At 33.0% G+C, this 57,671-nt stretch carries 53 protein-coding genes and 1 pseudogene (2 of these 54 cut by a window edge); 50 read left to right on the top strand and 4 right to left on the bottom strand.

What is annotated here, in order from left to right:
* The 19 genes and pseudogenes from IDG65_RS04035 to IDG65_RS03945 form a co-directional block, all read left to right on the top strand.
* Positions 1-57 carry the 3' portion of a cell division protein SepF gene (locus IDG65_RS04035; protein ID WP_000018608.1) on the top strand. The gene continues 507 nt to the left of window position 1, outside the view, so only the last 57 of its 564 coding nucleotides appear in the window; its start codon lies off the left edge, out of view; it ends in the stop codon at positions 55-57.
* Positions 58-68: 11 nt separating this feature from the next.
* Positions 69-359 carry a YggT family protein gene (locus IDG65_RS04030; RefSeq protein ID WP_000354115.1) on the top strand — a complete coding sequence of 97 codons (291 nt, stop codon included), beginning with the start codon at positions 69-71 and terminating at the stop codon, positions 357-359.
* A 109-nt stretch (positions 360-468) separates the two neighbouring features.
* Positions 469-1,248, top strand: a complete 780-nt coding sequence (locus IDG65_RS04025; RefSeq protein WP_170267421.1) for a YlmH family RNA-binding protein — start codon at positions 469-471, stop codon at positions 1,246-1,248.
* Between the two features lie 23 nt (positions 1,249-1,271).
* A complete protein-coding gene (locus IDG65_RS04020) occupies positions 1,272-1,889 on the top strand; it encodes a DivIVA domain-containing protein (protein ID WP_001117064.1) in 618 nt (205 codons plus the stop codon).
* Between the two features lie 220 nt (positions 1,890-2,109).
* The gene (ileS, locus tag IDG65_RS04015; RefSeq protein WP_000384709.1) at positions 2,110-4,863 is read left to right on the top strand and encodes an isoleucine--tRNA ligase; all 2,754 of its coding nucleotides are present in this window, start codon (positions 2,110-2,112) and stop codon (positions 4,861-4,863) included.
* A 290-nt stretch (positions 4,864-5,153) separates the two neighbouring features.
* Complete coding sequence (locus tag IDG65_RS04010) at positions 5,154-5,951, top strand: VOC family protein (RefSeq protein WP_000274854.1); 798 nt, start codon at positions 5,154-5,156, stop codon at positions 5,949-5,951.
* 374 nt (positions 5,952-6,325) lie between these two features.
* Positions 6,326-6,622, top strand: a pseudogene (locus IDG65_RS04005) (transposase); the annotation flags it as partial.
* 223 nt (positions 6,623-6,845) lie between these two features.
* Positions 6,846-7,337, top strand: a complete 492-nt coding sequence (lspA, locus tag IDG65_RS04000; protein WP_000549207.1) for a signal peptidase II — start codon at positions 6,846-6,848, stop codon at positions 7,335-7,337.
* Positions 7,337-8,254: an RluA family pseudouridine synthase gene (locus tag IDG65_RS03995; protein ID WP_000451303.1), complete on the top strand. Its 918-nt coding sequence runs from the start codon at positions 7,337-7,339 to the stop codon at positions 8,252-8,254. Before lspA ends, IDG65_RS03995 begins: the two co-directional genes overlap by 1 nt.
* 399 nt (positions 8,255-8,653) lie before the next feature.
* Positions 8,654-9,181: a bifunctional pyr operon transcriptional regulator/uracil phosphoribosyltransferase PyrR gene (gene pyrR / locus IDG65_RS03990; protein WP_061385117.1), complete on the top strand. Its 528-nt coding sequence runs from the start codon at positions 8,654-8,656 to the stop codon at positions 9,179-9,181.
* A 217-nt stretch (positions 9,182-9,398) separates the two neighbouring features.
* A complete protein-coding gene (locus tag IDG65_RS03985) occupies positions 9,399-10,706 on the top strand; it encodes a uracil-xanthine permease family protein (RefSeq protein ID WP_001178619.1) in 1,308 nt (435 codons plus the stop codon).
* A 27-nt stretch (positions 10,707-10,733) separates the two neighbouring features.
* Positions 10,734-11,615, top strand: a complete 882-nt coding sequence (locus tag IDG65_RS03980) for an aspartate carbamoyltransferase catalytic subunit (protein ID WP_001016166.1) — start codon at positions 10,734-10,736, stop codon at positions 11,613-11,615.
* 17 nt (positions 11,616-11,632) lie between these two features.
* On the top strand, positions 11,633-12,907 hold the full coding sequence (locus IDG65_RS03975; RefSeq protein WP_052997630.1) for a dihydroorotase: 1,275 nt from the start codon (positions 11,633-11,635) through the stop codon (positions 12,905-12,907).
* 1 nt (position 12,908) lies between these two features.
* A complete protein-coding gene (locus IDG65_RS03970; RefSeq protein WP_001190913.1) occupies positions 12,909-14,009 on the top strand; it encodes a carbamoyl phosphate synthase small subunit in 1,101 nt (366 codons plus the stop codon).
* A complete protein-coding gene (carB, locus tag IDG65_RS03965) occupies positions 14,002-17,175 on the top strand; it encodes a carbamoyl-phosphate synthase large subunit (RefSeq protein WP_001126264.1) in 3,174 nt (1,057 codons plus the stop codon). The genes IDG65_RS03970 and carB overlap by 8 nt, the downstream gene beginning before the upstream one ends.
* Before the next feature lie 109 nt (positions 17,176-17,284).
* Positions 17,285-17,977: an orotidine-5'-phosphate decarboxylase gene (gene pyrF / locus IDG65_RS03960; RefSeq protein WP_000654073.1), complete on the top strand. Its 693-nt coding sequence runs from the start codon at positions 17,285-17,287 to the stop codon at positions 17,975-17,977.
* Positions 17,977-18,588, top strand: a complete 612-nt coding sequence (gene pyrE, locus IDG65_RS03955; protein ID WP_001040248.1) for an orotate phosphoribosyltransferase — start codon at positions 17,977-17,979, stop codon at positions 18,586-18,588. Before pyrF ends, pyrE begins: the two co-directional genes overlap by 1 nt.
* Before the next feature lie 29 nt (positions 18,589-18,617).
* Positions 18,618-18,830, top strand: coding sequence for a hypothetical protein (locus IDG65_RS03950; RefSeq protein ID WP_000998557.1), 213 nt, complete (start codon positions 18,618-18,620; stop codon positions 18,828-18,830).
* Positions 18,831-19,266: 436 nt separating this feature from the next.
* Positions 19,267-19,668, top strand: a complete 402-nt coding sequence (locus IDG65_RS03945) for a VOC family protein (RefSeq protein WP_000354184.1) — start codon at positions 19,267-19,269, stop codon at positions 19,666-19,668.
* Between the two features lie 262 nt (positions 19,669-19,930).
* Here IDG65_RS03945 and IDG65_RS03940 read toward each other — a convergent pair whose 3' ends face one another.
* Positions 19,931-21,628, bottom strand: coding sequence for an Rqc2 family fibronectin-binding protein (locus IDG65_RS03940; RefSeq protein WP_000312772.1), 1,698 nt, complete (start codon positions 21,626-21,628; stop codon positions 19,931-19,933).
* 274 nt (positions 21,629-21,902) lie between these two features.
* On the opposite strand from IDG65_RS03940, the gene gmk reads away from it, so the two are divergent.
* The 5 genes from gmk (at position 21,903) to IDG65_RS03915 (ending at position 28,026) form a co-directional block, all read left to right on the top strand.
* Positions 21,903-22,526, top strand: coding sequence for a guanylate kinase (gmk, locus tag IDG65_RS03935; protein WP_000368225.1), 624 nt, complete (start codon positions 21,903-21,905; stop codon positions 22,524-22,526).
* Complete coding sequence (rpoZ, locus tag IDG65_RS03930; protein ID WP_000933956.1) at positions 22,526-22,744, top strand: DNA-directed RNA polymerase subunit omega; 219 nt, start codon at positions 22,526-22,528, stop codon at positions 22,742-22,744. Before gmk ends, rpoZ begins: the two co-directional genes overlap by 1 nt.
* Positions 22,745-22,959: 215 nt before the next feature.
* Positions 22,960-24,159, top strand: coding sequence for a bifunctional phosphopantothenoylcysteine decarboxylase/phosphopantothenate--cysteine ligase CoaBC (gene coaBC, locus IDG65_RS03925; RefSeq protein WP_052997628.1), 1,200 nt, complete (start codon positions 22,960-22,962; stop codon positions 24,157-24,159).
* Positions 24,159-26,567: a primosomal protein N' gene (priA, locus tag IDG65_RS03920; RefSeq protein ID WP_000560832.1), complete on the top strand. Its 2,409-nt coding sequence runs from the start codon at positions 24,159-24,161 to the stop codon at positions 26,565-26,567. Before coaBC ends, priA begins: the two co-directional genes overlap by 1 nt.
* A gap of 505 nt (positions 26,568-27,072) precedes the next feature.
* Positions 27,073-28,026, top strand: coding sequence for a hypothetical protein (locus IDG65_RS03915; RefSeq protein ID WP_206174025.1), 954 nt, complete (start codon positions 27,073-27,075; stop codon positions 28,024-28,026).
* Between the two features lie 162 nt (positions 28,027-28,188).
* On the opposite strand, the gene IDG65_RS03910 is transcribed toward IDG65_RS03915, so the two are convergent.
* The gene (locus tag IDG65_RS03910) at positions 28,189-28,392 is read right to left on the bottom strand and encodes a TM2 domain-containing protein (RefSeq protein WP_001198020.1); all 204 of its coding nucleotides are present in this window, start codon (positions 28,390-28,392) and stop codon (positions 28,189-28,191) included.
* A gap of 298 nt (positions 28,393-28,690) precedes the next feature.
* Between IDG65_RS03910 and IDG65_RS03905 the strand changes: the two genes are divergently transcribed.
* The 9 genes from IDG65_RS03905 (at position 28,691) to IDG65_RS03865 (ending at position 37,644) form a co-directional block, all read left to right on the top strand.
* The gene (locus IDG65_RS03905) at positions 28,691-29,179 is read left to right on the top strand and encodes a peptide deformylase (RefSeq protein WP_000985287.1); all 489 of its coding nucleotides are present in this window, start codon (positions 28,691-28,693) and stop codon (positions 29,177-29,179) included.
* Complete coding sequence (gene fmt, locus IDG65_RS03900) at positions 29,172-30,107, top strand: methionyl-tRNA formyltransferase (protein ID WP_000161285.1); 936 nt, start codon at positions 29,172-29,174, stop codon at positions 30,105-30,107. The genes IDG65_RS03905 and fmt overlap by 8 nt, the downstream gene beginning before the upstream one ends.
* Positions 30,104-31,411, top strand: a complete 1,308-nt coding sequence (gene rsmB / locus IDG65_RS03895; protein WP_000572233.1) for a 16S rRNA (cytosine(967)-C(5))-methyltransferase RsmB — start codon at positions 30,104-30,106, stop codon at positions 31,409-31,411. The genes fmt and rsmB overlap by 4 nt, the downstream gene beginning before the upstream one ends.
* Before the next feature lie 2 nt (positions 31,412-31,413).
* Entirely contained in the window at positions 31,414-32,508 is a 1,095-nt protein-coding gene (gene rlmN / locus IDG65_RS03890; RefSeq protein ID WP_000626901.1) for a dual-specificity RNA methyltransferase RlmN, read from the top strand.
* A 6-nt stretch (positions 32,509-32,514) separates the two neighbouring features.
* Positions 32,515-33,258, top strand: a complete 744-nt coding sequence (locus IDG65_RS03885) for a protein-serine/threonine phosphatase Stp1 (protein WP_000888495.1) — start codon at positions 32,515-32,517, stop codon at positions 33,256-33,258.
* Positions 33,255-35,249: a serine/threonine protein kinase Stk1 gene (gene pknB / locus IDG65_RS03880; RefSeq protein ID WP_000579559.1), complete on the top strand. Its 1,995-nt coding sequence runs from the start codon at positions 33,255-33,257 to the stop codon at positions 35,247-35,249. Before IDG65_RS03885 ends, pknB begins: the two co-directional genes overlap by 4 nt.
* A gap of 226 nt (positions 35,250-35,475) precedes the next feature.
* Complete coding sequence (gene rsgA, locus IDG65_RS03875; protein WP_000847922.1) at positions 35,476-36,351, top strand: ribosome small subunit-dependent GTPase A; 876 nt, start codon at positions 35,476-35,478, stop codon at positions 36,349-36,351.
* Entirely contained in the window at positions 36,352-36,996 is a 645-nt protein-coding gene (rpe, locus tag IDG65_RS03870; protein ID WP_000164332.1) for a ribulose-phosphate 3-epimerase, read from the top strand.
* A gap of 6 nt (positions 36,997-37,002) precedes the next feature.
* Positions 37,003-37,644, top strand: a complete 642-nt coding sequence (locus tag IDG65_RS03865; protein ID WP_000547905.1) for a thiamine diphosphokinase — start codon at positions 37,003-37,005, stop codon at positions 37,642-37,644.
* A gap of 359 nt (positions 37,645-38,003) precedes the next feature.
* Here IDG65_RS03865 and rpmB read toward each other — a convergent pair whose 3' ends face one another.
* A complete protein-coding gene (rpmB, locus tag IDG65_RS03860) occupies positions 38,004-38,192 on the bottom strand; it encodes a 50S ribosomal protein L28 (RefSeq protein WP_000517908.1) in 189 nt (62 codons plus the stop codon).
* 442 nt (positions 38,193-38,634) lie between these two features.
* On the opposite strand from rpmB, the gene IDG65_RS03855 reads away from it, so the two are divergent.
* The 17 genes from IDG65_RS03855 (at position 38,635) to rplS (ending at position 57,113) form a co-directional block, all read left to right on the top strand.
* Positions 38,635-39,009 (top strand): Asp23/Gls24 family envelope stress response protein, encoded by a 375-nt coding sequence (locus IDG65_RS03855; RefSeq protein WP_000171419.1) that lies wholly within the window; start codon positions 38,635-38,637, stop codon positions 39,007-39,009.
* A gap of 14 nt (positions 39,010-39,023) precedes the next feature.
* A complete protein-coding gene (gene fakA, locus IDG65_RS03850; RefSeq protein ID WP_000623910.1) occupies positions 39,024-40,670 on the top strand; it encodes a fatty acid kinase catalytic subunit FakA in 1,647 nt (548 codons plus the stop codon).
* Between the two features lie 189 nt (positions 40,671-40,859).
* On the top strand, positions 40,860-42,920 hold the full coding sequence (gene recG / locus IDG65_RS03845; protein WP_001151485.1) for an ATP-dependent DNA helicase RecG: 2,061 nt from the start codon (positions 40,860-40,862) through the stop codon (positions 42,918-42,920).
* A 202-nt stretch (positions 42,921-43,122) separates the two neighbouring features.
* Positions 43,123-43,695, top strand: coding sequence for a transcription factor FapR (gene fapR / locus IDG65_RS03840; RefSeq protein WP_001548538.1), 573 nt, complete (start codon positions 43,123-43,125; stop codon positions 43,693-43,695).
* A 4-nt stretch (positions 43,696-43,699) separates the two neighbouring features.
* The gene (plsX, locus tag IDG65_RS03835; RefSeq protein ID WP_000239744.1) at positions 43,700-44,686 is read left to right on the top strand and encodes a phosphate acyltransferase PlsX; all 987 of its coding nucleotides are present in this window, start codon (positions 43,700-43,702) and stop codon (positions 44,684-44,686) included.
* Entirely contained in the window at positions 44,679-45,605 is a 927-nt protein-coding gene (fabD, locus tag IDG65_RS03830) for an ACP S-malonyltransferase (RefSeq protein ID WP_000047349.1), read from the top strand. Before plsX ends, fabD begins: the two co-directional genes overlap by 8 nt.
* Positions 45,598-46,332, top strand: coding sequence for a 3-oxoacyl-[acyl-carrier-protein] reductase (gene fabG, locus IDG65_RS03825; protein ID WP_000167269.1), 735 nt, complete (start codon positions 45,598-45,600; stop codon positions 46,330-46,332). Before fabD ends, fabG begins: the two co-directional genes overlap by 8 nt.
* 434 nt (positions 46,333-46,766) lie before the next feature.
* Complete coding sequence (locus IDG65_RS03820; protein ID WP_000426914.1) at positions 46,767-47,000, top strand: acyl carrier protein; 234 nt, start codon at positions 46,767-46,769, stop codon at positions 46,998-47,000.
* 115 nt (positions 47,001-47,115) lie between these two features.
* A complete protein-coding gene (rnc, locus tag IDG65_RS03815) occupies positions 47,116-47,847 on the top strand; it encodes a ribonuclease III (RefSeq protein WP_000043237.1) in 732 nt (243 codons plus the stop codon).
* 146 nt (positions 47,848-47,993) lie between these two features.
* A complete protein-coding gene (gene smc / locus IDG65_RS03810) occupies positions 47,994-51,560 on the top strand; it encodes a chromosome segregation protein SMC (RefSeq protein ID WP_000262695.1) in 3,567 nt (1,188 codons plus the stop codon).
* Complete coding sequence (gene ftsY, locus IDG65_RS03805; protein WP_000007686.1) at positions 51,560-52,810, top strand: signal recognition particle-docking protein FtsY; 1,251 nt, start codon at positions 51,560-51,562, stop codon at positions 52,808-52,810. The genes smc and ftsY overlap by 1 nt, the downstream gene beginning before the upstream one ends.
* The gene (locus IDG65_RS03800; protein WP_000531320.1) at positions 52,797-53,129 is read left to right on the top strand and encodes a putative DNA-binding protein; all 333 of its coding nucleotides are present in this window, start codon (positions 52,797-52,799) and stop codon (positions 53,127-53,129) included. Before ftsY ends, IDG65_RS03800 begins: the two co-directional genes overlap by 14 nt.
* Positions 53,130-53,154: 25 nt before the next feature.
* Positions 53,155-54,522: a signal recognition particle protein gene (gene ffh, locus IDG65_RS03795; protein WP_000863471.1), complete on the top strand. Its 1,368-nt coding sequence runs from the start codon at positions 53,155-53,157 to the stop codon at positions 54,520-54,522.
* Positions 54,523-54,956: 434 nt separating this feature from the next.
* Positions 54,957-55,232, top strand: a complete 276-nt coding sequence (rpsP, locus tag IDG65_RS03790; protein ID WP_000268754.1) for a 30S ribosomal protein S16 — start codon at positions 54,957-54,959, stop codon at positions 55,230-55,232.
* A 187-nt stretch (positions 55,233-55,419) separates the two neighbouring features.
* On the top strand, positions 55,420-55,923 hold the full coding sequence (gene rimM, locus IDG65_RS03785; protein ID WP_001261987.1) for a ribosome maturation factor RimM: 504 nt from the start codon (positions 55,420-55,422) through the stop codon (positions 55,921-55,923).
* Positions 55,923-56,660, top strand: coding sequence for a tRNA (guanosine(37)-N1)-methyltransferase TrmD (gene trmD / locus IDG65_RS03780; protein ID WP_000687328.1), 738 nt, complete (start codon positions 55,923-55,925; stop codon positions 56,658-56,660). Before rimM ends, trmD begins: the two co-directional genes overlap by 1 nt.
* 102 nt (positions 56,661-56,762) lie before the next feature.
* Positions 56,763-57,113: a 50S ribosomal protein L19 gene (rplS, locus tag IDG65_RS03775; RefSeq protein ID WP_000181404.1), complete on the top strand. Its 351-nt coding sequence runs from the start codon at positions 56,763-56,765 to the stop codon at positions 57,111-57,113.
* Positions 57,114-57,353: 240 nt separating this feature from the next.
* Here rplS and yfhO read toward each other — a convergent pair whose 3' ends face one another.
* On the bottom strand, positions 57,354-57,671 hold the final stretch of the coding sequence (gene yfhO, locus IDG65_RS03770; protein ID WP_000915239.1) for a lipoteichoic acid-specific glycosyltransferase YfhO. Its footprint extends 2,289 nt past the window's final position; only the last 318 of its 2,607 coding nucleotides appear in the window; its start codon lies off the right edge, out of view; its stop codon occupies positions 57,354-57,356.

Below are 57,671 nucleotides of genomic sequence, written 5' to 3'. Positions count from 1 at the left end.
GAAGTAGCTGGAAGCATTACAGACCATATTGAAAATATGGAACATTCATTCGACTAAGGAGTTAACATATGGATATAAATGTGCTAGCTACAATATTTAAATTTATCCTTTTTGTTGTTGAAATTTATTATTTCGGCATGATTATATATTTCTTTACATCTTGGGTACCAAGTATTAGAGAAACTAAGGTAGGTTATTTATTAGCGAAAATATATGAACCTTTCTTACAACCATTTAGAAAAGTAATTCCACCTATTGGAATTATCGACATATCATCAATCGCTGCAATTATCGTTTTAGTATTATTCCAAAAAGGGTTACTCCAAATCTTTAATTGGATTTTAATTCAATTACAATAAATTAAGCGACATAACGAGGCAAGGGTACATGATACTTTAGCCTCGTTTTTGATATGTATTTTTCTGAATATAAGGGCAATAGATGGTATTTTATAAATTTTTTAAGGTAGTGATTAACATAGATATTTATCAACACTTTAGGCAGGAAGAATACGAATTAATTGATCAGCTAACGGATAAATGTGATCAAGCGGAACACCATTATGCACCAGTATTAACGCATTTTTTAGATCCAAGAGGGCAATATATATTGGAAGTGATTTGTGGCAGTTATGAAGATTTAAACGTATCTTTTTATGGCGGGCCTAATGCTGAAAGAAAAAGAGCAATCATTTCGCCGAACTATTATGAACCTAAAGAAAGTGACTTTGAATTAACTTTAATGGAAATAGAGTATCCTGAAAAATTCGTCACTTTAAAACATCAACATATTTTAGGGACATTAATGTCTTTAGGTATCGAACGCGAACAAGTTGGAGATATAATTGTGAATGAACGAATTCAATTTGTTTTGACAAGTAGATTGGAATCATTTATTATGTTAGAATTACAACGTATTAAAGGCGCATCAGTTAAACTTTATACTATTCCAGTAACAGATATGATACAATCTAATGAGAATTGGAAAAATGAAAGTGCAACAGTTAGTTCTTTAAGGTTAGATGTTGTTATTAAAGAAATGATACGTAAATCACGTACGATTGCGAAACAACTAATCGAAAAAAAACGTGTTAAAGTGAATCACACTATTGTTGATTCAGCAGATTTTCAATTACAAGCAAATGATTTAATATCCATCCAAGGTTTTGGTAGAGCACACATTACTGACTTAGGTGGTAAAACTAAAAAAGATAAAACGCACATTACCTATAGAACATTATTCAAATAGTAATGATTTAAGGAGGATAACAAATGCCTTTTACACCAAATGAAATTAAGAATAAAGAGTTTTCACGTGTAAAGAATGGTTTAGAACCTACTGAAGTTGCTAATTTTTTGGAGCAACTAAGCACTGAAATTGAACGTCTTAAAGAAGATAAAAAACAACTTGAAAAAGTAATCGAAGAGAGAGATACTAATATTAAGTCTTATCAAGACGTGCATCAATCTGTAAGTGATGCTTTGATACAAGCCCAAAAAGCTGGTGAAGAAACTAAACAAGCTGCAGAGAAACAAGCTGAAGCGATTATAGCTAAGGCAGAAGCGCAAGCTAATCAAATGGTTGGTGACGCGGTAGAAAAAGCACGCCGTTTAGCATTCCAGACTGAAGATATGAAACGTCAATCAAAAGTATTTAGATCGCGTTTCCGTATGTTAGTTGAAGCGCAATTAGACTTATTAAAAAACGAAGATTGGGATTACTTGTTGAATTATGATTTAGACGCTGAACAAGTGACGCTTGAAAATATTCATCATTTGCATGAAAATGATTTAAAGCCAGATGAAGTTGCAGCAAATGCACAAAATAATGCATCAAATACACCAGACAATAATCAACAATCCAATGATTCAGAAACAACTAAGAAGTAAGAATTAAATAAAGACAGACGCGTAATATACATTTAACTTTTCACAGCGAATTAGGTAATGGTGAGAGCCTAGTAAAAGCATGTATGTTATATCACTGGCTTTTTAATATTTAAATAATGTAATGAGAGAACTCTAAGTTGAGTTAATAAGGGTGGTACCGCGAGCAATCGTCCCTTTTAATTTAACTTAGAGTTTTTTAAATTTTTAAGGAGTGAAAAAAATGGATTACAAAGAAACGTTATTAATGCCTAAAACAGATTTCCCAATGCGAGGTGGTTTACCAAACAAGGAGCCGCAAATTCAAGAAAAATGGGATGCAGAAGATCAATACCATAAAGCGTTAGAAAAAAATAAAGGTAACGAAACATTCATTTTACATGATGGCCCACCATACGCGAATGGTAACTTACATATGGGACATGCCTTGAACAAAATTTTAAAAGACTTTATTGTACGTTATAAAACTATGCAAGGGTTCTATGCACCATACGTACCAGGTTGGGATACACATGGTTTACCAATTGAACAAGCATTAACGAAAAAAGGTGTTGACCGAAAGAAAATGTCAACAGCTGAATTCCGTGAGAAATGTAAAGAATTTGCTTTAGAACAAATTGAATTACAGAAAAAAGATTTTAGACGTTTAGGTGTTCGTGGTAACTTTAATAATCCATATATCACATTAAAACCTGAATACGAAGCTGCACAAATTCGTATTTTTGGAGAAATGGCAGATAAAGGTTTAATTTATAAAGGTAAAAAGCCAGTTTATTGGTCTCCTTCAAGTGAGTCTTCATTAGCAGAAGCAGAAATTGAATATCACGATAAACGTTCAGCATCAATTTACGTTGCATTTGACGTTAAAGATGACAAAGGTGTCGTTGATGCAGATGCTAAATTTATTATCTGGACAACAACGCCATGGACAATTCCATCAAATGTTGCGATTACCGTTCATCCTGAATTAAAATATGGTCAATACAATGTAAATGGCGAAAAATATATTATTGCAGAAGCCTTATCTGACGCTGTAGCAGAAGCACTGGATTGGGATAAAGCATCAATCAAATTAGAAAAAGAATACACAGGTAAAGAATTAGAGTATGTTGTAGCACAACATCCATTCTTAGACAGAGAATCGTTAGTGATTAATGGTGATCATGTTACTACAGATGCTGGTACAGGTTGTGTACATACAGCACCAGGCCACGGGGAAGATGACTATATTGTTGGTCAAAAATATGAATTACCAGTAATTAGTCCAATCGATGATAAAGGTGTATTTACTGAAGAAGGCGGCCAATTTGAAGGAATGTTCTATGACAAAGCTAATAAAGCCGTTACTGATTTATTAACAGAAAAAGGTGCACTATTAAAATTAGACTTTATTACACATAGCTATCCACACGACTGGAGAACAAAAAAACCTGTAATCTTCCGTGCTACACCACAATGGTTTGCTTCAATCAGTAAAGTAAGACAAGATATTTTAGATGCAATCGAAAATACAAACTTCAAAGTAAATTGGGGTAAAACACGTATTTACAATATGGTTCGTGACCGTGGCGAATGGGTTATTTCTCGTCAACGTGTTTGGGGTGTACCGTTACCAGTATTTTATGCTGAAAATGGCGAAATTATCATGACGAAAGAAACAGTGAATCATGTTGCTGATTTATTTGCAGAACACGGTTCAAATATTTGGTTTGAAAGAGAAGCGAAAGACTTACTACCAGAAGGATTTACACATCCAGGCAGCCCTAACGGTACATTTACTAAAGAAACAGACATTATGGACGTTTGGTTTGATTCTGGTTCATCACACCGTGGCGTGTTGGAAACAAGACCGGAATTAAGTTTCCCAGCAGATATGTATTTAGAAGGTAGTGACCAATATCGTGGTTGGTTCAACTCTTCTATCACAACTTCAGTTGCTACAAGAGGAGTATCACCTTATAAATTCTTACTTTCTCATGGTTTTGTTATGGATGGTGAAGGTAAGAAAATGAGTAAATCTTTAGGTAATGTGATTGTACCTGACCAAGTGGTTAAACAAAAAGGTGCTGATATTGCGAGACTTTGGGTAAGTAGTACGGACTATTTAGCTGATGTTAGAATTTCTGATGAAATTTTAAAACAAACATCTGATGTTTATCGTAAAATCAGAAATACATTAAGATTTATGTTAGGTAACATTAACGATTTCAATCCTGACACAGATAGCATTCCTGAATCAGAGTTATTAGAAGTGGATCGTTACTTGCTAAATCGTTTACGTGAATTTACTGCAAGTACGATTAACAACTATGAAAACTTTGACTACTTAAATATTTATCAAGAAGTTCAAAACTTTATCAATGTTGAGTTAAGTAATTTCTATTTGGATTACGGTAAAGACATTTTATATATTGAACAACGTGATTCTCATATCCGTCGCAGTATGCAAACAGTGTTATATCAAATTTTAGTTGATATGACGAAGTTGTTAGCACCAATCTTAGTGCATACAGCTGAAGAAGTTTGGTCTCATACACCACATGTTAAAGAAGAAAGTGTTCACTTAGCAGACATGCCTAAAGTTGTAGAAGTAGATCAAGCTTTATTGGATAAATGGCGTACATTTATGAATTTACGTGATGATGTGAATCGTGCATTAGAAACTGCTCGTAATGAAAAAGTTATTGGTAAATCATTAGAAGCTAAAGTTACGATTGCTAGTAACGATAAATTTAATGCATCTGAATTCTTAACTTCATTTGATGCATTACATCAATTATTTATCGTGTCACAAGTTAAAGTTGTAGATAAGTTAGATGATCAGGCAACAGCTTATGAACATGGTGATATTGTCATCGAACATGCAGATGGTGAAAAATGTGAAAGATGTTGGAACTATTCAGAGGATCTTGGTGCTGTTGATGAATTGACGCATCTATGTCCACGATGCCAACAAGTTGTAAAATCACTTGTATAATTGAAATTGTATAAAGTACTCATACAGATGATATAAATTAAAGCTCTCTTCATAATCATGTTGTAGTTTTTGTTGACATGATGAAGGGAGTTTTTTTACGAATAAAAAAATGACCAAGTTACTGGTTATATGTGTTAAAAAATGTGTAATTTACTAAAATAAAAATTATTCAGGAATGGTACAAATTCTCTAAGGCTTATAAATGCGTTATAGTTGCTATTCTCAATTATGTTCGCGATAATTTTAAGTAAAAGTAAGCACAGATATTGAATTTGATAGGAGTTAATTGAATGTATCATAACAGTAACGCAAACTTTGTAAATGGTATCACTTTAAATGTAAGAGATAAGAATGAATTAAAGCCATTTTATGAGGACGTATTAGGATTAAATATTATAAATGAGACATTAACATCGATACAATATGAAGTAGGCCAAAATAATCATGTCATTACACTTGTTGAATTACAAAATGGACGTGAACCTTTAATGTCCGAAGCGGGACTGTTTCATATCGCAATTAAACTACCTCAAATTAGTGATTTAGCTAATTTACTAATTCATTTAAGCGAATATGATATTCCAGTTAACGGTGGTATACAGCCTGCTTCGTTATCATTATTTTTTGAAGACCCGGAAGGAAACGGTTTTAAATTTTATGTTGATAAAGACGAAGCGCAATGGACGAGGCAAAATGATTTAGTAAAAATTGATATTAGACCATTAAATGTACCGAGATTAGTGAGTCATGCAACAAAATTGTTATGGTTAGGTATTCCAGATGACGCTATTATAGGTGCATTGCATATTAAGACAATTCATTTATCAGAGGTAAAAGAGTACTACCTCGATTATTTTGGATTAGAGCAATCGGCATATATGGATGATTATTCAATATTTTTAGCATCGAATGGCTATTATCAACATTTGGCCATGAATGATTGGGTATCAGCAACGAAACGTGTAGAAAATTTTGATACGTATGGATTAGCAATTGTTGACTTTCATTATCTTGAAACAACACATTTAAATTTACAAGGTCCGGATGGTATCTATTATCGCTTTAATCATATCGAAGTTGAAGGTTAGTATATGCTTTGAATGGACGAACCATATAATGAATCGTTTTTAATGATCTTTTTATACAAGCTATGAAGGAGGCTGGGACATAAATCCCTAAAAAACAGCAGTAAGATAATTTTCAATTAGAAAATATCTTACTGCTGTTCTCTATTTATACAATACTTCGTATTGAATGGCTTCGCTTTGCCCGTCTGGCACATTACTGTAAAATTCTATAAATAGAATTTTTGATGACGGGTCCCTTCCTAGGGTGCCGTCTCAGCCACCCCAACCGGCACATTGTTGTAAGCTGACTATATGTCAGCTTCTGTGTGGGGCCCTGTCTTCGACTGGCACTGCTCCCTCAGGAGTCTCGCCATTAATACTACGTATTAACATGTAATTTTACTTTGAAATACTTTAAAGCCCAAATTAATCAAAAGCTTTCTGAACCAGAAACGAAAAAAATCTATAGTTAAAGAAAAATTGATGTAGAGCCTGTTTTTGGATTTATGAAGGCTATTTTGGGTTTCACTAGAATGTCAGTTCGAGGAATAAATAAAGTTAAACGAGAGCTAGGTTTTGTATTAATGGTACTTAATATAAGGAAAATAGCAGCTCAACGAGCTGTACATTATAAAATACATATCAAAAAAGCTGATTTCTATCAAATAATTAATAGAAAACAGCTTTTTTAAATTGCCTAAGAACTTAATGTCCCAGCCTGTTTCCTAATTTTTAATGTCATCTTAAATATGATAAATGAATAATTAAGTTCATATTTAATGTCAAAACATAGTAGTTTATCAAGTATTGAGTTAGTAACATTAGATTTAATGTAATATGCTTACTTTTTTTATTAGCAGGTGTAAGCTATAATATAAAGAGTTGTCTCATGGACGATTGATTGGAGGAACGAAAATGCACAAAAAATATTTTATTGGCACTTCCATTTTAATAGCAGTATTTGTCGTTATATTTGACCAAGTTACTAAATATATTATAGCTACTACAATGAAAATTGGAGATTCATTTGAAGTGATACCGCACTTTTTAAACATAACATCACATCGAAATAATGGTGCTGCATGGGGAATATTGAGTGGAAAAATGACATTTTTCTTTATTATTACCATTATTATATTAATAGCCTTAGTATATTTCTTTATTAAAGATGCTCAATATAATTTGTTTATGCAAGTTGCTATTAGTTTACTTTTTGCAGGTGCACTTGGAAACTTTATTGATAGAATTTTAACAGGAGAAGTTGTTGACTTTATTGATACAAATATTTTTGGTTATGATTTTCCAATATTTAATATCGCAGATTCAAGTTTAACAATTGGTGTAATATTAATTATTATTGCCTTATTAAAGGATACTTCCAATAAAAAGGAGAAGGAGGTTAAGTAATGGAGACTTATGAATTTAACATTACAGATAAAGAACAAACAGGTATGCGTGTAGATAAGTTGCTGCCTGAATTAAATAGTGATTGGTCTCGTAACCAGATACAAGATTGGATTAAAGCAGGTTTAGTCGTTGCAAACGATAAAGTTGTTAAATCTAATTATAAAGTGAAACTTAATGATCATATAGTTGTCACTGAAAAAGAAGTGGTTGAAGCTGATATTCTACCTGAAAATTTAAATTTAGATATTTATTATGAAGATGACGATGTTGCAGTTGTATATAAACCGAAAGGCATGGTAGTTCATCCATCACCAGGGCATTATACCAATACATTAGTTAATGGTTTAATGTATCAAATTAAAAATTTGTCAGGTATTAATGGAGAAATTCGTCCAGGTATTGTTCACCGTATAGATATGGATACTTCTGGTTTATTAATGGTTGCTAAAAATGATATTGCTCATCGTGGGCTTGTAGAACAATTAATGGATAAATCTGTTAAAAGAAAATATATCGCTTTAGTTCACGGGAATATTCCTCATGATTACGGTACAATCGATGCGCCAATTGGTAGAAACAAAAATGATCGTCAATCTATGGCTGTTGTTGATGATGGTAAGGAAGCAGTGACACATTTTAACGTACTAGAACATTTTAAAGATTATACGCTTGTTGAATGTCAACTTGAAACAGGACGTACGCATCAAATCCGTGTGCACATGAAATATATTGGCTTCCCATTAGTTGGTGATCCAAAGTATGGACCGAAAAAGACATTGGATATTGGTGGTCAAGCTCTACATGCTGGACTTATTGGATTCGAACATCCAGTAACAGGTGAATATATTGAAAGACATGCTGAATTACCACAAGACTTTGAAGATTTATTAGATACAATTCGAAAAAGAGATGCATAATTGTGTTGTGCTATAATTACGATAACATTATTATGTAAACTATAAGTATTTATCGTTTTCGTTTTTTTAAAATGAAAACACATTATAAAATAGATTAAGGTTAACATTTTTACTTAGATCGGTTAATTTTTCAATATAGATTGACAAAGCGCCTGATTAGTATTATCCTTATAACAGTTTAAGTACAACATAAAGAGTCTTTAATTGAGCGTCCAGAGAGACGTCAAAGACATGAAAATATAGATATATACTAAAATGATCATAACACTTTCACATATGCAAGAATAAGTAGTAATACTACGATTCTTCTATGTATATAGGCTGATTGTATATACTAAACCTCATGTCGATATTAAAGACATGAGGTTTTTTGTTTCTAAATTTTGAAAGGGTGAGAATATGTCTGAACGTATCATAATGGATGATGCCGCAATACAACGTACAGTGACGAGAATCGCTCATGAAATTTTGGAGTATAACAAAGGTACTGATAATTTAATTCTTTTAGGTATCAAAACAAGAGGTGAATATTTAGCGAATCGTATACAAGATAAAATTCATCAAATTGAGCAACAACGTATACCTACTGGAACAATTGATATTACATACTTTAGAGATGATAAAGAGCACATGTCATCACTTACGACAAAAGACGCAATAGACATCGACACAGATATTACAGATAAAGTAGTCATCATTATTGACGATGTGCTGTATACTGGTCGAACGGTTCGTGCTTCACTTGATGCTATTTTGCTAAATGCTAGACCTATTAAAATTGGTTTAGCTGCTTTGGTTGATCGAGGACATCGTGAGTTACCAATTCGAGCAGATTTTGTTGGTAAAAATATACCTACTTCTAAAGAGGAAACGGTAAGTGTCTATTTAGAAGAAATGGATCAAAGAAATGCAGTTATAATTAAATAATACCCCTTTTAATTCAGTACGAGAGACTGAAAAAGGTGGGGGAGTTGAATGATAAATAAGTTTTCATATGCTTGTTTATCTAATAATACCCTCATGTTCGACAACTATAAGTCAATTTCTATGGACGAAAATGACTTGTAGCAACTTGTCACACTTTTTGTCTCTTTACATATACTGATGTAAAGAGATTTTTTTATTATCGGAGGAAATGAATATTATGCAAAATGATGAAATGTTTGAACGAACAGTAAAACCCGTACTAGATGTAAATGAAAAACCACAACCAGCGCAATGGGCATTTTTAAGCTTACAACATTTATTTGCGATGTTTGGCGCAACAGTACTAGTACCATTCTTAACAGGACTACCAATATCAGCAGCGTTACTAGCTTCGGGAATCGGTACATTACTTTATATCTTAATAACGAAGGCGCAAATACCAGCATACTTGGGATCTAGCTTTGCATTTATCACACCAATTATCACGGGATTAAGTACGCATAGCTTAGGAGACATGCTTGTAGCATTATTCATGAGTGGTGTTATGTACGTCATCATCGGAATTCTAATCAAATTAAGTGGGACAGCATGGTTAATGAAATTATTACCACCAGTTGTTGTTGGACCAGTCATCATGGTAATTGGTTTAAGCTTAGCGCCTACTGCAGTCAATATGGCAATGTATGAAAATCCTGGAGATATGAAAGGTTACAATATCAGTTTCTTAATTGTTGCAATGATAACCTTGCTTGTAACAATAGTCGTTCAAGGTTTTTTTAAAGGATTCCTATCTTTAATTCCAGTTCTTGTAGGTATTATCGTAGGTTATGTGGTAGCGATTTTTATGGGGATTGTGAAATTTGATGCAATTATGTCAGCAAAATGGATAGATTTCCCTCATATTTATCTGCCATTTAAAGATTATGTACCTTCATTTCACTTAGGACTTGTACTTGTAATGATTCCGATTGTGTTCGTAACAGTAAGTGAACATATTGGGCACCAAATGGTACTGAATAAAATCGTAGGTAGAAACTTCTTTGAAAAGCCAGGACTTGATAAATCAATCATTGGTGATGGTGTTTCTACAATGTTTGCCAGTATTATTGGTGGACCACCAAGTACAACATACGGTGAAAATATCGGTGTATTAGCGATTACCAGAATATACAGTATTTACGTCATTGGTGGTGCAGCAGTTATAGCAATTGTTTTAGCATTCATTGGTAAGTTCACTGCATTAATTTCTTCTATACCTACACCAGTTATGGGAGGAGTATCTATATTACTTTTCGGTATTATTGCAGCAAGTGGCTTAAGAATGTTAGTTGAAAGCAAAGTAGATTTTGCGAACAATCGAAATTTAGTTATAGCTTCAGTAATTTTAGTTGTAGGTATCGGTAATTTAGTATTTAACTTAAAAGAAATTGGTATCAACCTTCAAATTGAGGGGATGGCATTAGCTGCACTTTCAGGAATTATTTTGAACTTAATCTTACCTAAAGAGAAAAAACAAAACAATTAAGATTTACAAATTAAGGAGGGCGCTTTTATGAATCATTTATTATCAATGGAACATTTATCTACAGATCAAATATACAAACTTATCCAAAAGGCAAGTCAATTTAAATCTGGTGAACGTCAACTACCAAACTTTGAAGGGAAATATGTCGCAAATTTATTCTTTGAAAATTCTACTCGAACAAAATGTAGTTTTGAAATGGCAGAACTTAAGCTAGGGTTAAAAACGATTAGCTTTGAAACATCAACATCATCTGTTTCAAAAGGTGAATCTTTATATGACACATGTAAAACTTTAGAAAGTATTGGCTGTGATTTATTAGTCATTAGACATCCGTTTAATAACTACTATGAAAAATTAGCGAATATTAACATCCCAATTGCGAATGCTGGTGATGGTAGTGGACAACATCCAACACAAAGTTTACTTGATTTAATGACGATATATGAAGAATATGGATATTTTGAAGGCTTGAATGTATTGATTTGTGGAGACATTAAAAATTCACGTGTCGCACGTAGTAATTACCATAGTTTAAAAGCATTAGGTGCAAACGTAATGTTTAATAGCCCAAATGCTTGGATTGATGATTCTCTAGAAGCACCTTATGTAAATATAGATGATGTTATAGAAACAGTGGATATAGTTATGTTATTAAGAATTCAACATGAAAGACATGGGCTTGCAGAAGAAACTAGATTTGCAGCAGATGATTATCATCAAAAGCATGGCTTAAATGAAGTGCGCTATAACAAATTACAAGAACATGCTATTGTTATGCATCCGGCACCTGTGAATAGAGGAGTAGAAATACAAAGCGATTTAGTAGAAGCTTCAAAATCAAGAATTTTTAAGCAAATGGAAAATGGCGTTTACTTAAGAATGGCAGTCATTGATGAATTATTAAAATAGGTAAGGGGACGAAAATGATGAAATTAATTAAAAACGGTAAAGTATTACAAAATGGCGAATTACAACAAGCAGATATTTTAATTGATGGTAAGGTAATTAAACAAATTGCACCTGCAATTGAACCAAGCAATGGTGTTGACATCATAGATGCGAAAGGTCACTTTGTGTCACCTGGATTTGTCGATGTTCATGTTCATTTACGCGAACCTGGTGGTGAATATAAAGAGACAATTGAAACTGGTACTAAAGCTGCTGCTAGAGGCGGATTTACAACTGTATGTCCAATGCCTAACACAAGACCGGTACCAGATTCTGTAGAACATTTTGAAGCTTTACAAAAATTAATCGATGACAATGCTCAAGTACGTGTATTACCTTATGCTTCAATTACAACACGTCAATTAGGTAAAGAATTGGTTGATTTCCCAGCACTAGTAAAAGAAGGTGCCTTTGCGTTTACAGATGACGGTGTAGGAGTACAAACTGCAAGCATGATGTATGAAGGCATGATTGAAGCTGCAAAAGTAAACAAAGCCATCGTAGCACACTGTGAAGATAATTCATTAATCTATGGTGGTGCAATGCATGAAGGGAAACGCAGTAAAGAGTTAGGTATACCAGGTATTCCAAACATTTGTGAATCTGTTCAAATCGCAAGAGATGTACTATTAGCTGAAGCAGCAGGTTGTCATTATCATGTATGTCATGTTTCTACTAAAGAAAGTGTTAGAGTCATTCGTGACGCTAAACGCGCAGGTATTCATGTTACAGCTGAAGTTACACCACACCATTTATTATTAACAGAAGATGATATTCCTGGTAACAAAGCCATTTATAAAATGAATCCACCATTGAGAAGTACTGAAGATAGAGAGGCTTTGTTAGAAGGGTTACTAGACGGTACAATTGACTGTATCGCAACAGACCATGCACCACATGCACGTGATGAAAAAGCGCAACCAATGGAAAAAGCACCATTCGGAATAGTTGGTAGTGAAACAGCATTCCCATTATTATATACGCATTTTGTAAAAAATGGTGATTGGACATTACAACAATTAGTAGATTACTTAACAATTAAACCATGTGAGACATTTAATTTAGAATACGGCACATTAAAAGAAAATGGTTATGCAGATTTAACAATCATTGATTTAGATAGTGAACAAGAAATTAAAGGAGAAGATTTCTTATCAAAAGCAGATAATACACCATTTATCGGCTATAAAGTTTATGGAAATCCGATCTTAACAATGGTTGAAGGCGAAGTTAAATTTGAGGGGGATAAATAATATGCAAAGCAAACGTTATCTAGTGTTAGAAGACGGTTCTTTTTACGAAGGCTACCGTTTAGGATCTGATAACTTAACTGTAGGAGAAATTGTATTTAATACAGCGATGACAGGTTATCAAGAAACTATTTCTGATCCATCATATACAGGTCAGATCATTACTTTTACGTATCCATTAATCGGTAATTATGGTATCAATAGAGACGATTTTGAATCATTAGTACCTACATTAAACGGTATTGTAGTGAAAGAAGCGAGTGCGCATCCAAGTAATTTTAGACAGCAAAAGACACTTCATGACGTTTTAGAATTGCATCAAATTCCAGGGATTGCAGGTGTTGATACAAGAAGTATTACGCGTAAAATTCGACAACACGGTGTGTTAAAAGCTGGTTTTACTGATCGAAAAGAAGATATTGATCAACTTGTCAAACATTTACAACAAGTAGAATTACCTAAAAACGAGGTAGAAATCGTTTCGACTAAAACACCGTATGTTTCGACAGGTAAGGATCTAAGTGTCGTACTTGTAGACTTTGGTAAGAAGCAAAATATTGTTCGAGAATTAAACGTCAGAGGTTGTAACGTCACAGTTGTACCATATACAACTACTGCCGAAGAAATTTTAGCAATGGCTCCAGATGGCGTTATGCTATCAAACGGACCAGGTAATCCTGAAGTTGTAGAATGTGCGATTCCAATGATTCAAGGAATTTTAGGGAAAATTCCGTTCTTTGGTATCTGTCTAGGACATCAACTTTTTGCATTATCTCAAGGAGCAAGCTCATTTAAAATGAAGTTTGGTCATCGTGGTGCGAACCATCCAGTTAAAAATTTAGAGACTGGAAAAGTTGATATTACGAGTCAAAACCATGGATATGCAATAGATATAGATTCGTTAAAAAGTACTGATTTAGAAGTTACTCATCTTGCATTAAATGATGGTACTGTAGAAGGTTTAAAACATAAAACATTACCAGCATTTTCTGTTCAATACCATCCTGAAGCAAATCCAGGACCGTCAGATTCAAACTATCTATTTGATGATTTTGTAGCAATGATGACTAATTTTAAGGAAAAGGAGCGTCATATCAATGCCTAAACGTAATGATATCAAAACAATTTTAGTAATAGGGTCTGGGCCAATTATCATAGGTCAAGCAGCTGAATTTGATTATGCTGGAACACAAGCATGTCTAGCTTTAAAAGAAGAGGGATACCGAGTTATTCTTGTAAATTCAAATCCAGCGACAATCATGACTGATAAGGAAATTGCGGATAAAGTATATATCGAACCGTTAACTCATGATTTTATAGCGCGAATTATACGTAAAGAGCAACCTGACGCTTTACTTCCAACTTTAGGTGGTCAAACAGGTTTAAACATGGCGATTCAACTACACGAAAGTGGTGTGCTTCAAGATAATAACGTCCAATTATTAGGAACTGAGCTAACATCAATTCAACAAGCAGAAGACCGTGAAATGTTTAGAACATTAATGAATGATTTAAACGTTCCTGTACCAGAGAGTGACATTGTAAATACAGTAGAGCAAGCCTTTAAATTCAAAGAGCAAGTGGGATACCCGCTAATTGTTAGACCGGCATTTACGATGGGTGGTACCGGAGGCGGTATTTGTCATAATGATGAAGAATTACATGAAATCGTCTCAAATGGTCTTCATTATAGTCCAGCAACGCAATGTTTATTAGAAAAATCTATCGCAGGTTTTAAAGAAATCGAATACGAAGTAATGCGTGATAAAAACGATAATGCCATCGTTGTATGTAACATGGAAAATATTGATCCAGTTGGTATTCATACAGGCGATTCAATTGTTGTGGCTCCTAGCCAAACATTATCAGATGTTGAGTATCAAATGTTACGTGATGTTTCATTAAAAGTTATTCGAGCTTTAGGTATCGAAGGTGGTTGTAATGTTCAATTAGCATTAGATCCCCATTCATTCGATTATTATATTATAGAAGTAAATCCACGTGTATCACGTTCATCAGCGTTAGCTTCAAAAGCAACAGGATATCCTATTGCAAAATTAGCTGCTAAAATCGCGGTTGGTCTAACATTAGATGAAATGTTAAATCCAATTACAGGAACATCTTATGCAGCGTTTGAACCAACTTTAGACTATGTGATTTCAAAAATACCAAGATTTCCTTTTGATAAATTTGAAAAAGGAGAACGAGAGCTTGGCACACAAATGAAAGCAACAGGTGAAGTTATGGCCATTGGTCGAACTTACGAAGAATCATTGTTAAAAGCAATTCGATCACTTGAGTATGGTGTGCATCACTTAGGATTACCAAATGGTGAAAGCTTCGATCTTGATTATATTAAAGAACGTATTTCACACCAAGATGATGAACGATTATTTTTCATCGGCGAAGCAATTAGAAGAGGCACAACATTAGAAGAAATTCATAATATGACTCAGATTGATTACTTCTTCTTACACAAGTTCCAAAACATTATTGATATTGAGCATCAATTAAAAGAACATCAAGGTGATTTAGAATATCTTAAATATGCAAAAGATTATGGATTTAGTGATAAAACAATAGCGCATCGCTTTAATATGACAGAAGAAGAAGTATATCAATTGCGTATGGAAAATGATATTAAACCTGTTTACAAGATGGTTGATACTTGCGCAGCTGAATTTGAATCTTCAACACCATATTATTATGGTACATACGAAACTGAAAATGAATCCATAGTTACTGACAAAGAAAAAATCTTAGTATTAGGCTCTGGACCAATTCGAATCGGCCAAGGTGTAGAATTTGACTATGCGACAGTTCACGCCGTTTGGGCAATTCAAAAAGCAGGGTACGAAGCGATAATTGTGAATAACAATCCAGAAACAGTTTCAACAGACTTCTCAATTTCTGACAAATTATACTTTGAACCTTTAACTGAAGAAGATGTGATGAATATCATTAATTTAGAAAAACCTAAAGGTGTCGTTGTACAATTTGGAGGACAAACAGCGATTAATTTAGCAGACAAATTGGCTAAACATGGTGTTAAAATACTTGGTACTTCACTAGAAAATCTAAATCGTGCTGAAGATAGAAAAGAATTTGAAGCACTATTAAGAAAAATTAACGTGCCACAGCCACAAGGGAAAACAGCTACATCACCTGAGGAAGCATTAGCGAATGCTGCAGAAATCGGATATCCGGTTGTAGTAAGACCTTCTTATGTATTAGGTGGTCGCGCAATGGAAATTGTAGACAATGACAAAGAGTTAGAAAACTATATGACCCAGGCTGTAAAAGCGAGTCCGGAACATCCGGTACTAGTCGATAGATATTTAACTGGTAAAGAAATTGAAGTTGATGCGATTTGTGATGGAGAAACGGTCATTATTCCAGGAATCATGGAACATATTGAACGTGCTGGTGTGCATAGTGGTGACTCAATCGCTGTATATCCGCCACAAACTTTGACAGAAGACGAGTTAGCAACACTTGAGGACTATACTATAAAATTAGCTAAAGGTTTAAACATCATTGGCTTAATCAACATTCAATTCGTTATAGCTCACGATGGTGTGTATGTTTTAGAAGTAAATCCACGTTCTAGTAGAACGGTACCATTCTTAAGTAAAATTACTGATATTCCAATGGCACAATTAGCTATGCGAGCAATCATTGGGGAAAAACTAACAGATATGGGGTATCAAGAAGGGGTTCAACCATATGCTGAGGGTGTATTTGTGAAAGCACCGGTATTTAGTTTTAATAAATTGAAAAATGTTGATATTACTTTAGGACCTGAAATGAAGTCTACAGGTGAAGTAATGGGGAAAGATACTACATTAGAAAAGGCGTTATTCAAAGGGTTAACAGGTAGTGGTGTTGAAGTTAAAGATCACGGTACAGTATTAATGACCGTCAGTGACAAAGATAAAGAGGAAGTTGTTAAATTGGCACAACGCTTAAATGAAGTTGGCTATAAAATTTTAGCAACGTCTGGAACAGCTAATAAATTAGCTGAGTATGACATACCTGCAGAAGTAGTAGGCAAAATTGGTGGCGAAAACGATTTATTAACACGTATTCAAAATGGTGATGTTCAAATCGTTATAAATACAATGACTAAAGGTAAAGAAGTAGAAAGAGATGGCTTCCAAATTAGACGTACTACAGTTGAAAATGGTATTCCATGTTTGACATCTTTAGATACAGCTAATGCCTTAACGAATGTAATTGAAAGTATGACATTTACAATGCGTCAAATGTAAATCAATCAAACTGTATCGGTGGGGCTGTAATTAACCATTTACTTAAAGAAGTTTATATTACAGCCTCATTATTTTAATGAATTGCTTAACGTAAAGGGAGACATATATGATGAAAGATTTACCAATTATTGCATTAGATTTTGAATCAAAAGAAAAAGTAAATCAATTTTTAGATTTATTTGATGAATCATTATTCGTAAAAGTAGGTATGGAACTTTTTTATCAAGAAGGCCCTCAATTAATTAATGAGATAAAAGAAAGAGGCCATGATGTATTTTTAGATTTAAAGCTGCATGATATTCCTAATACAGTTGGTAAGGCGATGGAAAGACTAGCTAAATTGAATGTTGATCTGGTAAATGTTCATGCTGCTGGTGGTGTAAAAATGATGTCTGAGGCCATTAAAGGATTAAGAAAACATAATCAACATACAAAAATTATTGCAGTAACACAGCTTACGTCAACAACAGAAGATATGTTACGACACGAACAAAATATACAAACATCGATTGAAGAGGCCGTTTTAAATTATGCCAAGTTAGCAAATGCAGCTGGTTTAGATGGCGTTGTTTGTTCACCTCTTGAAAGTCGTATGTTGACTGAAAAGTTAGGTACATCATTTTTAAAAGTAACACCAGGTATTAGACCTAAAGGTGCATCTCAAGATGACCAACACCGTATTACGACACCGGAAGAAGCAAGACAGCTTGGTTCGACGCATATTGTAGTCGGTAGACCGATTACACAAAGTGACAATCCAGTCGAAAGTTATCATAAAATTAAAGAAAGTTGGTTAGTATAATGGCTAAAGAAATTGCAAAATCATTATTAGATATTGAAGCTGTAACATTATCACCAAATGATTTATATACATGGAGTTCAGGTATTAAATCACCGATTTACTGTGATAACCGTGTTACGTTAGGTTATCCTTTAGTTCGAGGCGCAATCCGCGATGGTTTAATTAACTTAATTAAAGAACACTTTCCTGAAGTAGAAGTTATTTCTGGTACTGCAACAGCTGGTATTCCACATGCAGCTTTTATTGCTGAAAAATTAAAATTACCAATGAATTATGTTCGTTCATCAAATAAGAGTCATGGTAAGCAAAATCAAATTGAAGGTGCTAAAAGTGAAGGTAAAAAAGTAGTTGTGATAGAAGATTTAATTTCGACAGGGGGATCTTCAGTCACAGCAGTTGAAGCCTTAAAACAAGCAGGTGCAGAAGTATTAGGTGTTGTAGCTATCTTTACTTATGGTTTGAAAAAAGCAGATGATACATTTAGCAATATTCAACTACCTTTTTACACTTTAAGTGATTACAATGAATTAATTGAAGTAGCTGAAAATGAAGGTAAAATTTCTAGTGAAGATATCCAAACATTAGTTGAATGGAGAGACAACTTAGCATAATATAGACACTAGAAGGAGGAATTCAACATATGAATGACAAAACATCTAATGATTTATATGGGAAGATAAAACATTGTAACGAATTTATCAATCATTCTAATGATTCCAATCTATCTAGTAGTCACGATGTCGACGAAAGTTCAACGAAGCAAAAACATATAAAAAATAAAACAACTATAGATCATAATGATGATTTATTTAAACATGTAAAGGATATATTACGTAAACAAGGACAAATTTAAAAACAAAAAAGCTATAGTGTTTAATATCATGGGCTGCTTAACCGCATCCGAATATTACAAACACTATAGCTTTTATTATATAAAAAATTTATTAGCGGATAATTAACTTTATTAAAATCCAACCAATTAAGAATACGAGTAATAGGACTAATACTGGAATCACATAATGTAACATAACGTCCCTCCTTTAACTTAATTTTAATTGTAATCAAATTTGACAATAAGTCAAAACATTAATACCTATGATAAGTATCATTTATTAACATATGTATCATATTTTTAATCTTGCGTAATTTTTATCGTTAACTATGTGATTTAATCAACAGGCCAATAAGACATTTGTCATTCGTGCATATAACGGTACGACGCGCTTTTGTCATTTTAATTATGTTAAGATAATAGTAGTTATAGAAGTTCAATCTATAGGAGGCATAGCATGGATATTCCAAAAATCACGACATTTTTAATGTTTAATAACCAAGCTGAAGAAGCTGTTAAACTATACACAAGCTTATTTGAAGATAGTGAGATTATAACAATGGCTAAGTATGGTGAAAATGGACCTGGTGATCCTGGGACTGTACAACACTCAATATTTACATTAAATGGACAAGTATTCATGGCAATTGATGCTAATAGTGGCACAGAATTACCAATGAATCCAGCGATTTCATTATTTGTTACAGTAAAAGATACTATTGAAATGGAACGACTATTTAATGGATTAAAAGATGAAGGTGCCATTTTAATGCCAAAAACGAATATGCCACCATACAGAGAGTTTGCTTGGGTTCAAGATAAGTTTGGAGTAAGTTTTCAATTAGCATTACCTGAGTAAAAGGATTCGCACAGCGTTGAATGATAAAGAAACACTTTTTCTTATGCATGCGTTTTACCTATGTATTTCTATTTTAAGTACACATTAGCATTTTAGTTTCACTCATTTTTAAAATCACAAAGATAATTTGTAACTTAAATGATGCTACGTTATTTAAAAACACGATACTTCGTTTCAATGAACGCATTAAATAATAAATAAACACCTCGCAAAAGAAAGTAGTCCTTTCTTATGGTGAGGTGTTTATTTGTCGACAACTTGATTATGATTGTTTCATTTTTTGAATAAGTTCATAATCAGGTGTAGCATACAAAGTTTTTTGATTGTCATATGTTACAAACCCAGGCTTTGCACCTGATGGTTTGTGCACATTTTTAATTAACGTGTAATCAACAGGTATTTGTCCAGAATTACCAGCTTTTGAAAAATATCCTGCTAACATAGCCGCTTCCTTGATTGTCGTATCACTTGGTGCGTCATTAAATATAACGACATGTGAACCAGGAATATCTTTTGTGTGTAACCATGTGTGAGTTTTTTTAGCTTTTTTATTTGTTAAATAATCATTTTGCTTGTTATTCTTGCCAACATATATATCGTCGCCATCAGTTGATACATAATGTTGTAATTGAATCTGCGCTTTCTTTTTCTTAGTTTGATTTTTACGCTGTTTCATAAAGCCTTGTTCTGCTAATTCATCTCTAATTTCATCAATGTCATGGACAGAAATATGATGTAATTGTTGTTCGATTGTTGAAAAATAATCTATATTGTCTTTCGTCAATTGAATTTGATGTTGTAATTCACGTTCTCTCGTTTTCATACGATTATATTGTTTATAATAATATTGAGCATTTGCTGATGGGGATTTTGTAGGATTTAAAGGAATGACAACTTCTTCATTCGTATAATAATTCAACGCCGTCACTTCTTTATCACCTTGCTTAATTCGATATATATTAGCAGTGATCAATTCACCATATAACTGTTCAGTATCTTTATTTTTAGACTGCTCATATTCTTCAATCAACTTCGCTAATTTATTTTGATATTTGTGCAACTGCTGTTGAACAAATCGAACTAAATCATTCGCACGTTGTTTAACGCGTTCACGTTCGCCACGCGCATCATAAAAACGATCAAGTAAATCATTTAATGAATCGTACGTAACTGTATCATCATTAAATTGATTTAACTTTATAAAATAGAAATCCTCTTTACCTGTTTCATGATTTTTATGAAAAATAGGAGTAGGTGGTAACTTGGTTTCTGCCATAACTTCGTCGAATGCTTCTGGTAATGTTGATGAAGTCATAAATTGACGACGATTAACGATTTCATTCGTAATTAAAGGGCTAAATCCTTCAAACTGATTCAATAATTGTTTAGCAATATTACCTGCGTTAAAATCGATATATTTCAACACCTCTGCACCTGTAATATCATACGGATTCATTTTGTGCTGAGTAGGTGGTGCTTCATAATTAAATCCTGGCATTACTGTACGATAGTGATTCGTATTTGGTGTTAAGTGTTTAAATCCTTCAATTATTTTGCGATTTTCATCTACTAAAATTAAGTTACTATGTTTACCCATAATCTCTAGGATAACAGTGCGGTAAATAGTATCGCCAATTTCATCTTTACTCTTTATATCGATTTCAATGCGACGATCATTACCAATTTGCTTAATCGATTCGATAATACCACCTTCTAAGTGTTTTCTAAAAACACGCGCAAACATGGGTGGATTAAATGGATTATCATATTTTTTAGTAGTCAATTGTAATCTTGAAAAGTTTGGATGGATTGACAATAACAATTGATGGTTTTGTCTATTTTGACGTACAACCATTAGTATCGTGTCATTATCAGGTTGATTGATTTTGTGAACGCGTCCTGTTGTTAAAAATTGTAGAGACTCAACCATTTTCTTTGTAAATAAGCCATCATAAGCCATAATTTATCTTCCACCTTCTTCATATCATTCGTTTCATTTTAACATGATTGTAACTTTTCGGTATAGTTATTGAACCATACATTATGCCACACATTTTACATTATCTAAAAGTTTGCAATTCAATTTATTTAATTAAAATTAATCGTGCAATATAACGATATTGTTAGACTTAATAGAAATTATGGCATGCAATTTCAAATATGCTATACAATATAAAGAACAATGTGATATCATATTTAAATAATAGAAGATTAGCTTAGAGAGGTCGTAAGGCATGGATAATGAAAAAGGATTGTTAATCGTTTTATCAGGACCATCTGGAGTAGGTAAAGGTACTGTTAGAAAACGAATATTTGAAGATCCAAGTACATCATATAAGTATTCTATTTCAATGACAACACGTCAAATGCGTGAAGGTGAAGTTGATGGCGTAGATTACTTTTTTAAAACTAGGGATGCGTTTGAAGCTTTAATCAAAGATGACCAATTTATAGAATATGCTGAATATGTAGGCAACTATTATGGTACACCAGTTCAATATGTTAAAGATACAATGGACGAAGGTCATGATGTATTTTTAGAAATTGAAGTAGAAGGTGCAAAGCAAGTTAGAAAGAAATTTCCAGATGCATTATTTATTTTCTTAGCACCTCCAAGTTTAGATCACTTGAGAGAGCGATTAGTAGGTAGAGGAACAGAATCCGATGAGAAAATACAAAGTCGTATTAACGAAGCACGTAAAGAAGTCGAAATGATGAATTTATACGATTACGTTGTAGTTAATGATGAAGTAGAACTTGCGAAGAATAGAATTCAATGTATTGTAGAAGCTGAGCACTTAAAAAGAGAGCGCGTAGAAGCTAAGTATAGAAAAATGATTTTGGAGGCTAAAAAATAATGTTAAATCCACCATTAAACCAATTAACGTCACAAATTAAATCAAAGTATTTAATTGCAACAACTGCAGCGAAAAGAGCGCGTGAAATTGATGAACAACCTGAAACTGAATTATTAAGTGAATATCATTCATTTAAACCAGTTGGTAGAGCGTTAGAAGAAATTGCTGACGGTAAAATTCGCCCTGTTATTTCAAGCGATTATTATGGTAAAGAATAGTTTCGACCATTAAAAATATGTGAAGCTAGACGTACATCAAATACGTCAAGGCATATCCAAATCAAACGCACCTATGTAGGTGTGTTTTTTTAGTTTATCCAATGATTGATGTTATAATAATACTAAATTTGTATCTATAAAAAAGTAATGAGCATTTGTGCGCATATGATGATGTAAAGCGTAAATGTCATAGTGATATTTAAGGGAGATTAAATATGAAGAAAATATTATTAGCCGTTACAGGTGGCATTGCGGCATATAAAGCAATTGATTTGACAAGTAAGTTAACACAATCTGGGTATGAAGTTCGCGTTATGTTAACGAATCACGCACAAAAATTTGTGACACCATTAGCATTTCAAGCAATAAGTCGAAATGCTGTTTATACAGATACTTTTATAGAAGAAAATCCTTCAGAAATACAGCATATTGCATTAGGTGATTGGGCAGATGCAATCATTGTTGCACCTGCAACGGCAAATACAATTGCAAAATTGAGTGTAGGTATTGCTGATGATTTGGTGACATCAACGTTGCTAGCAACAGAGACACCGAAATTTATTGCGCCTGCTATGAATGTGCATATGTATGAAAATAAACGTACGCAGCAAAATATTAATATTTTAAAAGAAGATGGGTATCATTTTATCGAACCAGGAAGCGGATTTCTAGCATGTGGTTATGTTGCTAAAGGACGTATGGAAGAACCGCTTCAAATCGTTTCTGTTATTGATGCTCATTTTCAAAATAGTAATCGTTTAGCTAATAGTTCATTTCAAGATAAACGCGCATTGGTTACAGCAGGACCAACTATTGAAGTTATCGATCCAGTCAGATTTGTATCCAATCGTTCTTCTGGAAAAATGGGCTATGCAATAGCTGAAGCATTGCGAAATCGAGGAGCTATCGTGACGTTAGTTGCTGGTCCTACAACACTAGAGGATCCAAAAGATATTGAAGTTATTCATGTTCAAAGTGCTGAAGAAATGTTTGAACAAGTGACAAGCCGATTTGACGAACAAGATATTGTTGTAAAAGCAGCAGCCGTATCTGACTATACACCAGTTGATGTATTAGAACATAAGATGAAAAAGCAGGATGGTGATTTATCAGTATCTTTTATACGTACTAAAGACATTCTTAAATATTTAGGTGAACATAAAACATCACAGTATTTAATAGGCTTTGCAGCAGAGACTGAAGATATTGAAAATTATGCACAACAAAAATTACGCAAGAAAAATGCAGATGTGATTATTTCAAATAATGTTGGGGATATGTCTATCGGATTTAGTTCTGATGATAATGAATTGACAATGCATTTTAAAAATAATGAAAAGGTAAATATCAAGAAAGGAAAAAAAGTAGTATTAGCTGCACAAATTTTAGATGAACTAGAAACTAGGTGGCAATAATGATAGCGAAAGTCATAGTCGATGTCGCGTCGAAGAGCGTTGACTTTAAATTTGATTATATAATTCCTGAACAACTCGAATCTGTCATCCAACCTGGTGTGCGTGTGATTGTACCTTTTGGACCAAGAACGATTCAAGGTTATGTAATGGAAGTAACAGCAGAACCTGATGCACAACTTGACGTTTCGAAGTTAAAAAAAATCATAGAAGTGAAAGATATACAACCTGAATTAACATCAGAATTAATAGCTTTAAGTGAGTGGATGGGTTCAACTCATGTCATTAAACGTATTTCTATGCTAGAAGTGATGCTTCCGAGTGCTATTAAAGCGAAGTATAAAAAAGCATTTAAGATGAAAGATGACATAGAGCTACCTTCAGCTTTATTACAAAAATTTGATAAGCATGGTTACTATTATTATAAAGATGCGCAAAAAAATAATGATATTCAATTGCTTATGAAGTTGTTAAAAGATGATATCGTTGAAGAAAAAACGATTCTCACACAAAATATAACTAAAAAAACCAAGCGTGCTGTTCGTGTCATTGAAGGGTATCATCCTGATGAAGTATTAGCTAAGTTGGAGAAAGTTATTAAACAATACGATTTGTATGCTTACTTGTCTGAAGAACAACATAAAACAATATTTTTAACTGATATTGAGGATATGGGCTTTTCAAAATCCAGTTTAGATGGACTTATCAAAAAAGGTTATGTTGAAAAATATGACGCGGTTGTTGATAGAGACCCATTTAAAGATCGTGTTTTCGAACAAGAATCAAAACAGCAATTAACAGAAGATCAATATAAAGCATATGAAGCGATTAAAGCTAAAATTGTAAGCCAAGAGCAAGAAACATTTTTACTTCATGGTGTGACGGGATCAGGTAAAACAGAAGTATATTTACAAACGATAGAAGATGTTTTAAGCCAAGGAAAACAGGCGATGATGTTAGTTCCTGAAATCGCTCTAACACCGCAAATGGTTTTACGCTTCAAACGTCGATTTGGTGATGACGTTGCTGTATTACATTCTGGCTTATCTAATGGGGAACGTTATGATGAGTGGCAAAAAATTAGGGATGGTCGTGCGAGAGTAAGTGTTGGTGCAAGGTCAAGTGTGTTCGCACCTTTCAAAAATTTAGGGTTAATCATCATTGATGAAGAACATGAATCTACATATAAACAAGAAGATTATCCGAGATATCACGCTAGAGAAATTGCCCAATGGCGAAGTGAATATCATCACTGTCCAGTCATTTTAGGAAGTGCAACACCATGTCTTGAAAGTTATGCACGAGCTGAAAAAGGCGTTTATCATTTGCTATCATTACCAAACAGAGTGAACCAACAAGCTTTACCTGAAATTGATATAGTAGACATGCGTGAAGAATTGAGTGAAGGTAATCGGTCAATGTTTTCAAAAGATTTACGTGAAGCCATACAATTAAGATTAGATCGACAGGAACAAGTTGTTTTATTTTTAAATCGACGTGGTTATGCATCGTTTATGTTATGTCGGGATTGTGGATATGTACCGCAATGTCCAAACTGTGATATTTCATTAACGTATCATAAAACGACAGACTTATTAAAATGTCACTATTGTGGTTACCAAGAGACGCCACCGAATCAATGTCCAAATTGTGAGAGTGAACACATTCGACAAGTAGGTACTGGTACTCAGAAAGTTGAAGAACTATTGCAACAAGAATTTGAAGATGCGCGCATAATTAGGATGGATGTAGATACAACCTCAAAGAAAGGTGCACATGAAAAGTTATTGACTGAATTCGAAAAAGGTAACGGTGACATTTTACTAGGTACTCAGATGATTGCGAAAGGATTAGATTATCCAAATATTACTTTAGTTGGTGTGCTGAATGCAGATACAATGTTAAATTTACCTGATTTTCGGGCGAGCGAACGTACTTATCAACTATTAACGCAAGTGGCTGGTAGAGCTGGTCGTCATGAAAAGGCAGGTCAAGTCATCATTCAAACGTATAATCCAGATCATTATTCAATATTGGATGTTCAAAAAAATGATTATTTAACATTTTATCGTCAGGAAATGGAATATCGTAAATTAGGAAAGTATCCACCGTATTATTATTTGATTAATTTCACAATCTCACATAAAGAAATGAAGAAGGTTATGGAAGCATCGCAGCATGTTCATAAAATTTTATTACAGCATTTAACAGAAAAAGCGCTTGTGCTAGGTCCATCTCCGGCAGCACTTGCGAGAATCAACAATGAATTTAGATTCCAAATTTTAGTGAAATATAAAAGTGAACCTGGATTATTACAAGCCATTCAGTTTTTAGATGACTATTACCATGAAAAATTTATAAAAGAAAAATTAGCATTGAAGATTGATATTGATCCGCAGATGATGATGTAACATTACTAATTATTAGAAACAAGTTCAGTATGTACGAGTATTTGAACCAGTGTTTGAATATTTACTTTAAGTACAGAATAAGGGCAGAATATACAACTGTTAACTATTTAAATTAGCAGTTTATATTCTGTCTTTTTATATGGCTTTATAACTTACGTGATTTTGGTTTGATAAGGAATTTATTAGTATTTTCATTTACGAATTCTGATTTTAATGCAAGCGCCATACTTACTGATGAATAAAAGTACTAATGATTAAGCAAACTATTTTTAAATGGCAAATTGAAATAGTGCAAATTTTAAACTTATAAATTAATGGCTATAAACTATTTTATATCTATCTATGTTTTAACTACTTAAATTATTAGACAAAACAATTTTCTTAAATTATCAATTAAAGTATTTAAAAATATTGATGGTTAATGTAAAATATCAATATAAATAAGTTTTTTAAATTTATGTATGTTTATTTGATTCAAACAAAATAACTTAAGAGGAGAAAGTTTATGAAAAAGACACTGGGATGTTTACTTTTAATTATGCTTTTAGTCGTAGCAGGTTGTTCTTTTGGTGGTAATCATAAATTATCATCAAAGAAATCAGAAGAATCAAAACAAGAAACTGTAAAAAAAGAATCGGAAGAAGAGAAAGACCCAGATTTAGAGAAATTTGAAGAAATAGAGAAGAAAATGAAAGGAATTAAAGATGCGCCATCTCTAGATAAGTTGGATCCATTAATGACAGAAAAGTCGTTTACGAATAGTAAAGGGATTCAAGGATGGAAAGATTACAAAGAATTAATGGGTAAAGTGGAACTTGCAGATTATAGATTTACAAAAGATTCAAAAGGATCTTCAATAAAAGATGTTGATGCATTCTTTAAAGGTAAGAAAGGTATAAAAAGGAAAGTGATTGAAACACACGATGATGTAAAACAAGTTGATTATTGGTATGTAGATCCAGGTGGAAAGAAAATTGGCAATTCAAACACACCTGTTTTTTACGCAGAAATTATGACAAAATATAAAGATGGAAAGTTAGTTTATGCATCAGTCGAACCAGGTTCTTACGTAATACATAAAGATGATGCAATTAAATATGACGATTATTCTAAGTTAAAAAAATTAAGTCAACTAACTAAACTTGATCATCCAAAACCAGTTCCATATAGCGTAGCTCAAATCAAATCTTTCGGAGTACCTTTAACAAGCGTTTCATTTATGACACATGGATCAAAGGATACTAAAGATGAAGTGTTGCCGGCATTGGCCTATTTCACTTTTTCGCCAAAAAATTATGAAGACAAGTCTAATCCAGATCCAAAAGTTTTAAATTTAGTACATATGGATTTCTTAAATGCATCTAGTGATTTTGGTAACGCACATTTTGTTGTTTTAAGTAAATATATTAAAGAGTATGAATCAAACTATGAAACAGCGTCAGATGATTCTTTAAAATAGTATTTACTGTGTGAAAAATAAATAGTGTACTACATTAAATAATCGCAATAATAATCCCGATAAACAATCAGCATTACTGCTTATCATATAGAGTTCGTAATATCTATAACTCTATGATTCGCAATTAATAAATGATTGTCATCGGGATTTATTTTTATCAATTTATAATGTAACATTACCATGTTCGTCAGCTGGTTTGAAAACAGTAATTATCGCACTAATAATTGCTAATATATGTGGGATGACTGTCCAAAAGAATATTAAGTGTAGGAAACCTTGCATGTTTTTGCCGGCATAAAATTTATGAATACCAAAACTACCTAAGAACAATGCTAATAAAATATAAATAACTTTGTTTACTTGCATTTCTTTCCCTCCAGTTGAATTGCTTATAATGACATTAACTTCTCTTTTTATTATACCCACTTTTAGTTCAAACATTCTAGTTTAAGCATTTCCAATCATCTAGATTTCAGTTATTCAATCCTTACAATAAATTTAGGATTACACTTCAGTTGCATTGTATTATTTTACGTGTGAAATATACGTAATGAATCACATGACAATCTTTAAATTGAAAAATATACATTCTATGATGTAAGGTCGCATTTTTAATATATTTACGTTATAATGGTTTGATGAATTTTATTGAGGAGTAAGAGCTATGGCGATTAAAAAGTTAGTACCAGCATCGCATCCTATTTTAACGAAAAAAGCGCAAGCAGTTATAAAATTTGATGATTCGTTAAAAAGATTATTACAAGATTTAGAAGATACAATGTATGCACAAGAAGCAGCTGGCTTATGTGCACCTCAAATTAATCAGTCATTGCAAGTGGCAATCATTGATATGGAAATGGAAGGATTATTACAACTTGTTAATCCGAAAATTATTAGTCAATCAAATGAAACGATAACAGACTTAGAAGGTTCAATTACATTGCCAGATGTTTACGGCGAAGTGACAAGAAGTAAAATGATCGTTGTCGAAAGTTATGACGTCAATGGGAACAAAGTTGAACTAACTGCACATGAAGATGTAGCAAGAATGATTTTGCATATTATAGATCAAATGAACGGTATCCCTTTTACAGAACGTGCGGACCGTATTTTAACAGATAAAGAAGTGGAGGCATATTTTATAAATGACTAAAATAATATTTATGGGTACACCAGACTTTTCAACAACTGTTTTAGAAATGCTTATTGCAGAACATGATGTCATTGCAGTCGTAACGCAACCAGATCGACCTGTTGGACGTAAACGTGTTATGACACCACCACCAGTTAAAAAAGTTGCAATGAAATATGATTTACCTGTATATCAGCCTGAAAAACTAAGTGGATCAGAAGAATTAGAACAATTGCTTCAATTAGATGTAGATTTAATTGTAACTGCTGCTTTTGGACAATTATTACCTGAATCATTGTTGGCATTACCAAAACTTGGCGCAATTAATGTACATGCATCATTGTTACCGAAGTATAGAGGTGGTGCACCAATTCATCAGGCAATTATCGATGGTGAACAAGAAACCGGCATAACAATTATGTATATGGTTAAAAAATTAGATGCGGGTAATATTATTTCGCAACAAGCAATTAAAATAGAAGAAAATGATAATGTCGGTACGATGCATGATAAATTAAGTGTATTAGGGGCAGATTTATTAAAAGAAACTTTACCATCTATTATAGAGGGCACAAATGAAAGTGTACCTCAAGATGATGCGCAAGCAACATTTGCTTCCAATATTCGACGCGAAGATGAGCGAATTAGCTGGAATAAACCAGGAAGACAAGTGTTTAATCAAATTCGAGGATTATCACCATGGCCAGTTGCTTATACAACTATGGATGACACTAACTTGAAAATATACGATGCTGAACTCGTTGAGACTAATAAGATAAACGAGCCTGGAACAATTATAGAAACGACTAAAAAAGCCATTATTGTTGCTACAAATGATAATGAAGCTGTTGCAATTAAAGATATGCAATTGGCTGCGAAAAAGAGAATGTTAGCTGCCAATTATTTAAGTGGTGCGCAAAACACACTAGTAGGGAAGAAACTTATATGATAGAAAACGTGAGAAGTCTTGCTTTTGACACGATTCAAGATATATTAAATGAAGGTGCGTATAGTAACTTGCGTATCAATGAAGTGTTGTCAGAAAATGAATTAAATGCAATGGATAAAGCTTTATTTACAGAAATTGTCTACGGAACCGTTAAAAGAAAATATACGTTAGATTTTTATTTAAAGCCTTTTGTGAAAACAAAGATTAAGGCATGGGTTAGGCAATTATTATGGATGAGTATTTATCAATATGTTTATTTAGATAAAGTTCCAAATCATGCCATTATTAATGAAGCAGTTGAAATAGCAAAAGAACGCGGTGGCTATCATAATGGTAATGTCGTAAATGGTATTTTACGTACAATGATGCGTAGTGACTTACCTGATTTTAATGAAATTGCAGATCCTAAAAAAAGAATGGCAATCGAGTATAGTATGCCGAAGTGGATTATAGATCATTGGGCAACACATTATGGTCTCGAAGAAACTGAAACAATCTTACAGTCATTTTTAGAAACGACATCTACAACTGTGCGTGCCAACCTGACGCGAGCATCATTAGATGATATTATTGAAAAGTTGCAAGACGAAGGTTATGACGTTGAAAAAGATCATGACTTACCTTATTGTCTCCATATAGGAGGACAACCAATTATTCATTCTCGTTCATTTAAGGATGGATTCGTTTCAATTCAAGATAAAAGCTCAATGTTTGTTGCGCACATTATGAATGTAGACCGACATGATCACGTATTAGATGCATGTAGTGCACCTGGCGGTAAGGCTTGTCACATTGCTGAAGTTTTAATGCCAGAAGGGCAAGTTGACGCTTCAGATATACATGATCACAAAATAGACTTAATTAATTTTAATATAAAAAAATTACGATTAACAAATATTAAAGCCTTTCAACATGATGCGACAAAACCTTATGATAAAACATACGATAAGATACTTGTTGATGCACCATGTAGCGGATTAGGTGTAATGAGACATAAGCCGGAGATTAAGTATACTCAAAGCAAACAACATATTGAGTCACTAGTTGATTTACAGCTTGAAATATTGGAAAATGTAAAAAACAATGTAAAAATAGGTGGCGAAATCATCTATTCAACATGTACAATAGAGCAACTAGAAAATGAAAACGTGATTTATACGTTTTTGAAAAATAATAAAAACTTCGAATTTGAACCGTTTCAACATCCGATAACTGGAGAGTTGGTCAAAACGTTACAAATCATGCCGCAAGACTTTAATTCAGATGGATTCTTTATCACTAAGATAAAAAGAAAGGACAATTAGGAATGATAACTGCTGAAAAGAAAAAGAAGAATAAATTTCTTCCAAATTTTGACAAGCAATCAATATATTCATTGCGATTTGACGAAATGCAAAACTGGCTCGTTGAACAAGGGCAACAAAAATTTCGAGCGAAACAGATTTTTGAATGGTTATATCAAAAAAGAGTAGATTCGATTGATGAAATGACGAACTTATCGAAAGACTTACGACAGCTCTTAAAAGATAACTTTACTGTTACAACTTTAACAACTGTAGTAAAACAAGAAAGTAAAGACGGTACAATTAAATTCTTATTTGAATTACAAGATGGCTATACAATTGAAACTGTTTTAATGAGACATGATTATGGAAATTCAGTATGTGTAACAACACAAGTAGGTTGTCGTATCGGATGTACGTTTTGTGCTTCTACACTTGGCGGCTTAAAAAGAAACCTTGAAGCTGGCGAAATTGTTTCACAAGTTTTAACAGTTCAAAAAGCCCTTGATGCTACAGAAGAGCGCGTATCTCAAATTGTCATAATGGGTATCGGTGAACCATTTGAAAATTATGATGAAATGATGGACTTTTTAAGAATCGTCAATGATGATAACAGTTTAAATATTGGTGCACGTCACATTACAGTATCAACATCAGGTATCATTCCTAGAATATATGAATTTGCGGATGAAGATATTCAAATTAATTTTGCTGTAAGCTTACACGCCGCAAAAGATGAAGTGCGATCACGCTTGATGCCAATTAACCGTGCATATAATGTTGAGAAGTTAATCGAAGCAATTCAATATTATCAAGAAAAAACAAATCGTCGTGTTACTTTTGAATATGGTCTGTTTGGTGGTGTAAATGACCAACTAGAACATGCAAGAGAATTAGCACATTTAATAAAAGGCTTAAATTGCCATGTTAACTTAATTCCTGTCAACCATGTTCCAGAAAGAAATTATGTAAAAACGGCTAAAAATGATATCTTTAAATTTGAAAAAGAATTAAAGAGACTAGGAATTAATGCCACAATACGTCGTGAACAAGGTTCGGATATTGACGCAGCTTGTGGTCAATTAAGAGCAAAGGAACGACAAGTAGAAACGAGGTAAAGACAAATGCTAGAGGCACAATTTTTTACTGATACTGGACAACATAGAGATAAGAATGAAGATGCGGGTGGTATTTTTTATAATCAAACTAATCAACAACTTTTAGTTCTGTGTGATGGTATGGGCGGCCATAAAGCAGGAGAAGTTGCAAGTAAATTTGTTACAGATGAGTTGAAATCCCGTTTTGAAGCGGAAAATCTTATAGAACAACATCAAGCTGAAAATTGGTTGCGTAATAATATAAAAGATATAAATTTTCAGTTATATCACTATGCACAAGAAAATGCAGAATATAAAGGTATGGGTACAACATGTGTTTGTGCACTTGTTTTTGAAAAATCAGTTGTGATAGCAAATGTCGGTGATTCTAGAGCCTATGTTATTAATAGTCGACAAATTGAACAAATTACTAGTGATCACTCATTTGTTAATCATCTTGTTTTAACGGGTCAAATTACGCCGGAAGAAGCATTTACACATCCACAACGTAATATTATTACAAAGGTGATGGGCACAGATAAACGTGTGAGTCCAGATTTGTTTATTAAGCGATTAAATTTTTATGATTATTTATTATTAAATTCAGATGGATTAACTGATTATGTTAAAGACAATGAAATTAAGCGTTTGTTAGTAAAAGAAGGTACAATAGAAGATCATGGTAATCAATTAATGCAATTGGCATTAGATAACCATTCGAAAGATAACGTTACTTTCATACTCGCGGCTATTGAAGGTGATAAAGTATGATAGGTAAAATAATAAATGAACGATATAAAATTGTAGATAAGCTTGGCGGCGGTGGCATGAGTACCGTTTATCTTGCAGAAGATACGATACTTAACATTAAAGTTGCAATTAAGGCGATTTTTATACCACCTAGAGAAAAAGAAGAAACATTAAAACGTTTTGAACGAGAAGTACATAACTCATCACAGCTATCACATCAAAATATAGTAAGTATGATCGATGTTGATGAAGAAGATGACTGTTACTACTTAGTAATGGAATATATTGAAGGTCCGACTTTGTCTGAGTATATTGAAAGTCATGGGCCATTAAGTGTTGACACGGCGATTAATTTTACGAATCAAATATTGGATGGCATTAAACATGCGCATGATATGCGTATTGTACATAGAGATATTAAGCCACAAAATATATTAATTGACAGCAATAAAACGTTGAAAATATTTGATTTTGGAATTGCTAAAGCTTTAAGTGAGACGTCTTTAACTCAGACTAATCATGTGTTAGGTACTGTGCAGTACTTTTCGCCAGAACAAGCAAAAGGTGAGGCAACGGATGAATGTACAGATATTTATTCTATAGGTATTGTGTTATATGAAATGCTTGTTGGTGAGCCGCCATTTAATGGAGAAACTGCAGTTAGCATTGCGATTAAACATATTCAGGATTCTGTTCCAAATGTGACAACAGATGTACGTAAGGATATTCCGCAATCTTTAAGTAATGTCATTTTACGCGCTACAGAAAAAGACAAAGCGAATCGTTACAAAACAATTCAAGAAATGAAAGATGATTTGAGTAGTGTTTTACATGAAAATCGAGCGAATGAAGATGTCTATGAACTCGATAAAATGAAAACGATAGCGGTACCTTTGAAAAAAGAAGATCTAGCAAAGCATATTAGTGAACATAAGTCGAATCAACCTAAACGTGAAACGACGCAAGTACCTATTGTAAATGGGCCTGCTCATCATCAGCAATTCCAAAAGCCAGAAGGTACGGTGTACGAACCAAAACCTAAAAAGAAATCAACACGAAAGATTGTGCTCTTATCATTAATCTTTTCGTTGTTAATGATTGCACTTGTTTCTTTTGTGGCAATGGCAATGTTTGGTAATAAATACGAAGAGACACCTGATGTAATCGGGAAATCTGTAAAAGAAGCAGAGCAAATATTCAATAAAAACAACCTGAAATTGGGTAAAATTTCTAGAAGTTATAGTGATAAATATCCTGAAAATGAAATTATTAAGACAACTCCCAATACAGGTGAACGTGTTGAACGTGGTGACAGTGTTGATGTTGTTATATCAAAAGGCCCTGAAAAGGTTAAAATGCCAAATGTCATTGGTTTACCTAAGGAGGAAGCCTTGCAGAAATTAAAATCGTTAGGTCTTAAAGATGTTACGATTGAAAAAGTATATAATAATCAAGCGCCAAAAGAATACATTGCAAATCAAAGTGTAACCGCAAATACTGAAATCGCTATTCATGATTCTAATATTAAACTATATGAATCTTTAGGCATTAAGCAAGTTTATGTAGAAGACTTTGAACATAAATCCTTTAGCAAAGCTAAAAAAGCCTTAGAAGAAAAAGGGTTTAAAGTTGAAAGTAAGGAAGAGTATAGTGACGATATTGATGAGGGTGATGTGATTTCTCAATCTCCTAAAGGAAAATCAGTAGATGAGGGGTCAACGATTTCATTTGTTGTTTCTAAAGGTAAAAAAAGCGACTCATCAGATGTCAAAACGACAACTGAATCGGTAGATGTACCATACACTGGTAAAAATGATAAGTCACAAAAAGTTAAAGTTTATATTAAAGATAAAGATAATGACGGTTCAACTGAAAAAGGTAGTTTCGACATTACTAGTGATCAACGTATAGACATTCCTTTAAGAATTGAAAAAGGAAAAACAGCAAGTTATATTGTTAAAGTTGACGGTAAAACTGTAGCTGAAAAAGAAGTCAGCTATGATGAAGTTTAAATATAATTGTAATAAGTGTACCGAGGTTTCTATTTGGAAGTCTCGGTATTTTTTGTTGAGATTGCGGTAGTTTTAAAATGCTTTATGACATCATATACAGGTGAGCATTGTCTATCAATTCTGTTTCACTCCCACAATATTTATATCATTTGAAATGATCATTTATATATTAATTTTCCAGTCTTTGATATAATAAATGCAGTAAAATTAATCGAGAGGTGCCATTTTGAAGACAGGTCGAATAGTGAAATCAATTAGTGGGGTATATCAAGTAGACGTTAATGGCGAACGTTTCAATACAAAACCACGAGGATTATTTAGAAAGAAAAAATTTTCACCAGTAGTTGGAGATATAGTGGAATTTGATGTACAAAACATTAATGAAGGCTATATTCATCAAGTGTATGAGCGAAAAAATGAGTTGAAAAGACCACCTGTAAGTAATATAGATACACTAGTAATTGTAATGAGTGCTGTCGAGCCAAATTTTTCAACGCAATTATTAGATCGATTTTTAGTTATTGCACATTCGTATCAGTTAGATGCGAGAGTTTTGGTGACTAAAAAAGATAAAACACCAATTGAAAAGCAGCTTGAAATTAATGAGTTGTTGAAAATATATGAAAATATTGGCTATGAGACTGAATTTATTGGAAATGATGATGATCGAAAAAAAATTGTAGAAGCTTGGCCAGCAGGACTTATAGTACTTAGTGGTCAATCAGGTGTCGGTAAGTCCACTTTCTTAAATCATTATCGTCCAGAACTTAATCTTGAGACAAATGATATATCAAAATCATTAAATCGAGGAAAGCATACTACAAGACATGTCGAACTATTCGAACGTCAAAACGGTTATATTGCAGACACACCTGGATTCAGTGCTTTAGATTTTGATCATATAGATAAAGATGAAATAAAAGATTATTTTCTTGAATTAAATCGATATGGTGAAACATGTAAGTTTAGAAATTGTAATCATATCAAAGAACCTAATTGTAATGTTAAGCATCAATTAGAGATAGGGAATATTGCGCAATTTAGATACGACCATTATTTACAACTATTTAATGAAATTTCAAATAGAAAGGTTAGATATTAAATGACAAAACTATATCCATCATTATTATCTGTTGATTTTTTGGATTTACAACATGAATTAAAACGACTTGAAGAAGCAGGTGTCGACGGAGTTCATTTTGATGTTATGGATGGTCAATTTGTGCCTAATATATCTATTGGTTTACCAATATTAGATGCAGTGAGAAAAGGCACAACATTACCTATAGACGTACATTTGATGATTGAAAATCCAGAAAAGTATATTGCATCATTTGCAGAACATGGTGCCGATATGATTTCAATTCATGTCGAATCAACGCCTCATATCCATCGTGCTATTCAAATGATTAAACATTTAGATAAAAAAGCTGGTGTAGTAATTAATCCTGGTACACCAATATCACAAATTGAACCTATTTTAGACATTGTTGATTATGTACTAGTGATGACAGTTAACCCAGGGTTTGGTGGTCAATCATTTATTGATCAATGCGTAGAAAAAATAGCGGGTCTTAATGCTATTAAAATGGAACGTCAATTAAACTTTGATATTGAAGTTGATGGAGGCGTAAATACCGATACAGCGAAAGTTTGTGTTGAAAATGGTGCTACAATGTTAGTAACAGGTTCATTTTTCTTTAAACAAGAGGATTATAAAAAAGTCACACAAGCATTGAAAGGTTGAGTGTATATGCATATAAATTTATTATGTTCTGATCGACACTTGCCGCAAGATATTTGGGCCAAAAGTAATGAAGGTAAATGGGGCGGCGTTGATAGAGGTGCTTTGATTTTATTGAAGCATCAAATTATCCCTTTTTTCTCAGTGGGAGACTTTGATTCAGTCAGTAAAGAAGAACGCCAACTTCTAACAGAACAGTTACAAATCAAACCAGTTCAAGCTGAAAAAGCTGATACGGATTTAGCTTTAGCGGTTGATAAAGCTGTTGCACTTGGGTTTGATAGTATTACAATTTATGGTGCAACAGGCGGACGATTAGATCACTTTTTTGGGGCAATTCAGTTATTATTGAAAAAAGCATATTATAAACATGATGTTCATATAGAAGTTATCGATCAACAAAATAAAATTGAATTATTACCTAAAGGTCAACATACAGTTGAAAAAGATAAGAGTTATCCGTACATTTCATTTATACCGATGACTGATGATGTAGAACTTTCTCTAGCAGGTTTTAAATATAATTTAGCTAGACAAATGCTTAATATAGGTTCTACTTTAACTATTTCAAATGAAATTGAGTCTTTGCAAGCGAAAGTAACTGTACATGATGGGTTGATTTTGCAAATTAGAAGTACAGATTTAAATTAAGTATATTCAAATTTGTGAGGATTTTTAATAAAGTGACGTTTATAGATAGAATTTATAACATAATAATAGATGAATCACGCTGTAATTAATGAAGATTATGGCGTGATTTATTATCGAAAGGAAAATTGTAGGTCCTAGTACATTGATTTATGTGCCAAAATCGATATTGAACCCATAAGTCCAATTTGACAGAGAACCATTATTAAACGTATTAACCAAATTATATTGATAGTTCGAATTTCACTATGAACCATTATGTATTGTTTGGTAACAAAAAAAGAACTAAGAGGTTGAGCTCTTAGTTCTTAAGTAAATGTGTCCTCCACATAAGGTCACATTTTTTATGTGCAATATATTTATTAAACTCTAGTTACTTTACCAGATTTTAAAGCACGTGCAGAAACCCAAACTTTTTTAGGTTTACCGTCAACTAGGATTCTAACTTTTTGAAGGTTAGCGTTCCATCTACGTTTAGTAGAGTTTAAAGCGTGTGAACGTCTGTTACCAGTCGAAGCTTTACGACCTGTTACGAAACATTGTTTACCCATATGAGTACCTCCTTTAATAAATATAAATACACATAACTACTTATATACTTAACTAAGATAGCATAGTTTCATTTGAAAAACAATGAATAATTTTCACATAAAAGTCAAAAATACTGAGTTTTGTGATATAATTGTAGACTGTGAAGTTATGTAGTATGATATTTTAGAGAAATAAGTGAATGAAACATTTAAACTTTTTATTTAATGATACTACATCTATTAAAAGAAAACGCCTATAGATAATCGTCATGAGTGTAAATTCAGTTTACTCAAAATATAATAGGTGATTTAAGCGTAAGTCATTCTGATAAGTTGTACTATTGATATTTTATAAAAATAATCAATGAAACTTAAAGCGTTTATGACTACACTAAGTGGTAAAATTTTAAAAGTGATTAGGGAAAACGAATAATAAACTTTGAAATTTAGGAGGGACAAAGATATGACATTAGAGATTTCAAATGATTACGGTAAAATTGATATTTCAAACGAAGTGATTGCTTCGGTTGTAGGTGGAAAAGCCGTTGAATGTTATGGTATTGTAGGTATGGCATCTAGACAACAAGTTAGAGATGGTATTGCGGAAATACTAGGACATGAAAATTATGCTAAAGGCATCAAAGTAACTGAAAATAATGGCGTAGTGAATATAGATATGTACATTATTGTAAGTTACGGTGTGAAAATATCTGAAGTTGCCAATAATGTACAATCAACAGTGAAATATACTTTGGAAAAATCACTTAATGTATCAGTAAATTCAATCAATATATATGTACAAGGTGTACGTGTGAATAATACAGGCAAGAAAGCTTAGGAGGACAACTTGAAATGATTAGCAAAATTAATGGTAAATTATTTGCCGATATGATTATACAAGGGGCACAAAATTTATCTAACAATGCAGATTTGGTAGATTCTTTGAATGTGTATCCAGTGCCAGATGGTGATACAGGAACAAATATGAATCTTACTATGACTTCAGGTCGCGAAGAAGTAGAGAATAATTTGTCGAAAAATATCGGCGAATTAGGTAAAACATTCTCGAAAGGTTTACTAATGGGTGCAAGAGGTAACTCTGGTGTCATCTTGTCACAATTATTCAGAGGATTTTGTAAAAATATTGAAAGTGAATCTGAAATTAACTCAAAATTGTTAGCTGAAAGTTTTCAAGCTGGTGTTGAAACGGCATATAAAGCTGTTATGAAACCAGTTGAAGGTACAATACTTACAGTTGCAAAAGATGCTGCGCAAGCCGCAGTAGAAAAAGCAAATAATACTGAAGATTGTATAGAATTAATGGAGTACATTATTGTAAAAGCCAATGAATCACTTGAAAACACACCAAACTTATTAGCTGTACTTAAAGAAGTTGGTGTTGTTGATAGTGGTGGTAAAGGTTTGTTATGCGTTTACGAAGGATTCTTAAAAGCGCTTAAAGGTGAAAAAGTTGAAGCCAAAGTTGCAAAGATAGATAAAGATGAATTTGTACATGATGAACATGATTTCCATGGTGTAATTAATACTGAAGATATTATTTATGGCTATTGTACCGAAATGATGGTTCGTTTTGGAAAGAATAAAAAAGCCTTTGATGAACAAGAATTCAGGCAAGATATGAGTCAATTTGGTGATTCTTTATTAGTCATTAATGATGAAGAAATTGTGAAAGTTCACGTGCATACCGAACACCCAGGTAAAGTGTTTAATTATGGTCAACAATATGGTGAATTAATTAAACTTAAGGTTGAAAATATGAGAGAACAGCACCGTGAAGTGATTCGAAAAGAACAGCACACGGCTAAACCGAAAATGGAAACGGTTGAAACAGCAATTATTACTATTTCTATGGGTGAAGGTATTTCAGAGATATTTAAATCAATGGGTGCCACACATATCATTAGTGGTGGACAAACGATGAATCCTTCTACAGAAGATATCGTTAAAGTCATTGAACAATCAAAATGTAAACGTGCAATTATTTTACCAAATAATAAAAATATCTTAATGGCAAGTGAACAAGCAGCGAGTATTGTTGATGCAGAAGCAGTTGTTATTCCAACGAAATCTATTCCTCAAGGTATAAGCGCACTATTCCAATATGATGTGGACGCAACACTTGAAGAAAATAAAGCGCAAATGGCTGATTCAGTAAATAACGTTAAATCTGGTTCATTAACGTACGCTGTTCGTGATACGAAAATTGATGGCGTTGAGATAAAAAAAGACGCGTTTATGGGCTTGATTGAAGATAAGATTGTAAGCAGCCAAAGTGATCAATTAACAACGGTTACTGAGTTGTTAAATGAGATGTTAGCAGAAGATAGTGAAATATTGACTGTGATTATTGGTCAAGATGCAGAGCAAGAAGTTACAGATAACATGATAAACTGGATCGAAGAGCAATATCCAGATGTAGAAGTGGAAGTTCATGAAGGTGGACAACCAATTTATCAATATTTCTTTTCAGTAGAATAAAAATTTAAAATAAAAAACTACCAATGATAAATCATCAGTTGGTAGTTTTTTATTTTGCTATTTTAGTGTTATTGCGGGTTAAAAGTATCATTCTCGAGTTGCTAACAATGTCATGTTCAACTTAGTCATGATAAAATAAATAACATACAAAATGATACGTAAAATCAAATAAAACATAGGTGATTTATTTTGGCTAAAGTAAACTTAATAGAAAGTCCATATTCTCTTTTACAATTAAAAGGTATAGGTCCTAAGAAAATAGAAGCATTGCAACAACTAAATATTCATACAGTGGAAGATCTTGTTCTTTATTTGCCAACTAGATATGAAGATAATACAGTGATTGATTTGAATCAAGCAGAAGATCAATCTAACGTTACGATAGAAGGACAAGTATATACAGCTCCAGTTGTTGCATTTTTTGGAAGAAATAAATCAAAATTAACCGTTCATTTAATGGTAAATAATATTGCTGTCAAATGTATTTTTTTCAATCAACCGTATTTAAAAAAGAAAATCGAATTAAATCAAACTATAACTGTTAAAGGTAAGTGGAATAGGGTTAAACAGGAAATTACTGGTAATAGGGTTTTCTTTAATTCACAAGGGACACAAACTCAAGAAAACGCAGATGTTCAATTAGAACCAGTCTATCGTATTAAGGAAGGTATTAAACAAAAGCAAATACGAGACCAAATTAGACAAGCGTTAAATGATGTGACAATTCATGAATGGTTAACTGATGAACTAAGAGAAAAATATAAATTAGAGACCTTGGACTTTACTTTGAACACGTTACATCATCCAAAAAGTAAAGAGGATTTATTACGTGCTCGTAGAACCTATGCATTTACTGAACTGTTTTTATTCGAATTACGTATGCAATGGCTAAATAGATTAGAAAAGTCATCTGACGAAGCAATTGAAATTGATTATGACTTAGACCAAGTTAAATCATTTATTGATCGTTTACCTTTTGAACTAACTGAAGCACAGAAATCCAGTGTTAATGAAATTTTTAGAGATTTAAAAGCACCAATACGTATGCATCGATTACTTCAAGGTGATGTAGGTTCAGGAAAAACAGTTGTTGCTGCAATTTGTATGTATGCATTAAAAACGGCTGGTTATCAATCAGCATTGATGGTACCAACTGAAATTTTAGCAGAGCAACATGCTGAAAGTTTAATGGCTTTATTTGGAGATTCTATGAACGTTGCATTGTTAACTGGGTCAGTAAAAGGTAAGAAACGAAAAATACTTTTAGAACAACTTGAAAATGGTACGATTGATTGTTTAATTGGAACTCATGCATTGATTCAAGATGATGTGATTTTCCATAATGTTGGTTTAGTAATTACAGATGAACAACATCGATTTGGTGTGAATCAACGCCAGCTTTTAAGAGAAAAAGGTGCAATGACAAATGTGTTATTTATGACAGCAACCCCGATACCAAGAACACTAGCAATATCAGTTTTTGGTGAGATGGATGTGTCTTCAATTAAACAATTACCAAAAGGTCGTAAACCTATCATTACTACTTGGGCAAAGCATGAGCAATACGATAAAGTTTTGATGCAAATGACTTCAGAGTTGAAAAAAGGTCGTCAAGCATATGTCATTTGCCCGCTTATAGAAAGTTCTGAGCATCTCGAAGATGTTCAAAATGTTGTCGCATTGTACGAGTCTTTACAACAGTATTATGGTGTTTCCCGTGTAGGGTTATTGCATGGTAAGTTGTCTGCCGATGAAAAAGATGAGGTCATGCAAAAGTTTAGCAATCATGAGATAGATGTTTTAGTTTCTACTACTGTTGTTGAAGTAGGTGTTAATGTACCGAATGCAACTTTTATGATGATTTATGATGCGGATCGCTTTGGATTATCAACTTTACATCAGTTACGCGGTCGTGTAGGTAGAAGTGACCAGCAAAGTTACTGTGTTTTAATTGCATCCCCTAAAACAGAAACAGGAATTGAAAGAATGACAATTATGACACAAACAACGGATGGATTTGAATTGAGTGAACGAGACTTAGAAATGCGTGGTCCTGGAGATTTCTTTGGTGTTAAACAAAGTGGATTGCCAGATTTCTTAGTTGCCAATTTAGTTGAAGATTATCGTATGTTAGAAGTTGCTCGTGATGAAGCAGCTGAACTTATTCAATCTGGCGTATTCTTTGAAAATACGTATCAACATTTACGTCATTTTGTTGAAGAAAATTTATTACATCGTAGTTTTGACTAATTGCCATGCTGATTTGTCAATTTGAGTGCAACACTTCGTTAATTGAGTGATATGACACTTGAACTATTTAAATGTAAAGTGGTATTTTAACAATTTATAAATTTTCGACTAAATAATAGCTAAATAATACAGTTATTTGTTGAGTCGGTTAAATAGAAAGTGTTATGATATGTGAGGAATGTTTAAGACTAGGTACTAAAAAATGAGGGGTGAGACGTTGAAACTAAAGAAAGATAAACGTAGAGAAGCAATCAGACAACAAATTGATAGCAATCCCTTCATCACAGACCATGAACTAAGCGACTTATTTCAAGTGAGTATACAAACAATTCGTTTAGATCGCACTTATTTAAACATACCAGAATTAAGGAAGCGTATTAAATTAGTTGCTGAAAAGAATTATGACCAAATAAGTTCTATTGAAGAACAAGAATTTATTGGTGATTTGATTCAAGTCAATCCAAATGTTAAAGCGCAATCAATTTTAGATATTACATCGGATTCTGTTTTTCATAAAACTGGAATTGCGCGTGGTCATGTGCTGTTTGCTCAGGCAAATTCATTATGTGTTGCGCTAATTAAGCAACCAACAGTTTTAACTCATGAGAGTAGCATTCAATTTATTGAAAAAGTAAAATTAAATGATACGGTAAGAGCAGAAGCACGAGTTGTAAATCAAACTGCAAAACATTATTACGTCGAAGTAAAGTCATATGTTAAACATACATTAGTTTTCAAAGGAAATTTTAAAATGTTTTATGATAAGCGAGGATAAAATTATGGTTAAATTAGCAATTGATATGATGGGTGGCGACAATGCGCCTGATATCGTATTAGAAGCCGTACAAAAGGCTGTTGAAGACTTTAAAGATCTAGAAATTATACTTTTCGGTGACGAAAAAAAGTATAATCTGAACCATGAACGAATCGAATTTAGACATTGTTCTGAAAAGATTGAAATGGAAGATGAGCCTGTTAGAGCGATTAAACGTAAAAAAGATAGCTCAATGGTAAAAATGGCTGAAGCTGTGAAATCTGGTGAAGCAGATGGATGTGTGTCAGCAGGTAATACTGGTGCTTTAATGTCAGCTGGTTTATTCATTGTTGGACGTATTAAAGGTGTAGCTAGACCGGCTTTAGTAGTAACATTGCCAACGATTGATGGAAAAGGTTTTGTCTTTTTAGACGTTGGTGCAAATGCTGATGCTAAACCTGAACACTTATTACAGTATGCGCAACTAGGGGATATTTATGCTCAAAAAATTAGAGGTATTGATAATCCGAAAATCTCATTATTAAATATAGGAACCGAGCCAGCTAAAGGTAATAGTTTAACGAAAAAATCATATGAGTTATTAAATCATGATCATTCATTGAATTTTGTTGGGAATATTGAAGCGAAGACATTAATGGATGGCGATACAGATGTTGTAGTTACCGATGGCTATACAGGGAACATGGTCCTTAAAAATTTAGAAGGTACTGCAAAATCAATCGGTAAAATGTTAAAAGATACGATTATGAGTAGTACTAAAAATAAATTAGCAGGTGCAATATTGAAGAAAGATTTAGCTGAATTCGCTAAAAAGATGGACTACTCAGAATACGGTGGTTCCGTATTATTAGGATTGGAAGGTACTGTAGTTAAAGCACACGGTAGTTCAAATGCTAAAGCTTTTTATTCTGCAATTAGACAAGCGAAAATCGCAGGAGAACAAAATATTGTACAAACAATGAAAGAGACTGTAGGTGAATCAAATGAGTAAAACAGCAATTATTTTTCCGGGACAAGGTGCCCAAAAAGTTGGTATGGCACAAGATTTGTTTAACAACAATGATCAAGCAACTGAAATTTTAACTTCAGCAGCGAACACATTAGACTTTGATATTTTAGAGACAATGTTTACTGATGAAGAAGGTAAATTGGGTGAAACTGAAAACACGCAACCAGCTTTATTGACGCATAGTTCGGCATTATTAGCAGCGCTAAAAAATTTGAATCCTGATTTTACTATGGGGCATAGTTTAGGTGAATATTCAAGTTTAGTTGCAGCTGACGTATTATCATTTGAAGATGCAGTTAAAATTGTTAGAAAACGTGGTCAATTAATGGCGCAAGCATTTCCTACTGGTGTAGGAAGCATGGCTGCAGTATTGGGATTAGATTTTGATAAAGTCGATGAAATTTGTAAGTCATTATCATCTGATGACAAAATAATTGAACCAGCAAACATTAATTGCCCAGGTCAAATTGTTGTTTCAGGTCACAAAGCTTTAATTGAAGAGCTAGTAGAAAAAGGTAAATCATTAGGTGCAAAACGTGTCATGCCTTTAGCAGTATCTGGACCATTCCATTCATCGCTAATGAAAGTGATTGAAGAAGATTTTGCAAGTTACATTAATCAATTTGAATGGCGTGATGCTAAGTTTCCTGTAGTTCAAAATGTAAATGCGCAAGGTGAAACCGACAAAGAAGTAATTAAATCTAATATGGTCAAGCAATTATATTCACCAGTACAATTCATTAACTCAACAGAATGGCTAATAGACCAAGGTGTTGATCATTTTATTGAAATTGGTCCTGGAAAAGTTTTATCTGGCTTAATTAAAAAAATAAATAGAGATGTTAAGTTAACATCAATTCAAACTTTAGAAGATGTGAAAGGATGGAATGAAAATGACTAAGAGTGCTTTAGTAACAGGTGCATCAAGAGGAATTGGACGTAGTATTGCGTTACAATTAGCAGAAGAAGGATATAATGTAGCAGTAAACTATGCAGGCAGCAAAGAGAAAGCTGAAGCAGTAGTCGAAGAAATCAAAGCTAAAGGTGTTGACAGTTTTGCGATTCAAGCAAATGTTGCCGATGCTGATGAAGTTAAAGCAATGATTAAAGAAGTAGTTAGCCAATTTGGTTCTTTAGATGTTTTAGTAAATAATGCAGGTATTACTCGCGATAATTTATTAATGCGTATGAAAGAACAAGAGTGGGATGATGTTATTGACACAAACTTAAAAGGTGTATTTAACTGTATCCAAAAAGCAACACCACAAATGTTAAGACAACGTAGTGGTGCTATCATCAATTTATCAAGTGTTGTTGGAGCAGTAGGTAATCCGGGACAAGCAAACTATGTTGCAACAAAAGCAGGTGTTATTGGTTTAACTAAATCTGCGGCTCGTGAATTAGCATCTCGTGGTATCACTGTAAATGCAGTTGCACCTGGTTTTATTGTTTCTGATATGACAGATGCCTTAAGTGATGAGCTTAAAGAACAAATGTTGACTCAAATTCCGTTAGCACGTTTTGGTCAAGACACAGATATTGCTAATACAGTAGCGTTCTTAGCATCAGACAAAGCAAAATATATTACAGGTCAAACAATCCATGTAAATGGTGGAATGTACATGTAATATATTTGAGCTAAAGCTCAAGATAAAGACGTAGTAATCAATAAATTGATAACAGGGATAGAGGTACGCCTGAGCTAAAGCTCATTGACGCAGTGGTTGACTGGTCATCCGATGGAGAATTGCCTGACCTAGTCAACTTTGCGGGGGGAATTCTAAGTAACCTAGATAAGGTTCCAGAATTTCTCCCTAAGAAACACTAATCAATAAATTGATAAGAAGATTAGAGGAACGCTTGAGCTAAAGCTCATGCATAAGAAACAGTAATCAATAAATTGATAACTGGGATAGAGGTACGCCTGAGCTAAAGCTCATGCATAAGAAACAGTAATCAATAAATTGATAACTGTTTCTAAAATTTCTACTTGTTTTTTAGAATTTAAAATGGGAAAATATAATAGTCTATGTATAGGCATTTTTAAAGGAGGTGAATCGACGTGGAAAATTTCGATAAAGTAAAAGATATCATCGTTGACCGTTTAGGTGTAGACGCTGATAAAGTAACTGAAGATGCATCTTTCAAAGATGATTTAGGCGCTGACTCACTTGATATCGCTGAATTAGTAATGGAATTAGAAGACGAGTTTGGTACTGAAATTCCTGATGAAGAAGCTGAAAAAATCAACACTGTTGGTGATGCTGTTAAATTTATTAACAGTCTTGAAAAATAATAAATCTTACATCTGGGTCGTCAGTATTGTCGACTCAGTTTTTTTCTTTAATTATCAATAGTTTTAACGTAAAATTAAAGATGATTCAAGAGCAACACATAAAGGAGATAAAATAATGTCTAAACAAAAGAAAAGTGAGATAGTTAATCGTTTTAGAAAGCGCTTTGATACTAAAATGACAGAGTTAGGCTTTACTTATCAAAATATTGATTTATACCAACAAGCATTTTCGCATTCGAGTTTTATTAATGATTTTAATATGAATCGTTTAGACCATAATGAGCGTTTAGAGTTTTTGGGTGATGCGGTATTAGAATTGACGGTTTCACGATATTTATTTGATAAACATCCCAACTTGCCAGAAGGGAATTTAACAAAAATGCGTGCCACTATTGTATGTGAGCCCTCACTTGTAATATTTGCGAATAAAATTGGATTGAACGAAATGATTTTACTTGGTAAAGGTGAAGAGAAAACAGGGGGACGTACAAGACCATCATTAATATCAGATGCATTCGAAGCATTTATTGGGGCATTGTATTTGGATCAAGGACTAGATATAGTTTGGAAATTTGCTGAGAAAGTTATTTTCCCACATGTAGAACAAAATGAGTTATTAGGAGTGGTAGATTTTAAAACACAATTCCAAGAATATGTGCACCAGCAAAATAAAGGTGATGTAACCTATAATTTAATAAAAGAAGAGGGACCGGCACATCATCGTCTATTCACTTCAGAAGTTATTCTGCAAGGGGAAGCAATAGCTGAAGGTAAAGGGAAAACGAAAAAAGAATCAGAACAACGTGCTGCTGAAAGTGCCTATAAGCAATTAAAACAAATTAAATAGAAATTTATATGATACGACATATAGGTGTTCGATTTAGGATTTAAGGAAGAATTTTTAATATTTTATGGAACAACTTCGAAATTTAATATACAAATATTAAAATATCGTATACATGTGTTCTTTAAAATTGTGATAAGGAGTTTAGGATGGTTTATTTAAAATCAATAGATGCCATTGGATTTAAGTCTTTTGCAGATCAAACCAATGTTCAATTCGATAAAGGTGTAACTGCAATTGTTGGTCCAAATGGAAGCGGTAAAAGTAATATTACAGATGCTATTAAATGGGTGTTGGGTGAACAATCGGCTAAATCATTACGTGGCTCAAAAATGGAAGATATTATCTTCTCAGGTGCAGAACATCGCAAAGCTCAAAATTATGCTGAAGTACAGTTAAGATTAGATAATCATTCTAAAAAGCTCAGTGTTGATGAAAACGAAGTTATTGTAACAAGAAGATTGTATCGAAGTGGTGAAAGTGAGTACTACATAAATAATGACCGTGCAAGATTAAAAGATATTGCCGATTTATTTTTAGATTCTGGATTGGGAAAAGAAGCATATAGCATTATCTCGCAAGGTAGAGTTGATGAAATACTAAATGCTAAACCAATTGATAGACGTCAAATTATTGAAGAATCGGCTGGTGTACTTAAATATAAAAAACGTAAAGCTGAATCATTAAATAAACTTGACCAAACAGAAGATAATTTAACGAGAGTAGAAGACATTTTATATGATTTGGAAGGTCGTGTAGAACCTCTAAAAGAGGAGGCAGCTATAGCTAAAGAATATAAGACACTTTCACACCAAATGAAACATAGTGACATTGTAGTTACAGTGCACGATATTGATCAATATACAAATGACAATAGACAATTAGATCAACGTTTAAATGATTTACAAGGTCAACAAGCAAATAAAGAAGCTGACAAGCAACGTTTAAGCCAACAAATTCAACAATATAAAGGTAAACGTCATCAACTTGATAATGATGTTGAATCGCTTAATTATCAATTAGTAAAAGCTACGGAAGCCTTTGAAAAATATACGGGACAATTAAATGTTTTAGAAGAACGTAAGAAAAATCAATCTGAAACAAATGCACGATATGAAGAAGAACAAGAAAATTTAATGGAGCTTTTAGAAAATATATCAAATGAGATTTCTGAAGCTCAAGATACTTATAAGTCTCTGAAAAGTAAACAAAAAGAACTCAATGCTGTCATTCGTGAACTTGAAGAACAACTATATGTTTCAGACGAAGCACATGATGAAAAATTGGAAGAAATTAAAAACGAATACTATACATTAATGTCAGAGCAATCAGATGTTAACAATGATATTCGTTTTTTAAAGCATACTATAGAAGAGAATGAGGCTAAAAAATCAAGACTAGATTCTCGATTAGTTGAAGTTTTTGAGCAATTGAAAGATATTCAGGGTCAAATAAAAACGACAAAAAAAGAATATCAACAGACCAACAAAGAACTTTCTGCTGTAGATAAAGAAATTAAAAATATAGAAAAAGATCTCACTGATACAAAAAAAGCACAAAATGAATACGAAGAGAAATTGTATCAAGCATATCGATATACCGAAAAAATGAAAACACGTATTGATAGTTTGGCAACGCAAGAGGAAGAATATACTTATTTTTTCAATGGCGTCAAACATATTTTGAAAGCTAAAAATAAAGAATTAAAGGGTATTCATGGTGCAGTTGCGGAAATTATTGATGTGCCATCTAAATTAACTCAGGCAATTGAAACAGCATTAGGTGCTTCATTACAACATGTCATTGTAGATTCAGAAAAAGATGGACGCCAGGCTATTCAATTTTTAAAAGAACGTAATTTAGGTCGTGCGACGTTTTTACCATTAAATGTTATACAGAGTAGAGTGGTAGCGACTGATATTAAATCTATTGCTAAAGAGGCAAACGGATTTATTAGTATCGCTTCGGAAGCAGTTAAAGTAGCACCAGAATATCAAAATATTATCGGGAATTTATTAGGTAATACGATTATCGTTGATCATTTAAAGCATGCAAATGAATTGGCACGTGCGATTAAATATCGAACTCGTATTGTTACTTTGGAAGGTGATATTGTAAATCCTGGTGGTTCTATGACTGGTGGTGGCGCTCGTAAGTCAAAAAGTATTCTGTCTCAAAAAGACGAGTTGACAACAATGAGACACCAATTAGAAGATTACTTGCGTCAAACAGAATCATTTGAACAACAATTTAAAGAGTTGAAGATAAAAAGTGATCAATTAAGTGAACTGTATTTTGAAAAAAGTCAAAAGCATAATACACTTAAAGAGCAAGTGCATCATTTTGAAATGGAGCTCGATAGATTAACTACACAAGAAACACAAATAAAAAATGATCATGAAGAATTCGAATTTGAAAAAAATGATGGTTATACGAGTGACAAAAGTCGACAAACTTTGAGTGAAAAAGAAACTCATCTAGAAAGTATTAAAGCATCTTTAAAACGACTAGAAGATGAAATTGAACGCTACACAAAACTTTCTAAAGAAGGTAAGGAAAGCGTTACTAAAACACAACAAACCTTACATCAGAAACAATCTGATCTTGCTGTGGTTAAAGAGCGTATTAAAACACAACAACAGACAATAGATCGATTAAATAATCAAAATCAACAAACTAAACATCAATTAAAAGATGTTAAAGAAAAAATTGCATTCTTTAATTCGGATGAAGTGATGGGCGAACAAGCTTTTCAAAATATTAAAGATCAAATTAATGGTCAACAAGAAACGAGAACACGCTTATCTGATGAATTAGATAAATTGAAACAACAACGTATTGAGTTGAATGAACAAATCGATGCGCAAGAAGCTAAACTACAAGTTTGTCACCAAGATATTTTAGCTATCGAAAATCACTACCAAGATATTAAAGCTGAACAATCAAAGCTAGATGTATTAATTCATCATGCGATAGATCATTTAAATGATGAATATCAATTGACTGTTGAACGTGCGAAATCTGAATATACGAGTGATGAATCGATTGACGCATTACGTAAAAAAGTTAAGTTAATGAAGATGTCGATTGATGAACTAGGTCCTGTAAACTTAAATGCAATTGAACAATTTGAAGAGTTAAATGAACGTTATACATTTTTAAGTGAACAACGTACAGATCTTCGTAAAGCTAAAGAAACATTAGAGCAAATTATAAGTGAAATGGATCAAGAGGTTACTGAAAGATTTAAAGAAACTTTCCATGCTATTCAAGGACATTTTACAGCTGTGTTCAAACAATTGTTTGGTGGAGGCGATGCAGAATTGCAATTAACTGAAGCCGATTATTTAACAGCTGGTATTGATATTGTGGTACAACCACCGGGTAAAAAGTTGCAACATTTATCGTTACTAAGTGGTGGTGAGCGTGCATTAACTGCTATTGCTTTACTATTTGCAATTTTAAAAGTAAGATCTGCACCTTTTGTTATATTAGATGAGGTTGAAGCTGCATTAGATGAAGCGAATGTTATTAGATACGCAAAATATTTAAATGAGTTATCAGACGAAACACAATTCATTGTTATTACACACCGTAAAGGAACAATGGAATTTGCTGATAGGTTATACGGTGTGACAATGCAAGAATCAGGTGTTACTAAACTTGTGAGTGTGAATTTAAATACAATAGATGATGTGTTGAAGGAGGAGCAATAATGAGCTTTTTTAAACGCTTAAAAGATAAATTTGCAACAAATAAAGAAAATGAAGAAGTTAAATCCTTAACAGAAGAACAAGGTCAAGACAAATTAGAAGATACACATTCTGAAGGTTCAACGCAGGACGTAAATGATTTAGCAGAAAATGCTGAAGTGAAAAAGAAGCCACGCAAGTTAAGTGAAGCGGATTTTGATGACGATGGCTTAATATCAATTGAAGATTTTGAAGAAATTGAAGCTCAAAAAATGGGTGCTAAATTTAAGGCAGGACTCGAAAAATCTCGTCAAAATTTCCAAGAACAATTAAATAATTTGATAGCGAGATATCGTAAAGTAGATGAAGACTTTTTTGAAGCTTTAGAAGAAATGTTAATCACTGCAGACGTCGGTTTTAATACTGTGATGACGTTAACTGAAGAATTACGTATGGAAGCACAACGACGTAATATTCAAGATACTGAAGATTTGCGTGAAGTCATTGTTGAAAAAATCGTAGAGATTTACCATCAAGAAGATGATAATTCAGAAGCTATGAACTTAGAAGATGGTCGTTTAAATGTCATTTTAATGGTTGGTGTGAATGGTGTTGGTAAAACAACAACAATCGGAAAATTAGCTTACCGATATAAAATGGAAGGTAAAAAAGTAATGTTAGCTGCGGGCGATACTTTTAGAGCGGGTGCTATTGATCAATTGAAAGTTTGGGGCGAACGTGTTGGTGTAGATGTAATTAGCCAAAGTGAAGGTTCTGATCCAGCTGCTGTTATGTATGATGCGATTAATGCCGCTAAAAACAAAGGTGTTGATATTTTAATCTGTGATACCGCTGGACGTTTACAAAATAAAACAAATCTAATGCAAGAATTAGAAAAAGTTAAGCGTGTAATTAATCGAGCAGTGCCAGATGCGCCTCATGAAGCATTACTATGTTTAGATGCTACAACTGGTCAGAATGCGTTGTCACAAGCTAGAAACTTTAAAGAAGTAACAAATGTTACAGGTATTGTATTAACGAAATTAGATGGTACAGCCAAAGGTGGTATCGTATTAGCCATTCGTAATGAATTGCACATTCCAGTTAAATATGTAGGTTTAGGTGAGCAATTAGATGACTTACAACCATTTAACCCTGAAAGTTATGTCTACGGCTTATTCGCTGATATGATTGAACAAAATGAAGAAATAACAACAGTTGAAAATGATCAAATTGTAACAGAAGAAAAGGACGATAATCATGGGGCAAAATGATTTAGTTAAAACGTTACGAATGAATTATTTGTTTGATTTTTATCAATCCTTATTGACGAATAAACAACGTAATTATTTGGAATTATTTTATCTCGAAGATTATTCTTTGAGTGAAATCGCAGATACTTTTAATGTGAGTAGACAAGCAGTTTATGATAATATAAGAAGAACTGGCGATTTAGTTGAAGATTATGAAAAGAAATTGGAATTATACCAGAAATTTGAGCAACGCCGAGAAATATATGATGAAATGAAACAACATTTAAGTAATCCAGAACAAATACAACGTTATATTCAACAATTAGAAGACTTAGAATAGATATAAATTGAGGGAGGACATCGATATGGCATTTGAAGGCTTATCAGAACGCCTGCAAGCGACGATGCAAAAAATGCGTGGTAAGGGTAAACTTACTGAAGCTGATATAAAGATAATGATGCGTGAAGTAAGATTAGCGTTACTTGAGGCTGACGTAAACTTTAAAGTGGTAAAAGAATTTATTAAAACAGTATCAGAACGCGCATTAGGTTCCGATGTAATGCAATCATTAACACCTGGGCAACAAGTTATTAAAATAGTTCAAGATGAATTAACGAAGTTGATGGGTGGAGAAAATTCATCGATTAATATGTCAAATAAACCACCTACTGTTGTTATGATGGTTGGTTTACAAGGTGCTGGTAAAACAACAACTGCAGGTAAATTAGCATTATTGATGCGTAAAAAATACAACAAAAAACCTATGTTAGTTGCAGCAGATATTTATCGTCCAGCAGCGATAAATCAATTACAAACAGTAGGGAAACAAATTGATATTCCTGTATACAGTGAAGGGGATCAAGTAAAGCCACAACAAATTGTAACTAATGCATTAAAACATGCTAAAGAAGAACATTTAGACTTTGTAATCATTGATACAGCAGGTCGATTACACATCGATGAAGCATTGATGAACGAATTAAAAGAAGTAAAAGACATTGCTAAACCAAACGAAATTATGTTAGTTGTCGATTCAATGACGGGTCAAGATGCTGTCAATGTTGCAGAATCTTTTGACGATCAACTTGATGTCACAGGTGTTACCTTAACTAAATTAGATGGTGATACACGTGGTGGTGCAGCTTTATCTATTCGTTCGGTGACACAAAAACCAATTAAATTTGTTGGTATGAGTGAAAAGTTAGATGGTTTAGAGCTATTCCATCCTGAACGTATGGCATCACGTATTTTAGGTATGGGTGATGTGTTAAGTTTAATTGAAAAAGCGCAACAAGATGTGGATCAAGAAAAAGCAAAAGATTTAGAGAAAAAGATGCGTGAATCATCATTTACTTTAGATGATTTTTTAGAACAGCTTGATCAGGTGAAAAATTTAGGACCACTGGATGATATTATGAAAATGATTCCAGGTATGAATAAAATGAAAGGTCTAGATAAGCTTAATATGAGTGAAAAGCAAATTGATCATATTAAAGCGATTATCCAGTCAATGACGCCGGCTGAAAGAAACAATCCAGACACATTGAATGTATCACGTAAAAAGCGTATTGCTAAAGGTTCTGGTCGTTCATTACAAGAAGTCAATCGTTTGATGAAACAATTTAACGATATGAAGAAAATGATGAAACAATTCACTGGTGGCGGTAAAGGTAAAAAAGGTAAACGCAATCAAATGCAAAATATGTTAAAAGGTATGAACTTACCATTTTAATGTTTAATTTAACACGCTGATTTTTGTTGCAATGAGATGTGCATCCCGAAAGTTATACTAAAGAATATAACTTTATGGGGTGCATATTTTTAGATACACAATAATAATTAAAAACTGAAATTGCTGATTTGCTAGAACATGAGGTTATTGTTGCTAATATTAATAAGTTATATTGGTGGAACATGTGCGTTAGAAGTGGTACCATTCATGTCCTTACGAGATAAATTAACTTAACACGTATGTGGTGAAGGTTAATATGAATTTTTATAAACTATTAACAGTCTAATTTAGTAATCACATAGTTATTTTTGTAAGAAAAAGGTTCAATAATTTTCCTGGTAAAGAAAAAACTCTTTACAAACATTCACACACCTGTTAATATTATTTCTTGTAGAAAATAAAAATTAAAACATGACTTAAAGGAGATTTTATAAATGGCAGTTAAAATTCGTTTAACACGTTTAGGTTCAAAAAGAAATCCATTCTATCGTATCGTAGTAGCAGATGCTCGTTCTCCACGTGACGGACGTATCATCGAACAAATCGGTACTTATAACCCAACGAGCGCTAATGCTCCAGAAATTAAAGTTGACGAAGCGTTAGCTTTAAAATGGTTAAATGATGGTGCGAAACCAACTGATACAGTTCACAATATCTTATCAAAAGAAGGTATTATGAAAAAATTTGACGAACAAAAGAAAGCTAAGTAATTTAGCGTAAAATTGTTCTAACAATAAGAATAACTCGTTTACACTGACAGTTATTACTCAATGATACGTTGGGAATATCACATGTTAGTAATATAGAACGTATTGGGTACCATAATGGTGCCCTTTTTCTTTGAATAATTTTCAATTAAAATAGAAGTGTTCAAAGCATAGAGTTGGAGGTAATAGAATGAGAGTTGAAGTTGGTCAAATTGTTAACACACATGGTATTAAAGGTGAAATTAAAGTAAAATCCAATTCAGACTTTACAGACGTTCGTTTTCAACCCGGTCAAGTGCTGACAGTTGTGCATAACAATAACGACCTTGAATATACTGTTAAGTCACATAGAGTGCATAAAGGGCTTCATATGCTTACATTTGAAGGTATTAATAATATTAATGATATTGAGCATTTAAAAGGGAGTTCTATTTATCAAGAGCGTGATCATGAAGATATCGTACTTGAGGAAAATGAATTTTATTATTCAGATATTATAGGATGTACAGTTTTTGATGATCAAGAAACACCAATAGGTCGTGTAATTAATATCTTTGAAACAGGTGCAAATGATGTGTGGGTGATTAAAGGATCTAAAGAATATTTGATTCCTTATATTGCTGATGTTGTAAAAGAAGTGGATGTTGAAAATAAAAAAATTATCATCACGCCAATGGAAGGATTGTTGGATTAATGAAAATTGATTATTTAACTTTATTTCCTGAAATGTTTGATGGTGTTTTAAATCATTCAATTATGAAACGTGCCCAAGAAAACAATAAATTACAAATCAATACGGTTAATTTTAGAGATTATGCAATTAACAAGCACAACCAGGTAGATGATTATCCGTATGGTGGCGGACAAGGTATGGTGTTAAAGCCTGAACCTGTTTTTAATGCGATGGAAGACTTAGATGTCACAGAACAAACACGCGTTATTTTAATGTGTCCACAAGGCGAGCCATTTTCACATCAGAAAGCTGTTGAATTAAGCAAGGCTGACCACATCGTTTTCATATGCGGACATTATGAAGGTTACGATGAACGTATCCGAACACATCTTGTCACAGATGAAATATCAATGGGTGACTATGTTTTAACAGGTGGAGAATTGCCAGCGATGACCATGACTGATGCTATTGTTAGACTGATTCCAGGTGTTTTAGGTAATGAACAGTCACATCAAGACGATTCATTTTCAGATGGGTTATTAGAGTTTCCGCAATATACACGTCCGCGTGAATTTAAAGGTCTAACAGTTCCGGATGTTTTATTGTCTGGAAATCATGCCAATATTGATGCATGGAGACATGAGCAAAAGTTGATCCGCACATATAATAAAAGACCTGACTTAATTGAAAAATATCCATTAACTAATGCAGATAAGCAAATATTAGAAAGATATAAAATAGGATTGAAAAAAGGTTAGTATTGTGCTAACATAATCTGAGTGTGGAAACACAAAAATCACTATGATCCGCTGCTATATATTTGTCGAGGCAAGAACATAGGTTGAAGAGGAGAATTTATAATGACAAATCACAAATTAATCGAAGCAGTAACTAAATCACAATTACGTACAGACTTACCAAGTTTCCGTCCTGGTGATACTTTACGTGTACACGTACGTATCATTGAGGGTACTCGTGAGCGTATCCAAGTATTCGAAGGCGTTGTAATTAAACGTCGTGGCGGTGGCGTTTCTGAAACGTTTACAGTTCGTAAAATTTCATCAGGTGTTGGCGTGGAACGTACATTCCCATTACACACACCAAAAATTGAAAAAATCGAAGTTAAACGTCGTGGTAAAGTACGTCGTGCTAAATTATATTACTTACGTAGTTTACGTGGTAAAGCTGCTAGAATCCAAGAAATTCGTTAATCAGCATTTAAACAAAGCTATGTATGAGTCATATTCGACTCAAACAACAAAGCCATCTAGGTCACTTTTATGGAGTGATATAGATGGCTTTTTTTGCTGTTTAGTTAATGTAAAGTTGATAATGTAATTGTTTTTTTATTTATTCATAACGTGTTTGCTCAAAATGGTTATATAAACAAAAATCTACTAAGTGCCATTGAAAAGGACTTAGTAGATTTATTAAATATATGCGTAGCCACATTATTTTTGTCTTACCCATCTCGTGAAAATAATACTACATATAATGCCAAATATAGTAATTGTTATAAGTAAATAATAGTATGGTGGGGTATAGCTCAATTGAATCTTTGTTATATTTTTAGGTGCTTTAATGCCGGTCATAACACCATTTACTTGTTCAACTTTAAGACTTTGATCACCTGATGTCGCTTTCATACCTTGATTATATGCTGTTGGCAAAACAATATACCCAGATGAATTTTTATTTTTAGTAATAGTATAACCTTGCTTTGTCTTACTAACTTTGACAGCCTCTAATGAATTTGAAGTGTCTTTAAG

This window comes from Staphylococcus sp. EG-SA-17 (assembly GCF_017151845.1).
GTDB lineage: Bacteria > Bacillota > Bacilli > Staphylococcales > Staphylococcaceae > Staphylococcus > Staphylococcus aureus.
Note: the sequence above shows the minus strand (reverse complement) of the source record. Positions and strands in the feature narration are given on the sequence as shown.

Excerpts from the sequence above, each read along its gene's own strand:
- IDG65_RS03940 (WP_000312772.1), bottom strand. The coding sequence starts at position 21,628 with ATGGCTTATGATGGCTTATTTACAAAGAAAATGGTTGAGTCTCTACAA.
- fabG (WP_000167269.1), top strand. The coding sequence starts at position 45,598 with ATGACTAAGAGTGCTTTAGTAACAGGTGCATCAAGAGGAATTGGACGT.
- IDG65_RS03910 (WP_001198020.1), bottom strand. The coding sequence starts at position 28,392 with ATGCAAGTAAACAAAGTTATTTATATTTTATTAGCATTGTTCTTAGGT.
- fabD (WP_000047349.1), top strand. The coding sequence starts at position 44,679 with ATGAGTAAAACAGCAATTATTTTTCCGGGACAAGGTGCCCAAAAAGTT.
- IDG65_RS03885 (WP_000888495.1), top strand. The coding sequence starts at position 32,515 with ATGCTAGAGGCACAATTTTTTACTGATACTGGACAACATAGAGATAAG.
- rsmB (WP_000572233.1), top strand. The coding sequence starts at position 30,104 with ATGATAGAAAACGTGAGAAGTCTTGCTTTTGACACGATTCAAGATATA.
- trmD (WP_000687328.1), top strand. The coding sequence starts at position 55,923 with ATGAAAATTGATTATTTAACTTTATTTCCTGAAATGTTTGATGGTGTT.
- plsX (WP_000239744.1), top strand. The coding sequence starts at position 43,700 with ATGGTTAAATTAGCAATTGATATGATGGGTGGCGACAATGCGCCTGAT.
- rpoZ (WP_000933956.1), top strand. The coding sequence starts at position 22,526 with ATGTTAAATCCACCATTAAACCAATTAACGTCACAAATTAAATCAAAG.
- IDG65_RS04030 (WP_000354115.1), top strand. The coding sequence starts at position 69 with ATGGATATAAATGTGCTAGCTACAATATTTAAATTTATCCTTTTTGTT.
- ffh (WP_000863471.1), top strand. The coding sequence starts at position 53,155 with ATGGCATTTGAAGGCTTATCAGAACGCCTGCAAGCGACGATGCAAAAA.
- IDG65_RS03945 (WP_000354184.1), top strand. The coding sequence starts at position 19,267 with ATGGATATTCCAAAAATCACGACATTTTTAATGTTTAATAACCAAGCT.
- lspA (WP_000549207.1), top strand. The coding sequence starts at position 6,846 with ATGCACAAAAAATATTTTATTGGCACTTCCATTTTAATAGCAGTATTT.
- pyrE (WP_001040248.1), top strand. The coding sequence starts at position 17,977 with ATGGCTAAAGAAATTGCAAAATCATTATTAGATATTGAAGCTGTAACA.
- rlmN (WP_000626901.1), top strand. The coding sequence starts at position 31,414 with ATGATAACTGCTGAAAAGAAAAAGAAGAATAAATTTCTTCCAAATTTT.
- IDG65_RS03985 (WP_001178619.1), top strand. The coding sequence starts at position 9,399 with ATGCAAAATGATGAAATGTTTGAACGAACAGTAAAACCCGTACTAGAT.
- rimM (WP_001261987.1), top strand. The coding sequence starts at position 55,420 with ATGAGAGTTGAAGTTGGTCAAATTGTTAACACACATGGTATTAAAGGT.
- pyrF (WP_000654073.1), top strand. The coding sequence starts at position 17,285 with ATGAAAGATTTACCAATTATTGCATTAGATTTTGAATCAAAAGAAAAA.
- fapR (WP_001548538.1), top strand. The coding sequence starts at position 43,123 with ATGAGGGGTGAGACGTTGAAACTAAAGAAAGATAAACGTAGAGAAGCA.
- IDG65_RS03995 (WP_000451303.1), top strand. The coding sequence starts at position 7,337 with ATGGAGACTTATGAATTTAACATTACAGATAAAGAACAAACAGGTATG.
- IDG65_RS03905 (WP_000985287.1), top strand. The coding sequence starts at position 28,691 with ATGGCGATTAAAAAGTTAGTACCAGCATCGCATCCTATTTTAACGAAA.
- priA (WP_000560832.1), top strand. The coding sequence starts at position 24,159 with ATGATAGCGAAAGTCATAGTCGATGTCGCGTCGAAGAGCGTTGACTTT.
- carB (WP_001126264.1), top strand. The coding sequence starts at position 14,002 with ATGCCTAAACGTAATGATATCAAAACAATTTTAGTAATAGGGTCTGGG.
- IDG65_RS03915 (WP_206174025.1), top strand. The coding sequence starts at position 27,073 with ATGAAAAAGACACTGGGATGTTTACTTTTAATTATGCTTTTAGTCGTA.
- rplS (WP_000181404.1), top strand. The coding sequence starts at position 56,763 with ATGACAAATCACAAATTAATCGAAGCAGTAACTAAATCACAATTACGT.
- smc (WP_000262695.1), top strand. The coding sequence starts at position 47,994 with ATGGTTTATTTAAAATCAATAGATGCCATTGGATTTAAGTCTTTTGCA.
- IDG65_RS03970 (WP_001190913.1), top strand. The coding sequence starts at position 12,909 with ATGCAAAGCAAACGTTATCTAGTGTTAGAAGACGGTTCTTTTTACGAA.
- IDG65_RS03855 (WP_000171419.1), top strand. The coding sequence starts at position 38,635 with ATGACATTAGAGATTTCAAATGATTACGGTAAAATTGATATTTCAAAC.
- rpmB (WP_000517908.1), bottom strand. The coding sequence starts at position 38,192 with ATGGGTAAACAATGTTTCGTAACAGGTCGTAAAGCTTCGACTGGTAAC.
- pknB (WP_000579559.1), top strand. The coding sequence starts at position 33,255 with ATGATAGGTAAAATAATAAATGAACGATATAAAATTGTAGATAAGCTT.
- rpsP (WP_000268754.1), top strand. The coding sequence starts at position 54,957 with ATGGCAGTTAAAATTCGTTTAACACGTTTAGGTTCAAAAAGAAATCCA.
- IDG65_RS03865 (WP_000547905.1), top strand. The coding sequence starts at position 37,003 with ATGCATATAAATTTATTATGTTCTGATCGACACTTGCCGCAAGATATT.
- coaBC (WP_052997628.1), top strand. The coding sequence starts at position 22,960 with ATGAAGAAAATATTATTAGCCGTTACAGGTGGCATTGCGGCATATAAA.
- IDG65_RS04020 (WP_001117064.1), top strand. The coding sequence starts at position 1,272 with ATGCCTTTTACACCAAATGAAATTAAGAATAAAGAGTTTTCACGTGTA.
- fakA (WP_000623910.1), top strand. The coding sequence starts at position 39,024 with ATGATTAGCAAAATTAATGGTAAATTATTTGCCGATATGATTATACAA.
- rnc (WP_000043237.1), top strand. The coding sequence starts at position 47,116 with ATGTCTAAACAAAAGAAAAGTGAGATAGTTAATCGTTTTAGAAAGCGC.
- IDG65_RS03980 (WP_001016166.1), top strand. The coding sequence starts at position 10,734 with ATGAATCATTTATTATCAATGGAACATTTATCTACAGATCAAATATAC.
- fmt (WP_000161285.1), top strand. The coding sequence starts at position 29,172 with ATGACTAAAATAATATTTATGGGTACACCAGACTTTTCAACAACTGTT.
- ileS (WP_000384709.1), top strand. The coding sequence starts at position 2,110 with ATGGATTACAAAGAAACGTTATTAATGCCTAAAACAGATTTCCCAATG.
- pyrR (WP_061385117.1), top strand. The coding sequence starts at position 8,654 with ATGTCTGAACGTATCATAATGGATGATGCCGCAATACAACGTACAGTG.
- IDG65_RS03950 (WP_000998557.1), top strand. The coding sequence starts at position 18,618 with ATGAATGACAAAACATCTAATGATTTATATGGGAAGATAAAACATTGT.
- rpe (WP_000164332.1), top strand. The coding sequence starts at position 36,352 with ATGACAAAACTATATCCATCATTATTATCTGTTGATTTTTTGGATTTA.
- IDG65_RS04010 (WP_000274854.1), top strand. The coding sequence starts at position 5,154 with ATGTATCATAACAGTAACGCAAACTTTGTAAATGGTATCACTTTAAAT.
- IDG65_RS03800 (WP_000531320.1), top strand. The coding sequence starts at position 52,797 with ATGGGGCAAAATGATTTAGTTAAAACGTTACGAATGAATTATTTGTTT.
- ftsY (WP_000007686.1), top strand. The coding sequence starts at position 51,560 with ATGAGCTTTTTTAAACGCTTAAAAGATAAATTTGCAACAAATAAAGAA.
- gmk (WP_000368225.1), top strand. The coding sequence starts at position 21,903 with ATGGATAATGAAAAAGGATTGTTAATCGTTTTATCAGGACCATCTGGA.
- IDG65_RS03975 (WP_052997630.1), top strand. The coding sequence starts at position 11,633 with ATGAAATTAATTAAAAACGGTAAAGTATTACAAAATGGCGAATTACAA.